Origin of the sequence: Pseudoalteromonas sp. XMcav1-K, assembly GCF_044005875.1 — a bacterium.
Classification (GTDB): Bacteria; Pseudomonadota; Gammaproteobacteria; order Enterobacterales; family Alteromonadaceae; genus Pseudoalteromonas; species Pseudoalteromonas spongiae.
In genome coordinates this window covers 115,344-173,014 of record NZ_JBIPJE010000046.1, presented here as the reverse complement: position 1 = coordinate 173,014, position 57,671 = coordinate 115,344, and the positions used below count along the sequence as shown (strand labels likewise).

At 41.4% G+C, this 57,671-nt stretch carries 52 protein-coding genes (1 of these 52 only partly in view); 16 read left to right on the top strand and 36 right to left on the bottom strand.

Going from position 1 to position 57,671, the window contains the following annotated elements; translation table 11 throughout:
- On the bottom strand, positions 1-439 hold the 5' portion of the coding sequence (locus ACHSBP_RS15735) for an MbnP family protein (protein WP_395389573.1). It extends 203 nt beyond the left edge of the window; the window shows 439 of its 642 coding nt (coding positions 1-439); the start codon lies at positions 437-439; the stop codon falls past the left edge of the window.
- Positions 440-536: 97 nt separating this feature from the next.
- Between ACHSBP_RS15735 and ACHSBP_RS15730 the strand changes: the two genes are divergently transcribed.
- Positions 537-3,260 carry a choice-of-anchor B family protein gene (locus ACHSBP_RS15730; protein ID WP_395389572.1) on the top strand — a complete coding sequence of 908 codons (2,724 nt, stop codon included), beginning with the start codon at positions 537-539 and terminating at the stop codon, positions 3,258-3,260.
- 53 nt (positions 3,261-3,313) lie between these two features.
- Here the strand turns inward: ACHSBP_RS15730 and ACHSBP_RS15725 are convergent, their stop codons facing one another.
- From ACHSBP_RS15725 to ACHSBP_RS15715, 3 genes are all read right to left on the bottom strand, one after another.
- Positions 3,314-6,424 (bottom strand): efflux RND transporter permease subunit, encoded by a 3,111-nt coding sequence (locus ACHSBP_RS15725; protein ID WP_395389571.1) that lies wholly within the window; start codon positions 6,422-6,424, stop codon positions 3,314-3,316.
- 9 nt (positions 6,425-6,433) lie between these two features.
- Complete coding sequence (locus tag ACHSBP_RS15720; protein ID WP_395389570.1) at positions 6,434-7,663, bottom strand: efflux RND transporter periplasmic adaptor subunit; 1,230 nt, start codon at positions 7,661-7,663, stop codon at positions 6,434-6,436.
- Positions 7,664-7,731: 68 nt separating this feature from the next.
- Positions 7,732-7,998 carry a hypothetical protein gene (locus ACHSBP_RS15715; RefSeq protein WP_395389569.1) on the bottom strand — a complete coding sequence of 89 codons (267 nt, stop codon included), beginning with the start codon at positions 7,996-7,998 and terminating at the stop codon, positions 7,732-7,734.
- Between the two features lie 340 nt (positions 7,999-8,338).
- On the opposite strand from ACHSBP_RS15715, the gene ACHSBP_RS15710 reads away from it, so the two are divergent.
- Entirely contained in the window at positions 8,339-9,226 is an 888-nt protein-coding gene (locus tag ACHSBP_RS15710; RefSeq protein ID WP_395389568.1) for a DMT family transporter, read from the top strand.
- Between the two features lie 319 nt (positions 9,227-9,545).
- A complete protein-coding gene (locus tag ACHSBP_RS15705) occupies positions 9,546-11,705 on the top strand; it encodes a putative bifunctional diguanylate cyclase/phosphodiesterase (protein ID WP_395389567.1) in 2,160 nt (719 codons plus the stop codon).
- Here the strand turns inward: ACHSBP_RS15705 and ACHSBP_RS15700 are convergent.
- Positions 11,702-12,190 (bottom strand): DUF4442 domain-containing protein, encoded by a 489-nt coding sequence (locus ACHSBP_RS15700; RefSeq protein WP_395389565.1) that lies wholly within the window; start codon positions 12,188-12,190, stop codon positions 11,702-11,704. The genes ACHSBP_RS15705 and ACHSBP_RS15700 overlap by 4 nt on opposite strands.
- A gap of 142 nt (positions 12,191-12,332) precedes the next feature.
- Here ACHSBP_RS15700 and ACHSBP_RS15695 point away from each other — a divergent pair, with 142 nt between their 5' ends.
- Positions 12,333-12,677: a HopJ type III effector protein gene (locus ACHSBP_RS15695; RefSeq protein ID WP_395389564.1), complete on the top strand. Its 345-nt coding sequence runs from the start codon at positions 12,333-12,335 to the stop codon at positions 12,675-12,677.
- A gap of 53 nt (positions 12,678-12,730) precedes the next feature.
- Here the strand turns inward: ACHSBP_RS15695 and ssb are convergent, their stop codons facing one another.
- Together ssb and ACHSBP_RS15685 are read right to left on the bottom strand one after the other, a co-directional pair.
- Entirely contained in the window at positions 12,731-13,405 is a 675-nt protein-coding gene (gene ssb, locus ACHSBP_RS15690) for a single-stranded DNA-binding protein (protein ID WP_395389562.1), read from the bottom strand.
- Between the two features lie 16 nt (positions 13,406-13,421).
- Positions 13,422-14,810 carry an MFS transporter gene (locus ACHSBP_RS15685; RefSeq protein WP_054978203.1) on the bottom strand — a complete coding sequence of 463 codons (1,389 nt, stop codon included), beginning with the start codon at positions 14,808-14,810 and terminating at the stop codon, positions 13,422-13,424.
- 330 nt (positions 14,811-15,140) lie between these two features.
- Between ACHSBP_RS15685 and uvrA the strand changes: the two genes are divergently transcribed.
- Both uvrA and ACHSBP_RS15675 read left to right on the top strand, forming a co-directional pair.
- Complete coding sequence (gene uvrA, locus ACHSBP_RS15680) at positions 15,141-17,960, top strand: excinuclease ABC subunit UvrA (RefSeq protein WP_395389560.1); 2,820 nt, start codon at positions 15,141-15,143, stop codon at positions 17,958-17,960.
- A gap of 36 nt (positions 17,961-17,996) precedes the next feature.
- Positions 17,997-18,992 (top strand): hypothetical protein, encoded by a 996-nt coding sequence (locus tag ACHSBP_RS15675; RefSeq protein WP_395389558.1) that lies wholly within the window; start codon positions 17,997-17,999, stop codon positions 18,990-18,992.
- On the opposite strand, the gene ACHSBP_RS15670 is transcribed toward ACHSBP_RS15675, so the two are convergent.
- Positions 18,989-19,384, bottom strand: coding sequence for a thioesterase family protein (locus ACHSBP_RS15670; RefSeq protein ID WP_336435750.1), 396 nt, complete (start codon positions 19,382-19,384; stop codon positions 18,989-18,991). The two genes, ACHSBP_RS15675 and ACHSBP_RS15670, sit on opposite strands and share 4 nt — an antisense overlap.
- Before the next feature lie 76 nt (positions 19,385-19,460).
- Here ACHSBP_RS15670 and ACHSBP_RS15665 point away from each other — a divergent pair, with 76 nt between their 5' ends.
- A complete protein-coding gene (locus tag ACHSBP_RS15665; RefSeq protein ID WP_100914311.1) occupies positions 19,461-20,156 on the top strand; it encodes a 2OG-Fe(II) oxygenase in 696 nt (231 codons plus the stop codon).
- Positions 20,157-20,176: 20 nt separating this feature from the next.
- Here ACHSBP_RS15665 and envZ read toward each other — a convergent pair whose 3' ends face one another.
- The 3 genes from envZ to greB all read right to left on the bottom strand — a co-directional run bounded on the left by envZ (position 20,177) and on the right by greB (position 22,834).
- On the bottom strand, positions 20,177-21,484 hold the full coding sequence (gene envZ / locus ACHSBP_RS15660) for a two-component system sensor histidine kinase EnvZ (RefSeq protein WP_395389557.1): 1,308 nt from the start codon (positions 21,482-21,484) through the stop codon (positions 20,177-20,179).
- 19 nt (positions 21,485-21,503) lie between these two features.
- Positions 21,504-22,223 (bottom strand): two-component system response regulator OmpR, encoded by a 720-nt coding sequence (ompR, locus tag ACHSBP_RS15655; protein ID WP_010561523.1) that lies wholly within the window; start codon positions 22,221-22,223, stop codon positions 21,504-21,506.
- 104 nt (positions 22,224-22,327) lie between these two features.
- Entirely contained in the window at positions 22,328-22,834 is a 507-nt protein-coding gene (gene greB, locus ACHSBP_RS15650; RefSeq protein ID WP_395389556.1) for a transcription elongation factor GreB, read from the bottom strand.
- Between the two features lie 156 nt (positions 22,835-22,990).
- Between greB and ACHSBP_RS15645 the strand changes: the two genes are divergently transcribed.
- A complete protein-coding gene (locus tag ACHSBP_RS15645) occupies positions 22,991-25,288 on the top strand; it encodes a Tex family protein (RefSeq protein WP_395389554.1) in 2,298 nt (765 codons plus the stop codon).
- A 198-nt stretch (positions 25,289-25,486) separates the two neighbouring features.
- Here ACHSBP_RS15645 and ACHSBP_RS15640 read toward each other — a convergent pair whose 3' ends face one another.
- The 3 genes from ACHSBP_RS15640 to bioH form a co-directional block, all read right to left on the bottom strand.
- The gene (locus ACHSBP_RS15640; RefSeq protein ID WP_395389553.1) at positions 25,487-26,320 is read right to left on the bottom strand and encodes a putative metalloprotease CJM1_0395 family protein; all 834 of its coding nucleotides are present in this window, start codon (positions 26,318-26,320) and stop codon (positions 25,487-25,489) included.
- Between the two features lie 13 nt (positions 26,321-26,333).
- A complete protein-coding gene (locus tag ACHSBP_RS15635; protein WP_010561519.1) occupies positions 26,334-26,624 on the bottom strand; it encodes a flagellar basal body rod C-terminal domain-containing protein in 291 nt (96 codons plus the stop codon).
- Between the two features lie 102 nt (positions 26,625-26,726).
- Positions 26,727-27,467 (bottom strand): pimeloyl-ACP methyl ester esterase BioH, encoded by a 741-nt coding sequence (gene bioH, locus ACHSBP_RS15630; protein ID WP_395389551.1) that lies wholly within the window; start codon positions 27,465-27,467, stop codon positions 26,727-26,729.
- A gap of 61 nt (positions 27,468-27,528) precedes the next feature.
- On the opposite strand from bioH, the gene ACHSBP_RS15625 reads away from it, so the two are divergent.
- The gene (locus ACHSBP_RS15625) at positions 27,529-28,221 is read left to right on the top strand and encodes a ComF family protein (RefSeq protein ID WP_395389549.1); all 693 of its coding nucleotides are present in this window, start codon (positions 27,529-27,531) and stop codon (positions 28,219-28,221) included.
- A 66-nt stretch (positions 28,222-28,287) separates the two neighbouring features.
- On the opposite strand, the gene ACHSBP_RS15620 is transcribed toward ACHSBP_RS15625, so the two are convergent.
- The gene (locus ACHSBP_RS15620) at positions 28,288-30,843 is read right to left on the bottom strand and encodes a M14 metallopeptidase family protein (protein ID WP_395389548.1); all 2,556 of its coding nucleotides are present in this window, start codon (positions 30,841-30,843) and stop codon (positions 28,288-28,290) included.
- Between the two features lie 209 nt (positions 30,844-31,052).
- On the opposite strand from ACHSBP_RS15620, the gene nfuA reads away from it, so the two are divergent.
- Together nfuA and ACHSBP_RS15610 are read left to right on the top strand one after the other, a co-directional pair.
- Complete coding sequence (gene nfuA / locus ACHSBP_RS15615; protein ID WP_010561515.1) at positions 31,053-31,628, top strand: Fe-S biogenesis protein NfuA; 576 nt, start codon at positions 31,053-31,055, stop codon at positions 31,626-31,628.
- On the top strand, positions 31,567-31,893 hold the full coding sequence (locus tag ACHSBP_RS15610) for a hypothetical protein (protein WP_395389547.1): 327 nt from the start codon (positions 31,567-31,569) through the stop codon (positions 31,891-31,893). The genes nfuA and ACHSBP_RS15610 overlap by 62 nt, the downstream gene beginning before the upstream one ends.
- Here ACHSBP_RS15610 and ACHSBP_RS15605 read toward each other — a convergent pair.
- The gene (locus tag ACHSBP_RS15605) at positions 31,847-33,181 is read right to left on the bottom strand and encodes an MATE family efflux transporter (RefSeq protein ID WP_395389545.1); all 1,335 of its coding nucleotides are present in this window, start codon (positions 33,179-33,181) and stop codon (positions 31,847-31,849) included. The two genes, ACHSBP_RS15610 and ACHSBP_RS15605, sit on opposite strands and share 47 nt — an antisense overlap.
- Between ACHSBP_RS15605 and ACHSBP_RS15600 the strand changes: the two genes are divergently transcribed.
- Positions 33,158-34,183 (top strand): polysaccharide deacetylase family protein, encoded by a 1,026-nt coding sequence (locus tag ACHSBP_RS15600; protein ID WP_395389544.1) that lies wholly within the window; start codon positions 33,158-33,160, stop codon positions 34,181-34,183. The two genes, ACHSBP_RS15605 and ACHSBP_RS15600, sit on opposite strands and share 24 nt — an antisense overlap.
- Positions 34,184-34,188: 5 nt before the next feature.
- Here the strand turns inward: ACHSBP_RS15600 and ACHSBP_RS15595 are convergent, their stop codons facing one another.
- The 13 genes from ACHSBP_RS15595 to ACHSBP_RS15535 form a co-directional block, all read right to left on the bottom strand.
- Positions 34,189-35,217, bottom strand: coding sequence for a chemotaxis response regulator protein-glutamate methylesterase (locus tag ACHSBP_RS15595; protein ID WP_395389542.1), 1,029 nt, complete (start codon positions 35,215-35,217; stop codon positions 34,189-34,191).
- Positions 35,218-35,225: 8 nt separating this feature from the next.
- Positions 35,226-35,834, bottom strand: coding sequence for a chemoreceptor glutamine deamidase CheD (gene cheD, locus ACHSBP_RS15590; RefSeq protein WP_054978219.1), 609 nt, complete (start codon positions 35,832-35,834; stop codon positions 35,226-35,228).
- Positions 35,831-36,649: a protein-glutamate O-methyltransferase CheR gene (locus ACHSBP_RS15585; protein WP_105173162.1), complete on the bottom strand. Its 819-nt coding sequence runs from the start codon at positions 36,647-36,649 to the stop codon at positions 35,831-35,833. The genes cheD and ACHSBP_RS15585 overlap by 4 nt, the downstream gene beginning before the upstream one ends.
- Before the next feature lie 53 nt (positions 36,650-36,702).
- On the bottom strand, positions 36,703-39,429 hold the full coding sequence (locus ACHSBP_RS15580; protein ID WP_395389541.1) for a methyl-accepting chemotaxis protein: 2,727 nt from the start codon (positions 39,427-39,429) through the stop codon (positions 36,703-36,705).
- A gap of 91 nt (positions 39,430-39,520) precedes the next feature.
- Positions 39,521-40,021, bottom strand: coding sequence for a chemotaxis protein CheW (locus ACHSBP_RS15575; protein ID WP_100914322.1), 501 nt, complete (start codon positions 40,019-40,021; stop codon positions 39,521-39,523).
- Positions 40,021-42,117 (bottom strand): chemotaxis protein CheA, encoded by a 2,097-nt coding sequence (locus tag ACHSBP_RS15570; RefSeq protein WP_395389539.1) that lies wholly within the window; start codon positions 42,115-42,117, stop codon positions 40,021-40,023. Before ACHSBP_RS15570 ends, ACHSBP_RS15575 begins: the two co-directional genes overlap by 1 nt.
- Before the next feature lie 13 nt (positions 42,118-42,130).
- On the bottom strand, positions 42,131-42,493 hold the full coding sequence (locus ACHSBP_RS15565) for a response regulator (RefSeq protein WP_010561505.1): 363 nt from the start codon (positions 42,491-42,493) through the stop codon (positions 42,131-42,133).
- Positions 42,494-42,505: 12 nt separating this feature from the next.
- Entirely contained in the window at positions 42,506-42,775 is a 270-nt protein-coding gene (locus ACHSBP_RS15560) for a lipid asymmetry maintenance protein MlaB (RefSeq protein ID WP_010561504.1), read from the bottom strand.
- A gap of 113 nt (positions 42,776-42,888) precedes the next feature.
- Positions 42,889-43,506 (bottom strand): SCO family protein, encoded by a 618-nt coding sequence (locus ACHSBP_RS15555; RefSeq protein WP_010561503.1) that lies wholly within the window; start codon positions 43,504-43,506, stop codon positions 42,889-42,891.
- Entirely contained in the window at positions 43,507-44,403 is an 897-nt protein-coding gene (cyoE, locus tag ACHSBP_RS15550; RefSeq protein ID WP_395389536.1) for a heme o synthase, read from the bottom strand.
- A gap of 10 nt (positions 44,404-44,413) precedes the next feature.
- The gene (locus ACHSBP_RS15545; RefSeq protein WP_395389535.1) at positions 44,414-45,406 is read right to left on the bottom strand and encodes a heme A synthase; all 993 of its coding nucleotides are present in this window, start codon (positions 45,404-45,406) and stop codon (positions 44,414-44,416) included.
- 9 nt (positions 45,407-45,415) lie between these two features.
- Positions 45,416-45,940, bottom strand: coding sequence for a hypothetical protein (locus ACHSBP_RS15540; protein WP_395389533.1), 525 nt, complete (start codon positions 45,938-45,940; stop codon positions 45,416-45,418).
- Positions 45,933-46,652: an SURF1 family protein gene (locus ACHSBP_RS15535; RefSeq protein WP_395389531.1), complete on the bottom strand. Its 720-nt coding sequence runs from the start codon at positions 46,650-46,652 to the stop codon at positions 45,933-45,935. The genes ACHSBP_RS15540 and ACHSBP_RS15535 overlap by 8 nt, the downstream gene beginning before the upstream one ends.
- A 20-nt stretch (positions 46,653-46,672) precedes the next feature.
- Between ACHSBP_RS15535 and ACHSBP_RS15530 the strand changes: the two genes are divergently transcribed.
- Complete coding sequence (locus tag ACHSBP_RS15530; RefSeq protein WP_010561498.1) at positions 46,673-46,891, top strand: DUF2909 domain-containing protein; 219 nt, start codon at positions 46,673-46,675, stop codon at positions 46,889-46,891.
- 13 nt (positions 46,892-46,904) lie between these two features.
- Here the strand turns inward: ACHSBP_RS15530 and ACHSBP_RS15525 are convergent, their stop codons facing one another.
- The 5 genes from ACHSBP_RS15525 to lexA all read right to left on the bottom strand — a co-directional run bounded on the left by ACHSBP_RS15525 (position 46,905) and on the right by lexA (position 52,002).
- Positions 46,905-47,783: a cytochrome c oxidase subunit 3 gene (locus tag ACHSBP_RS15525; protein ID WP_054978228.1), complete on the bottom strand. Its 879-nt coding sequence runs from the start codon at positions 47,781-47,783 to the stop codon at positions 46,905-46,907.
- Complete coding sequence (locus ACHSBP_RS15520) at positions 47,767-48,342, bottom strand: cytochrome c oxidase assembly protein (protein WP_010561496.1); 576 nt, start codon at positions 48,340-48,342, stop codon at positions 47,767-47,769. Before ACHSBP_RS15520 ends, ACHSBP_RS15525 begins: the two co-directional genes overlap by 17 nt.
- The gene (gene ctaD / locus ACHSBP_RS15515) at positions 48,342-49,916 is read right to left on the bottom strand and encodes a cytochrome c oxidase subunit I (RefSeq protein ID WP_395389529.1); all 1,575 of its coding nucleotides are present in this window, start codon (positions 49,914-49,916) and stop codon (positions 48,342-48,344) included. Before ctaD ends, ACHSBP_RS15520 begins: the two co-directional genes overlap by 1 nt.
- Positions 49,916-51,046 (bottom strand): cytochrome c oxidase subunit II, encoded by a 1,131-nt coding sequence (gene coxB / locus ACHSBP_RS15510; protein ID WP_010561494.1) that lies wholly within the window; start codon positions 51,044-51,046, stop codon positions 49,916-49,918. The genes ctaD and coxB overlap by 1 nt, the downstream gene beginning before the upstream one ends.
- 338 nt (positions 51,047-51,384) lie before the next feature.
- Positions 51,385-52,002, bottom strand: a complete 618-nt coding sequence (lexA, locus tag ACHSBP_RS15505; protein WP_010561493.1) for a transcriptional repressor LexA — start codon at positions 52,000-52,002, stop codon at positions 51,385-51,387.
- Between the two features lie 228 nt (positions 52,003-52,230).
- Here lexA and plsB point away from each other — a divergent pair, with 228 nt between their 5' ends.
- Complete coding sequence (plsB, locus tag ACHSBP_RS15500; protein WP_010561492.1) at positions 52,231-54,642, top strand: glycerol-3-phosphate 1-O-acyltransferase PlsB; 2,412 nt, start codon at positions 52,231-52,233, stop codon at positions 54,640-54,642.
- Positions 54,643-54,685: 43 nt separating this feature from the next.
- On the opposite strand, the gene tesB is transcribed toward plsB, so the two are convergent.
- Positions 54,686-55,546, bottom strand: a complete 861-nt coding sequence (gene tesB, locus ACHSBP_RS15495) for an acyl-CoA thioesterase II (RefSeq protein ID WP_010561491.1) — start codon at positions 55,544-55,546, stop codon at positions 54,686-54,688.
- Between the two features lie 74 nt (positions 55,547-55,620).
- On the opposite strand from tesB, the gene ACHSBP_RS15490 reads away from it, so the two are divergent.
- Together ACHSBP_RS15490 and ACHSBP_RS15485 are read left to right on the top strand one after the other, a co-directional pair.
- Positions 55,621-56,088 carry an EVE domain-containing protein gene (locus ACHSBP_RS15490; protein ID WP_010561490.1) on the top strand — a complete coding sequence of 156 codons (468 nt, stop codon included), beginning with the start codon at positions 55,621-55,623 and terminating at the stop codon, positions 56,086-56,088.
- Positions 56,089-56,282: 194 nt separating this feature from the next.
- Entirely contained in the window at positions 56,283-56,531 is a 249-nt protein-coding gene (locus ACHSBP_RS15485; RefSeq protein ID WP_010561489.1) for a hypothetical protein, read from the top strand.
- A 44-nt stretch (positions 56,532-56,575) separates the two neighbouring features.
- On the opposite strand, the gene ACHSBP_RS15480 is transcribed toward ACHSBP_RS15485, so the two are convergent.
- Positions 56,576-57,637, bottom strand: a complete 1,062-nt coding sequence (locus ACHSBP_RS15480) for a potassium channel family protein (RefSeq protein WP_040641430.1) — start codon at positions 57,635-57,637, stop codon at positions 56,576-56,578.
- Between the last annotated feature and the right edge of the window lie 34 nt (positions 57,638-57,671).

Sequence of the window (57,671 nt, the reverse complement as noted above, 5' to 3'; positions counted from 1 at the left end):
GTAAACGCGATGCACTTTTACAACCGGTGCTGCCTAAGTGAAAAGCGAAGTCATTTTCAACATCATAGCGGAAAAACTTATGGCCTAACTGCCAACTCCAAAACATTTCACTAATGTTAAGTGGTGATACGGCAGTAAGTGGATTTAGGTGATTTTCATTGAACGGAACCGCCATCTCAAATGATAGCTTTTTTCCGTCTAAATCATCTGCCATAAGCTCAACTTGCCAACTGCTTTTCTCACAATTTGCACCAATTAAGGCAACGCTGTTTGATGAAAAATGACTAGGCTTAATTGAGATTGCATTTTCCGATTTAAATTCGGAGACAAACCACATAAGTGTTTGCCGCTCATCACAAGTTTGTTGAACGTCATATTGTTTTACAACAAATTCAATTTTAGTGGTCGATGGCTCTTTGCATGCAAATAAAAAGCTCATTAACAAAAGTATACAAAATGACCGCAGCAAGGTGGTTTACTCTCTTGATTGATTAGTTACACTGTTATTAATACAGGAACAGGATCCTAACAAAGTTATGATGACTCAGAAACTTACACTGCTAACACTTGCTTTGGCAAGTAGCATTACTAGCCTGAACGCGATCGCTCATACAGAACATGATAAGGCGCGTTATGTAACCGAAAACGGAATTGATAAAGGCGACTGCAACAACCCCGTCAGGCCATGTAAATCCATCGCCTACGCAGTATCGCAAGCAAGTAAAGGTGACAAAGTATTGGTTGGCAGCGGTCAATACGAGTTAAAAAATGAATCTGAGCTATTTTATTTACAAAGCGAGTTAGTACCTGTTTTAGGCGGCTTTAACCGTTTTGATCACTTTCAAGTACAAAACCCTAATCGCAACAAAACACAAATCGTTGGTGCACCAATAGCTTTGCATGACATGCTGCAAAAAGCTGGTTTTAACGTGATTGCAGATACTAAAAGCTTAACGATTTCAAAACAGCTAAAACAAAAACTAGCACGTCACCAAGCACTTTTTGAGCAGCAAAGTAGCACAGCATGTGAAAATGGCCGCGCCGGTTCGTATTCCTGTAACAATGTAGATTTAGTTGCCCATGTACCATTGCCAGCAAACACCTCTGGCAATGATATTTGGGGGCATGTTGATTTAAATAACGGCATTGAATATGCCATTATGGGGTTCTCTGATGGTATTCGCGTATACAGTTTAGCCGATCCTACAAACCCAACATTAGTTGGTCATGTCGCTGGCGCAAATACGACGTGGCGCGATATAAAAGTACTGCAATATTACGACGAGACATTAAACGCCTATCAAGCGTACGCCTATGTAACAGCTGAAGCAAACACTGGCGTGCAGATTATTAACCTAAATAATTTACCTACATCGGTATCGCTTTCTGGTACTAACTTCACAGTGAATAGCGCGCACAATGTCTATATTAACGGGGTCGATTACAGTTTAAATCTGCCACTCAATGATCAAACGGCAAAAATGCAAGTGGTGGGCTCAAATAAGTACGGCGGTTCTTTTACCACTTACGACTTATCAACACCAAGTAACCCGAGTAAACAGTTTGATATAGGCTCATCATCACGTGCTAATTACACCCATGATGCCACCAGCATGACAATTAATGACACTCGAGCAACGCGCGACTGTGTAAATGCGAATAACGGTGTATGTGATGTATTTATTGATTTTAATGAAGATGAGATTCGCATTTGGGATGCAACTCAAACAGCCAATACTGAACGTCTAGGACAAGTAGGCTATGACGATGTTGATAGTAGCAGCCAATATATTCATTCGGGATGGTGGCACGAAAACAAACGCTATGTGTATGTGCATGATGAATGGGATGAAAATAAAGGTGGGCTCAATACTACAGTACGCATTCTCGATTTAGCTGATTTAACCCAGCCAACGATTGTTGGTAAGTGGATCAGTAACAACCGCACCATAGATCATAATGGTTTTGTTAAAGGCAACCGTTATTACATGTCAAACTATGAGCGTGGTTTAACTATTCTTGATATTAGCAACCCAAAAAACCCAGTTGAAGTAGGCTATTTTGATACATTCCCATCGTCAGATAACCCATCTTTCAACGGTGCTTGGGGCACATACCCTTATTTACCGTCTGGCAATATTTTAATCAGCGATATTAATAGCGGCTTATATATTGTTAAAGATAATTCTCGTAGTAGCACTGCTAACGCGGCTTTTGAACAAACCGATTTAATTGCAGAGCGCGGTGATGAACTTCGTATCACCATCAACAAGCCAATAGCACTAAGTGAAGAGGCAACCATTGAATTTGAAGTTATCAATGGCAGTGCAAAGCTAAATAGCGATATGTTACTGCGTAATAACAGTCACATATTAAAATGGAACGCTAACGATACTGCGCCAAAAGTTATTGGCATGGCACTAAGCGATAACGGTGAAACATCACTAAAAGACTTTTATATCCGCCTTCATAACGCATCGAGCAACCTTGAAATTGGCGACAATCGTATTATGAAAGTCACTATAAATGGTCTTGCCAGCCAAGGTAAAGTCGGTTTTATCGAAACTAACCGCACCATCTCAGAAACAGCAGGTAATGCTAGCCTTGAATTGAGCCGCATAGGTGGAAGTCGTGGTCAAATAACCTTTGATTACCAAATTGAGTATTTAACAGCAACTAGCGATGATGTAACTTTTGAAAATGGCACAATTACTTGGGATGATGGTGACTCGAGCAATAAAACCATTGTATTTAGTATTACTGATGACCAAGCAATCGAAGATGACGAGCGCTTTGTTGTAAAACTTATAAACAACGATGACAGCTTGTTAAATAACCAGCAGATTGAAGTGACCATTTCAGATGACGATAGCAATAGCGCGCCTGAGGTATACGCCGGTAACGATATAGAGTTGGCAACAAATGCATCAACAGTATTAAATGCCGCAACTGCGAGCGATGATCGCACTGAGCAACTGACTTATCAGTGGCAATTTGTCTCGGGTGTTGCAATTAATATCACTAATGCAGATAGCTTAACGCCTAGCGTTTCAGCTAGCAGCGAAGCGGGTACTGCTGTCATTTCATTTACAGCAACCGATGAACATGGCGCGAGCAGCAGTGATGAGTTAATCATTACCGTAGTTGCACCAGTCACCCCAGTAGGCCCACCGGTACCTGAAGAATCAAGCTCATCCAGTGGTAGTTTACCTATTTGCTTATTACTACTAATGTCACTGTTAGCAATTCGTAGAAGGTAAAAAGTTAGGCCTGATGCTCTTCGAAAAAAAGCGCCTTTTGGCGCTTTTTTGCTTTATGCTTGGGTGCGTTTATTACGATACAACAAGTAATACGCGCAAGGTAATACCAGCATACTGACCAGCGGACTTATCACCATACCGCCGAGCATCGGCGCTGCAATTTTTTGCATCACTTCACTGCCTGTGCCGCTCCCTAACATAATTGGTGTTAAGCCAATCACGATAGTCAGTACCGTCATCGCTTTTGGGCGAACCCGTTGAACCGAGCCTTGTTTTACCGCAGTTAAAATATCCTTATGCTGTTTTAACGCCTGATTAAGGTAAATCAGCATCACCACCCCAAACTCAGCAGCAACACCCGCAAGCGCAATCATACCCACCGCAACGGCCACGGATAACTGATAATCCAGCAAATAAACGAACCACAGTGACCCCGCCAATGCCATCGGTAACGTTAACATCACTAAGGTTGCTTGTAATGATGAGTTAAAGGCAAGGTAGAGAATGATAAAAATAATCGCCAGTGTAATTGGGGTTAGTAATTCCAATTTACTGGTAACCCGCTCCATATATTCGTATTGGCCTGAAAATCGAATGCTGTGCTTGGCAGGCAGCAACAAATCATTATCCAGAGCTGCTTTTGCAGCTGCTATGTAATCACCAATCACGGTATCTGGCGCTAAATCGACAAATGTCCACGCAATAAAACGACCATTTTCGCTTTTAATCACCGCTGGGCCATCTTTAATTTCAATATCGGCAACCTGCTCTAGCGTGACCCATGCACCCGTTGGTGATAAAAACGGTAATGTTTTTAGCTCTTCAATTTGATCACGATAACGGCGTGGGTAGCGCAAATTAATTGGAAAGCGCTCTTTGCCCTGCACCGACTGCCCAATACTCGCACCACCTAATGCATATTTTACTAACGTTTGGATGTCCGCAATATTCAAACCATATTTTGCTGCGTCTTTGCGTCTTGGCGAAATATCAATATAACGTCCTGACTGCGCCCGTTCAGCATAAGCAGATAAGGTACCCGGAACATCCGCTAAAATGCGCTCCACATCACGACCTATTTGCTCAATTTGCGCTAAATCATCGCCTGAGATTTGAATGCCAACTGGCGTTTTAACACCAGTTGATAACATATCAATTCGGGTTTTAACCGGTTGCACCCAGGCATTGGCAAGCCCCGGAAAATTAACGCTTGCTTGCAACTCAGCAATAATGGTTTCAAGGGTAACTCCTTCGCGCCACTCACTCTTTGGTTTTAACTGAATGGTGGTTTCGAGCATGGTTAGCGGTGCAGGATCGGTTGCAGTTTCCGCACGGCCTACTTTACCAAATACGCTAAGCACTTCTGGTTGAGTTTTAATTAAGCGGTCGGTTTGTTGTAGTATTTCACCCGCTTCCGCAATGGAAACTCCCGGCAGTGTGGTTGGCATATAGAGTAAGTCTCCCTCTTCTAGCTCAGGCATAAACTCACTGCCTAATTTAGAAAGCGGGTAATAACTCGATGCCGCAATCACAATAGCAACCAACAGCGTAAATTTAGGTACTTTTAAGCAGAGGTCTAAAATCGGGCGGTAGATTGCTACCAACACGCGTGTGAGGTAGTTATTTTGCTCACTTGGAATATTACCACGTACTAAATACCCCATTAACACAGGCACTAAGGTCACGCTTAACAGAGCTGCAGCCGCCATCACAAAGGTTTTTGTATAGGCAAGCGGGCTAAATAATTTGCCTTCTTGTGCTTCAAGGGCAAACACCGGCATAAAGCTCACCGTAATTAAAATTAGCGAGAAGAAAAGTGCAGGCCCTACTTCCACAGCCGCTTGACTTACTAACTGCCAATGCGCTTTTCCCTTAGCGTTTTCGCCCGTTTCAGCGCGATAATGCTCAAGGTGTTTATGGCAGTTTTCTACCATCACAATGGCAGCATCAACTAACGCGCCAATCGCAATCGCAATACCACCCAAGCTCATAATATTGGCATTAATGCCCATTAAGCGCATTAATATAAAGCCCGCTAATACCGCTAACGGTAAACAAATCACAGCCACTAGCGTTGAGCGTGCATGCATTAAAAACACTAAGCACACCAAGGCAACAACAATCATTTCTTCAATCAGTTTGGACTGTAAATTTTCAACCGAACGTTCAATTAAGTTTGAACGATCGTAAACCGTTACAATCTCAACCCCTTCAGGCAAGCTCGGTGTAATTTGGGCAATTTTAGCTTTTACATTAGCAATGGTTGTAAGAGCATTTTCGCCATCGCGCATCACCACAATGCCACCAACTACTTCACCTTCACCATTTAATTCAGCAATGCCTCGGCGCATCTGCGGGCCTAAACGAATAGTTGCAACATGTTCTAGTAATAATGGGCTTCCATCTTCGTTAATGATGCCTAAGGGAATGGCTTTAAACGCAGCTAAATCGGTTAAAAAGCCGCGACTGCGCACCATGTATTCAGCTTCTGCCATTTCAAGTACCGAGCCACCGACCTCACTGTTAGCGTTTTCTATCGCTGCCTTAACTTGTGTAAGCGTTATGCCATACTGCATTAACCTCAGCGGTTCTACCACTACTTGATAGCTTTGTACCATGCCGCCAACAGTCGCAATTTCACTTACCCCTGCCACTGACTGTAATTCATATTTTAAAAACCAATCTTGCAAAGTACGTAGCTGAGCTAAGTTTTGTGTGCCGCTTTTATCTATTAAAGCGTATTGATAAACCCAACCAACCCCTGACGCATCGGGCCCTAAAGTTGGTTTGGCATCACTTGGTAAATTAGCGGTAACTTGGTTTAAGTATTCCAACACGCGCGAGCGTGCCCAATACAAATCAGTATCGTCTTCAAAAATAATGTAAACGTAAGAGTCACCAAAAAAGCTAAACCCCCGCACCGTTTTTGCTTTTGGTACCGCCATTAAACTGGTTGATAACGGATACGTTACTTGCTCTTCAACGACTTCAGGTGCTTGTCCCGGAAAGCTGGTTTTAACAATGACCTGCACATCCGATAAATCTGGAATGGCATCAAGCGGTGTTTGCTTTACCGAGTAAACGCCCAATATTGCTAGCATGGCAGCCAATAACAGCACCAATACTTTGTACTTTAAACTGGTTTGAATAATCCACTGCAACATAATCGCCTCCTAGTGTTGATGCGACTGCATTGCTTTGGCAGGTTTGCCATCTTGACTCATTTTCAAAATAGCTGAGCGAATGTTCGATTCGCTATCTATTAAGAATTGGCCAGAAGTTATCACTTGTTCACCTTGTGCTAGCCCTTGCATAATTTCAGCGCGGCCTTGCGTGATCATGCCCACCATCACTTCACGGGAGACAAACGTGCCATCATGCTGCTCTACCACCACTCGATTCTGCTTGCCAGTGCGAATAAGCGCTTCAACCGGAATATTAAGCACATCTTCTTTCGGACCACCATAAATACGCACATTTGCTAGCATATCTGGCTTAAATGAACCGTTTTCATTATTTAAAGACAACCTAACCTTTAATGTACGGGTTTTAGGATCAAGCGCTGGATAGATATATTCAATCTTACCTTCAATGGCATAAACACCAATCGCAGGTAGGTCAAACTCAACCCACTTACCATTTTCCACCCAATCAATTTGATGCTCAAACACATCGGCTAACACCCACACCTGTGAAAGATCCGCCAAGGTCATTAGCTTTACTGCTGGCTGCACATACATACCTTCACGAATGCCAAGCTCAGACACTATCGCATCATGTGGTGCATAGTAAGGTACGCGAAACAGTGACTCTTTAGTTTTCTCAACTTGGTCGATTAGTTTTTCAGACATACCTAATAAACGTAAACGTGTACGGCCACGTTCTTTAAGGCCTTTATTCGTTGGATTTGTTTTAAGCAGGGATAAATAATCGTCTTGAGCAACAATTAACTCAGGTGCATAAATTTCATAAAGTAACTCACCTTTTTTTACGCGTGCACCTAAAGTTTTTACTTGTAGGTTCTCAACCCAACCCGTTGCTCTTGGGTGAATATGGGTTAGGCCATTTTCGTCATATTCAACCTTGCCAAAGGTTTCAATAAAACGCCACAACGTAGAGCGCTCAACCGGTGCTTTGGTTAACGCCATGCTCTGCTGAGTATACCCTGACACTGAAATCGCCACTTCTTCACTACTTTCAGGTGCTGAAAGCTCCACTAAGTCCATACCACAAATTGGACATTTGCCTGGGTGGTCTTTAACAATATGGCTGTGCATTGGACAGACAAACTTTGTGCTTTTAGCGGGTGATTGTGTCAATTCATTTACCAGATTAGGCGATGACACATTTGCAAAACTCAGGCTTGTAAAAAGCGCTAAGCAAATAATTAATAAATTTTTCATAGATTTAGTTCTCAATTCAAATAAATAAGGTGTATTTGACGTTGGCAAATACGGCTTAAAATATTGAATTAAGCTATTGGCGGTATAATGCTGACTTGCAGTGGTGTTGGGTAGTTTGAAAGCCCAATGGTGAGATACGCGAGCTCTTTTACTATTGGCTCAGAAAAGGCGAATGCCGAAAAGACACAACATGAGGTATGGCATTTTGCGCTGCAATCATTACAGGTTTCGCAATCATGCTTAGCCATTTCTTGCTGCATTTGACTGTCATCACAACAACTGTGATTTGAACTTTCCATGCTTTTTTCTACTTGATGCGTTTCAGCGCACGACATTTCCTCCCCTTGCATACTGTTCGCCGCAAGTGGATTTAGAAAAATACTGAAAATAAGCATTAAATATAAAATTCGCATAACGCAAAAAGTATACGTGATTGTATAAAACTTAGCTAGCCCCAAGGCGAGCACCTGTTGTTACTGCAACTTCGTTTTATAAAGCAAATCAGCAAGTCCTAGATACTAAAGATCAATACCAAAACTGTACTCTCAAAATTAAAATACTGCTTTTAACATATTAATAACCATATAGATCAGCATATTTAACTAACATAGCCATCTAGATGTTATAAAATATACACACACTCATTTTCATCTTTGCAATTAAATTAAACGACTAATGGTAAAAAACCAAAAACATGCAATTCTGTACGCGTTATCAGCGGTCTTTTTATGGTCGACGGTAGCTACTGCGTTTAAACTCGCATTGATGCAACTTACACCGCTTCAGTTGGTGTTTTATGCCTCTGCATTTAGCTGGTTGTTTTTAGCTATATTTTTGCTTGTGAACGGTGACTACAAACATGTCAAAACGGCGTTTTTAACTAAACCTTTACTGTATTTAAAATTAGGTATACTTAATCCATTTTTGTATTACCTTATTCTGTTTAAAGCGTATGATTTACTGCCCGCACAACAAGCGCAGGCACTCAATTACACGTGGGCGATTGCACTAAGTTTGCTTGCAGTACCAATGCTCGGTCAACGCCTACGAAAAGTTGATATTGCCGCATTGCTTTTTGCCTATTTAGGTGTGCTGATTATTAGTACAAAAGGGCAATTTACTGAGCTTAATTTTGACAGCCCGCTGGGTGTTGGGCTTGCTTTATTATCAACACTTCTTTGGGCACTGTATTGGATTTTTAGTACCAAAAACACTGATAAACCAGTAATTAGTTTATTTATTTGTTTTTCTATCGGCTTACCATTTATTGCCTTAGTACTGACTTGGCAAAACGCTTGGCAAATTCCTACAGGCAAAGCTTGGCTAGCAGCAGGTTATGTTGGGTTATTTGAAATGGGTATTACATTTGTGCTGTGGTTAATGGCAATGAAAAAAGCTGAAAACACAGCGAGTGTTAGTAACTTAATTTTTATTTCGCCGTTTTTATCACTTATCTTTATCTACACCTTACTGGGAGAAGCAATTCATTCCACCACGATTATAGGTTTGGGTTTTATAGTGTGTGGTTTGGCAATACAAAAGTTAGTAAAAGCCAAACGCTAGCAGGTTAAACCACCAAAATTGCGCTACAGTTAGCGTTATCTATATTACTTGATTGATTTAAAACAGGGCTTTCATGCCTATTGTTGATATACTATAAAACCCTAAAAGTTTTAATTTGCTAACAAGGCAATGGAACGTTTTTCATTAATGTATGTACGATTTGTCTGAAATAAAACATTTTTACAGCTCTTTTCTTGGCCGCCTCTTTATCATTATTGTTGCGCTAATTTTTGTTTTAGCAACAACGCTTGTCGCTATGCATTATCAAAATCATTTGGCCAAAGTCGATGAGAAAATAAGAGCACACTCAGAATTCATTATGGATTCTTCAGTTACTCAGCTAGAACAACATTTAGTCGTGTTTACTATGGCTGAAAGATTGCTATCAGAGCTAAAGCAACCATACTCTCAGCAAGCGTTGGCACAAATAAACCAAGAAACGTTCGCCAACTTTCCCCGCTATTTGAATGTAAGTTACTTCCAACTTACTAATAATCAGCAGCTAACGGCGTTACACACAACCCGAAAAACCTCTGCTAAGCCTGCAACAAATTTATCTGAGCTTGGCATTAAGCAGGTTATTCAAAGTAATAAATTGCTGTTTAGTATTCCGTATTACGAAGCAAACGATGGCTCACTGCGCATGGCGATTAGCTATTTATCGCAGTTAAGCAATGCTCAACCTCCGCTTTTAATGGTGGCTGAGATAAATTTAAACTCACAATATAACCCGTGGCGTTACAATATTTTAGATAAAGGCATGGAGATATTGGTTACGCAAAAACCACGCATTAAAGATCAGTATTGGAGCCTTTACCACACAGCACCAAAGTCATTACATGGTGATCTTGGTAACGCCTACAACCAACCTATGCCACCTGCATTTGTTGCCTACGTAAATAAAAGCATTAAAAAAGCCACTGGCCGACCAGTCGATAAGTACTTACAAAGTGATGGTGTTTCTATTTACACCAACCGCACCCAAGGTATTGCCAATGTAAGAGTTGGCATTTCTTACAATACGCATTTTAATACTTTTATTGCGGTTAGAGTGCCATTAAAAACTATCTACAACGAGGTAAGCAATTTTGCCAGTTGGATTGGCGCGTTTGGTTTGCTTACTATTGTTGCCACTTTTTTTATTACGCGTCACTTATACCGACTTGATCTTGGCTACAAAAATAAACTGTATCAACAAGCCAACTTCGACAAACTCACCAAACTGGCGAACCGCTATTTCTTTGATAACACATTAGTTAATGAACAAATTCATAATCAAGGTCGCTACACCCTTTTGTGTATCGACCTAGACAACTTTAAACATATTAATGACCGATTTGGTCGCCACACTGGCGACAAAACCTTGCAACTAATTGCCGAACGCATATCGCAATCTTGCCCATCAAACGCTTTGCCGGTACGCACCGGTGGCGATGAGTTTTTTGTTATTTTACAAACAGTTGATCGCAGTATAAGTAGCTCGTTAGCACGTAATATTTTAAACGCTATTGAGCAAACAATGATGCTCGATAATTTACAGCTTTCAATAACCGCAAGTATCGGCATTTACCATGCTGATGAACATATTGACCCACAAACTGCTGAAATTTATGCTGAAATAGCCATGTTCGAAGCTAAAAAACTAAAAAATCGTTACTGTTTTTTTGACAAAGGCTTAGCAGAGCAATTACATCAACGCGTAGACATTGAAACTGAACTAAAACATGCGATTGAAAATAAAGAGCTTTATTTAACCTATCAGCCGCAAATTTGCTCTGCTCACGGTTCAGTTAAGGGTGTTGAAGTTCTGTTGCGCTGGCACAATAGAAAGCTCGGCTTAATTGCACCAGATAAATTTATTCCAATCGCAGAAGAAACAGGGCTAATTGCCGATATCGGGGAGTTTGTTATTCAACAAGCGCTTTACGATTATGCGCAAAATTTGAAATACACTGAAATCAGTTTATCAATAAATGTATCGGCGTATCAGCTAATGTACACACCGCTATTTGATATTCTTAAGCATCATGTCGAGCATTACCAAATCTCGCCAAATCGCGTGATTTTAGAAGTAACTGAATCTATTTTTATTGAAGATAAAGGCGCGGTGCAGGGCTTGTTTGAAAAACTAATGAGCTATGGCTTTTTAATTTCACTCGATGATTTTGGTACAGGTTATTCATCACTTTCTCAAATGCGAGACTACCCAATTCACGAGTTAAAAATCGATCGCAGCTTTATCACTCATATCCATGAAAAAGATCAAGATGCGGCACTATTGCATCAGATTGTTTCCATTGCCAAATGCCACGATATTGTCACCGTAGCAGAAGGCATTGAAGTTACAGCCCAACATGAAATAGTGCGCACCTTAGGCATAGACATAGAGCAAGGCTATTTGTATGCCAAACCGTTAGAAATCGATGCGCTAAAAGCGTATTTAGCTGCTAACACGCTAACCCAAAAGGCCTGCTGTTAACGACGCTTTTTCGGCACCCAAGCCCAACGAATTTCGCAATGTATTGGGCTATCACCACTTTCATCAGACAGTACTACAGGCACAATTAAGTCCCCTTTCTCATCACTGCTGATTGCTGTGATCACTTGAGATGATAGCTGCGCTGTTGCCGTTATATCACCTTGCATGCGCTTATTGTATTCTAGCGTCATTGATTTCAGTAACGGTAAGTGGCTATCAGGCATATTCATACCAAACACTATGCCCGACGCTGATTCAGCAGCTAATGCTGCACCAACCGCATGAATACCACCAATATGGTTTTGTACTCGCTTTTTATTTGCAAGTTTAACCACTACTTTGTCATTACTAATCGATAAAACCCGTAGTTTTGCAGTGCCCGCAAATTTAACCTGACTGGTAAATAACTTAGTCAGTAAAAATTCATGGGTCGACTTTGGCAGTTTATAGATTTTATTAACAAGCTTGCTTAATTTATTTGCCATACTATTTTTTCAACTCAACTGGTTTGACCACCTAGATTACCGCAACCAAACTCAAACAGCAAAATATCAAATAGCTAAATACTATTTCACTGACAATCCATTAAGTTGCATAGTGTGCTTTTAACTTTTTGACGTAAACATTATGACCCTAGAAACGCTACTTGAACAACTCAAGACTTCACCTGAAAGTGTTACTTTTCAACAGGTAATGGCTGTGATTGAGGAAACATACAACTATACAGCGCAGCACTTTACCAATGGCGAGCTCACCAATAACGCTGGTGAAAATGCGGGTAGCTGCAAAGTTTTCAGCTTTGCAAAGCTCAACAACTTAAATGAAGAGCAAACGCTAAACTGCTTTGGCGATTACTACCGAGTAGATGTGTTACAACACCCAAATGGCGACGATCACCAAAATATTCGCAACTTTATAAAAACAGGTTGGGCGGGTGTGAACTTCGCTAAAAATGCGCTTGAAGTAAAATAACCGCATAAAAAAACCAGCAAAATGCTGGTTTTTTTATTAACTAATCTTAGTGATTAGAACGGAATATCATCATCAAAATCAATTGGTGGTTCCATTGGGTTTGATGCGCCGCCTTGTGGTGCATTTTGCTTAGGTGCAAAGCCGCCTGATTGCTGCTGTGGCGCAAAACCACCAGATTGTTGCTGACCACCTTGCTGTTGTGCAAAACCGCCAGACTGTTGTGCTGGCGCTGATTGCTGCTGTGCAGGTTGCTGGTTAAAGCCACCTTGTTGCTGTTGACCACCTTGGTTAAAACCTTGTGATTGTTGTGGTGCAAAACCTGATTGCTGTTGATTCTGCTGTTGGAAACCACCACCAGAATTGCTACCCGCGTTATCACCGCGGCCACCTAGCATTTGCATTTGACCAGTAAAGCCATCAACCACAATTTCAGTTGTATACTTTTCTTGGCCTTGCTGATCTTGCCACTTACGCGTTTGTAATTTACCTTCAACGTAAATTTGTGAGCCTTTACGGCAATATTCACCAACAACTTCAGCTAACTTGCCAAAAAACACCACACGGTGCCATTCGGTTTTATCGACTAACTGACCCGTGTTTTTATCTTTATAACTGTCAGACGTTGCAAGTGTGATATTGGCAACTGCGTTACCGTTTGGCATATATCTCACTTCTGGATCCTGGCCTAAATTACCAACTAGGATCACTTTGTTAATACCACGAGCCATGGTCTGTCTCCTTTAATTAAACTATACCTGCAACCGCTTTTGCTTGTTGCAAATCGAATTCTGATTCTTTTACTTTTAAGTATGTACGATTTTCTTCAAGTACTACTGTTGTTTCTAATACACCCGGTAAATCAGCAAGGTCATTTGCTAACTTTTCGGCTGCTTTTTCAGGGTCAAAATTTTCTTTCTCCCCTTGTAATTCAGTGAGTAAGCTTATCAGCTTACTTTTTGGTGGTACTTCCATTCCCCACGCTATAGCAAACCATATTACCCCAACCAAGGTTGCTGCGGCAAATACTGTCTGAGCATCGCTCACTTGCGCAAAATACCCACCAATAATACCGCCTAAAAACGCGCCTAAAAACTGGGTAGAACTAAAAGCGCCCATTGCTGACCCCTTTTGGCCTGCAGGAGAAATGCGCGCAACCAATGCCGGCATTGTGGCTTCTAAAAAGTTAAACGCTATAAAATAAATAAGCATGCACACGCCAATAATAAGTGCGCTTGAACCAAACAAACTTAAGCTCATTAAACTTGCAACAATTAGTGCGATTGACACTAAAAAGGCCATTTTTTCTTTTTGTTTTTTAATCGCAATAATCATCATTGGCACCATAAATACAAACGCCAATAATAAAACCGGAATATAAAGCTTCCAATGCATTTCTGCGGCTAATCCATCTTTAATAAGTTCAGCCGGCAACGCAACAAACACCGCCGTTAAAGTTAAGTGAAGTAACATCACACCTAAATTTAAACGCACTAATTGCGGGTGTTTCACTAGGTTTTTAATATCGTTCAAAGAGGCAGATGTATCACCTTTTGGTGCACGATTTACCGCGGTTGGCACCACAGTTAATACTATAAAAATACCCAACACAGCCAAACATGCCGTCAGCCAAAATATACCACTCACGCCAAACGACGCCGCAATCATTGGGCCTAGCAACATGGCTGCAGCAAAGCTAAGGCCAATACACATACCAATAACAGCCATTACTTTAGGACGCTGCTCATCACGGCTTAAATCGGCCGCTAGCGCCAATACAGCGGCGGCAATTGCGCCCATTCCCTGTAATGCACGCCCTAGGGTTACGGTGTAAATTGATTCGGCCATAGCCGCTATCACCGAGCCAATCGCAAACATAATTAAGCCCGCTACAATCACCCGTTTACGGCCAAATTTATCTGATAACCAGCCCATAGGAATTTGTAAAAGCGCTTGTGTTAAGCCATATGCGCCTATCGCAATACCAATCCATAAAGGCGAAAACCCTTCTAATTCAGTACCGTAGATTGCAAGCACAGGCATAAGCATAAATAAGCCAAGCATGCGAAATGCAAATACGCATGCAAGCGACACCGCTGTGCGTTTTTCAAGAGCATTTAATGAAGAAGCTGACATTAACGAATTAGCAAATAATGATTAGAAAATTAAGGCGGCAAGTTTACCATAAACCTTATTGGTTATTCTAACCCGTATTTGGTTAAAAGTGTTTATCGCTTCAGGTACTCGACTAATTCCGCTACTTAAGGTGATCCAAGCAGGTAATTTCTGCTTAAATAAACTATTACCCATTAAAATTTGCGCCTACCAAGCTCTATTAAATACGCAATTTAGCCTTACAACATGATAAGCCATTTGGGGCATAGGTATAAGTTAGGGCTGTATATTTATACAATATAATGCAATACTAGGCGCAATATTGCTGTTCGCTAATGCTATAGGATAACAATGGAACATATCGAGGTTCGCGGCGCCCGCACGCACAACTTAAAAAATATCAACTTAACCATTCCACGCGATAAACTGATTGTTATCACAGGTTTATCTGGCTCAGGAAAATCATCGCTGGCATTTGATACATTATATGCCGAAGGTCAGCGTCGTTATGTTGAGTCACTTTCTGCGTATGCGCGTCAATTTTTATCCTTAATGGAAAAACCAGATGTCGACCATATTGAAGGTTTATCGCCAGCTATTTCGATAGAACAGAAATCAACATCTCATAACCCACGTTCTACCGTAGGCACTATCACCGAAATTTATGATTACTTAAGGCTGCTTTTCGCCCGTGTTGGTGAACCGCGATGCCCAACTCATAATTTACCGCTCACCGCACAAACCATTAGTCAAATGGTCGATCAGGTACTTGAGCTGCCCGAAGGCACAAAAGTAATGTTGCTTGCCCCTGTCGTGAAAGAGCGTAAGGGTGAACATATCAAGTTACTTGAGAACTTAGCAGCACAAGGTTTTATTCGCGCGCGAATTGATGGCGAAGTATGCGATCTCTCAGATCCGCCAACGCTAGAACTCCATAAAAAACATACAATTGAAGTAGTTGTCGACCGTATCAAGGTAAAAGATGGCCTACAACTTCGTTTAGCTGAATCGTTCGAACAAGCATTAGAATTATCAAATGGCGTGGCACAAATCGCCTACATGGATGAGCCAGAAAAAGACGAAATTGTTTTCTCAGCGAACTTTGCCTGTCCGAGTTGTGGTTATGCCATGACTGAACTTGAACCGCGTTTATTCTCATTTAATAACCCTGCGGGTGCCTGTCAAAGCTGTGATGGTTTAGGGGTACGCCAGTATTTTGATCCAAGCCGTGTGGTACAAAACCCAGAGCTTAGCCTTGCTGGCGGTGCTATTCGCGGTTGGGATAAGCGCAGCTTTTATTATTTCCAAATGCTGCAAGCCGTTGCAAATCATTACGACTTCGATGTTGAAACACCGTTTGAACAACTGCCAGCCGATGCGCAAAAAGTGGTACTGAACGGTTCGGGCCGTACTAAAATTGAATTTCAATATCGTAACGACCGCGGCGATGTCGTGGTGCGAAATCACGTATTTGAAGGTGTGTTAAACAATATGGCGCGCCGCTACAAAGAAACTGAATCTAATTCCGTACGTGAAGAGCTAGCCAAATACCAAACCAATCAAGACTGCCCTAGCTGTCATGGCTCACGTTTGCGTGAAGAAGCGCGTAATGTGTTTATTGGTACTACTAATCTACCTCAGGTAACGCGCATGAGTATCGGTGAAGCACAGCATTTCTTCAGCGAGCTAAGCTTTAGCGGTCAAAAAGCAAAAATCGCCGAGAAAATCTTAAAAGAGATTAGTGATCGCTTATCGTTTTTGGTAAATGTTGGCCTTAATTACTTATCACTTGAGCGCAGTGCCGATACGTTATCGGGTGGTGAAGCACAGCGTATTCGCCTTGCCAGCCAAATTGGTGCTGGCCTTGTTGGCGTTATGTACGTTTTAGATGAACCCTCAATTGGTTTGCACCAAAGAGATAATGACCGATTACTTGCCACATTAACGCACTTACGTGATTTAGGTAACACTGTAATTGTGGTTGAACATGATGAAGATGCAATACGTGCTGCGGATCATATTATTGATATTGGCCCAGGCGCAGGGGTGCACGGTGGGCAAGTTATTGCCGAAGGTACCCGAGACGACATTGTAAACTGTAAGGACTCAATTACCGGACAGTATTTAGCGGGCACCAAAGCAATTGAAATACCTGCGACTCGCCACCAGCCACAAGATAAATGGCTGGAGTTAAAAGGCGCAACAGGTAATAACTTAAAAAGTGTCGACCTATCAATTCCATTTGGTTTAATGACCTGTATTACGGGCGTTTCTGGCTCTGGTAAATCTACCTTAATCAACGACACCCTATTCAAAGTGGCGCATACTGAACTCAATGGCGCAACAACTGCCGAAGCTGCACCCTATAAATCCATTACTGGTATGGATTTATTCGACAAAGTCATTGATATTGACCAAAGCCCTATCGGACGTACTCCACGTTCAAACCCTGCTACCTACACAGGTATTTTCACTGCCATTCGTGAGTTATTTTCAGGCACGCAAGAAGCCCGTTCACGTGGTTACAAGCCAGGACGCTTTAGCTTTAACGTAAAAGGCGGTCGCTGTGAAGCATGTCAGGGTGACGGTGTAATTAAAGTAGAAATGCACTTTTTACCTGATGTATATGTACCTTGTGATGTGTGTACTGGTAAACGCTACAACCGTGAAACATTAGAAGTACTCTACAAAGGCAAAAATATTCACCAAGTGCTTGATATGACTGTGGAAGATGCGCGCGAATTTTTTGACAAAATTCCCGCTATTGCACGCAAGTTACAAACTTTAATGGATGTTGGCTTAAGTTATATTCGTCTAGGTCAAGCGGCAACAACGTTATCTGGCGGTGAGGCGCAACGTGTTAAATTGGCCCGCGAACTATCTAAGCGCGATACCGGTAAAACGTTATACATTCTGGATGAACCGACGACAGGTTTACATTTTGCTGATATTCAGCAATTACTTGTTGTATTGCATCGCTTACGTGATCACGGCAATACCATTGTGGTTATCGAGCACAATCTCGATGTGATTAAAACTGCCGACTGGATTGTTGATTTAGGCCCTGAAGGTGGTTCTGGCGGTGGTGAGATTTTAATTTCAGGTACGCCTGAAGAAGTTGCACAACATCCTGTGTCTCATACTGGTCGCTACTTAAAACAAATGCTATAAGTTACTCTTACTTAATAATAAAAATAAAGCGCCTAAATGGAATTAATTAGTCAAAAACTGCCAAAGTTAACATTAGTAAAATTAAAGCTAGTTAACTTTTGGCAGTCGCTATCGCTGCCAGAAAAACTCTATAGTTTATCATTTGCCTTGCTTGTGGTTTTTCAAGGCGATTATCAGCTTGCAGCGTTATTGACTTTAGTTGGCCTAATTATGGAGTTTTGGCCGAGGTTTACCAAGGCTTGGGACACGTTAGCTGGCAAAGCGGTGATTTTACTGTTTTATGCAGTTATAACTAACTTTGCTTTAGCCTCAAGTGCGTCGTTAGTAAATGAAGTAACCGGTGTGTCTGCTACGCACTTTAATTATACCCATAACTTTGCCATTTTAATGGTGCTGCCAAGCTGGCTGTTAGGCATTAGTGTATTTGCCTTATTTATTTACCAACTGTTTGTTCCTTTTTACTTATTTACTATTTTATTGGCAAAACCGTTTGGCATTAAAATTGTGCGCTTCTTTTCAAAAAGCAATCACCCTTTCTTTTCCAATGCGATGCGCTTTACTGTTTGTTTTACCGTACTGTTCCAGCTAATGTCGCTGTGGTTAGGCGATCAACAGGAAATTGATAGAATCTTCCAAAGTATTGACCCAAACGTCAGCACCACTGAAAAGGAGCAAGCTAAGTTTAACGAACAGCAGAATAGGTTAACGCCATCTGATACACCTGAACCAGAAAAGCCAGAGAAAGAAACATTTAGCATTAGCTTTAATGATGATTCGGGCGCCACTGACGAATTAACAATACCGATAAACCAAGGCTACGAGTCAGTTATTCATCACCTAGTAGCCATGTTTGCATATCGTCAAGAAGCCGACAAATATTCACGCTGTAGTAAACCAAACAACACTAAAGCGGTTGAACTAAACGATCATGAAGTGTTACTCATTAGCAAAGATAACAACGCACAGTATGGCTACCAATTTACCGTTACGGTGTGTGATTCACCTGCGAGCCACTTATTCAAAAATAATTAACTCGCCTTAAAATGTTCCATTAACTGCGCTTTCTCAGTATCGTTAAGTGCTACCGACGCTTTTTTATCAAAGTCATAGCGCACCATTGTGGCGTGACCTACCGCACAGAGCTCATTGTGCTGATACACTTCTTGGCAAATTACAAACGACGCATTGCCAATACGACTAATGCTGGAGTTTATGGTAATTTCCTGACCATAAAATAGCTCACCTTTAAATTCCACTTCGATTTTAGCGACAATTAGCTTCCACTTATTGCAATCTAAGTCTGGTGTAAAGAAACGAAAAAAAGGGGTACGCGCCGCTTCAAACCAAACCGGTAGCGCTGTATTATTGATATGTCCTAACGCATCTGTTTCGCTAAAACGCGGCATAAGTGTTTCACTAAACATAGTAAATGAGCTTTATAAACTAAATATGTGCTCACTATAGTTATGTTTATTAATAATTAAAATAATAAGGTCAATAATGCAGGATTTTATTCGAGTATACGACAATGTACTTAGTAAGGAGTTTTGTGACAACTTCCTCACTAAGTTTGATAACAGCCCGTTTTTAACACAAGGCAAAACCAGTGGCGGCGTTGACCTTAGTAAAAAAAATAGCCAAGACTTATATTTGAACCAACACATCGAATATCAAAGTGAGCTACAGCATATTCTGCAAAACACTACCGAAAAAGTATTTGAGTATTTTGAAGAACACTTCTTTGCACTTATTGGCGCATTTGGTTTAAAAGTTTATCACCCAAAAACCAAACAGCCGGTTGACTTAACGGTAGAAAATTTCGATGAAGTGGGTCGCCCTCAGTTACCCGTTTTAGTGCAGCAAATTTTTCGCTTAGGTCAAATTCAAGCGCAAAAATACACTGCAGGCCAAGGTGGTTACCCCTACTGGCACAGTGAGGTTTATCCGCAAAAAGGCCATAACGATAGCTTGCACCGTATTTTACTGTTTATGTTTTATTTAAATGATGTAGAAGAAGGTGGTGAAACTGAATTCTATTATCAAAATAAAAAGATCAAACCAAAGCAAGGCTCTATGGTAATTGCACCGGCGTATTTCACTCACACCCACAGAGGCTGTATTCCAGTTTCCAATGATAAGTACATTGTCACATCATGGGTACTGTTCAATACCGCAGAACAAATTTATGGTGCCTAAATAAGCTAGGCACCATAGGGTTAGTTTGTTAAATGAACTCGCAAGCTAACCTTTGCTTCTAAACCGCCCTCAGCACGATTGCGCAGTGTTACTTTTCCTTGATGCATATCGACAATACGCTTAATAATTGCAAGCCCTAAGCCACTGCCCTCACTACCGCGTGCCTGATCGCCTTGAGTAAACGGCTGAAACACTCGCTCTAACTCGTGCTCAGGAATACCAGGGCCTTTGTCTTGCACAAGGATCTCAACATACTCTTTATTCGCAGAGTATTGAGTCACAACGGTGATATCCTCTTCGCTATAGCGCAGCGCATTTTCAATCATATTGGTGATTACGCGCTTCATGGCAACATGGCTGATTGGAATATTTGGTAACGCTTCGTTAGCACTAAAGCTAATTTCTCGGCCTTGCTTTTGTTCCGATGCAACCACTTCCGAAACAAGGGCATTTATATCGTCTGGTGCTAAATCACTTAGCTTATGATTGCGTAGATACTCAATAAACTGATCAATAATCGCATTCATATCTTCGATATCGGTAATGATGCCTTCTCGTAAGTAATCCTCATGTTCCGACATCATTTCTGTTGCAAGACGAATACGTGTTAATGGCGTGCGTAAATCATGGGAAACACCGGCCATTAACAGTCTACGATCTTCTTCAACCGCAGCAAGACCACGTGACATTTGGTTAAAAGCACGCGTTACTTCAATCATTTCAATTGAACCTAGCTCGGGAAGTTGGCTCGAATAATCACCCACTTCTACCTTATTGGCCGCTTTTTGCATTGCCTTTAGAGGACGGTTTAAGTGACTTGCAAATAGCCAACCGCCTAACACGCTTAACACACCGATAAAGGCGAGATAGAAAGTCAGTACTTTTACATTCGCCTCTTGAAAACCGACTAACGGAATTTTAACCCAGTAGCCTGGCGCTTGTGGTGGCTCAACCCAATACACAAGAATATCGGTCTGACTAATGCGTACACGCGCCTCACCCTGCAAATATTCAGACATCACCCGAGACAAATAAGGATATTCGCTGGCTTGTTCTAAACCGTGTCGCATCGCTTCACGTTCACTCATCATCTCAACGCCAGTCGCCAAATAAAATTGCTCCGCAACTTCATCCGACATTTCCACACCATCTTGATGACCAATAAATACCGTGCGAACTTGTTTCGCCAGCATTAAGTTAACTTGCTCGATAGAAGGCTTTACAACGTAAAGCGTAACCGAAATATAAGATACGATTTGATTGATAAGCAGCAGTGCACCAACCAAAAAAACGGTTTGACCAAATGCACTGCGCGGAAAAATACGCATAATGTTAGCTTAGCTGTGGTTATTCTTTGCCATCTGGCACAAATACGTAGCCTAAGCCCCATACGGTTTGAATGTAACGCGGATTAGCAGCGTCTTCTTCAATCATGCGGCGTAATCGAGATACTTGCACATCGATACTACGCTCTAATGCACTGTAATCACGACCACGTGCTAAGTTCATTAATTTATCACGGCTTAGCGGTTCGCGAGGATGTGAAACTAAGGCTTTCAATACTGCAAACTCACCACTGGTAAGCGACACTGTTTCATCGCCTTTACTCATTTCGCGTGTTGCTAAGTTTAAAGAAAACTGGCCAAAGCGTATTTCGTTTTCTTCTGCCGAAGGCGCGCCTGGTACATCACTGGCACGACGACGTAAAATAGCTTTAATACGTGCAAGTAGTTCACGCGGGTTAAACGGCTTAGGAATATAATCATCTGCGCCAAGTTCTAAACCGATAATACGATCAACTTCATCGCCTTTTGCCGTAAGCATAACAATTGGAATGTCATTTTCTTTTTGACGTAAACGACGGCAAATCGATAAACCATCTTCGCCCGGTAGCATCAGGTCCAATACCATTAAATGAAAGTTTTCTCGTTCAATTAAGCGGTCCATTTGCTCCGAGTTTGCCGCAGAGCGCACAATAAAGCCCTGTTCTACTAAATAGCGCTCAAGTAAGCTGCGTAAACGCATGTCATCATCGACTACTAGTATTTTTGTTGTTTCTTGTCCCATGATTTCATTCTTCTGTTATTTTTTCTTTGGCAATATAGCCTACTATAAATACTTTTTTGACAATTGGGTAAAGGAAGAGTGTTACTAGGTATTACAAACTCTTACTATGATGCATCATAAGTAATGGCATTAATAAAAAATAATGTTTCACCCTCAGCATTTTTAAATTCAAACTCATCATCAACTTGTTTACCTAACATAGCACGAGCAAAGGGTGAATCGATGCTAATTTTGCCATTTTTCACATCAAACTCGTCTGGCCCAACAACCTGATAGTTGAAGGTATTACCTTCTTCATCTTCTACTTCAACACGGGCACCAAAAAACACTTTTCCTGCTTGTTCAGGCTTAGGATAAACAATATTCACTTGTTCTAGGCGTTTGGTCAAAAACCGCACGCGGCGATCAATTTCACGCAATCGCTTTTTACCATAAATGTATTCAGCGTTTTCCGAACGGTCACCGAGTGCCGCAGCTTCCGATACGGCTTGCGTTACTCTTGGGCGCTCTTCTTTCCATAAGTAACGTAATTCCCTTTCTAGTTCATCATAGCCGCTACGTGTAATATAATTGGAACGCTTAGGAAATACCTGCTTAGGTGGTTTTCTCATAGTTAAATAACTAGGTGTGGTAATTTATTTATTGCTTATGATTGAAAAATTTAAGTTTAGATACAAGATCTATAGGCAATATATATAAAACAAATTTTCTGGTGTGGTCTCTCAAAATTACAAACCACCCACTTTTTACCGATTTAAAGGTTTTTAATGAACGCTATTGCTAATCAATTAGCTCACGAGCTAAACGCCTCAGTACAGCAAGTGACTGCTGCAACACAATTATTAGACGATGGAGCAACCGTTCCATTTATTGCTCGATATAGAAAGGAAGTTACCGGAGGTTTAGATGATGGCCAACTGCGTTTACTTGAACAGCGCCTTGGTTATCTTCGTGAGTTAGAAGAACGTCGCTCATTTATTCTTAAGACCATTGAAGGGCAAGATAAGCTAAGTGCTGAACTAAAGGCCGACATCGATAAGGCAACCAGTAAAACCGAGCTGGAAGATCTTTACTTACCTTATAAACCAAAGCGCCGTACTAAAGGGCAAATTGCCATTGAGGCAGGTCTTGAGCCGCTGGCAAATCAATTATTAGATAACCCAGTACTTGACCCAGAAATAACAGCAACTGACTTTATTAACCCTGAAAAAGGCATTGAAGACAGCAAAGCCGCTCTTGATGGTGCCAAATTTATCTTAATGGAGCGTTTTGCGGAAGATGCAAAATTGCTTGCTAAGTTAAGAAGCATGCTACAAAAACATGCGTTTATTGAAAGCAAAGTGATTGCTGGCAAAGAAAAAGACGGCGCCAAATATCAAGATTACTTTGAACACAGTGAAGCCTTAAGCCGCGTACCGTCACACCGAGCATTAGCAATGCTGCGTGCGCGTAATGAAGGCATTATCAGCCTAACAATTAATCCTGATCCGAGTCTAGGAGATGGCAACGCTGAGTGTGTTCGTATTATCGCCGATCATTATAAATTAGACGTACTAGCGAGCCCATGGCTTAAGCAAGTGGCGCAATGGACCTGGAAAATTAAATTAGCACTTCACTTAGAAAACGAGTTTTTAGGTAAGATCAGGGAAGTTGCAGAGCAAGGTGCAATTGATGTCTTTGCTAAGAACCTAAATGATTTATTAATGGCTGCCCCAGCGGGCGCAAAAACCACATTAGGTCTTGATCCTGGTTTACGTACAGGCTGTAAAGTGGCGGTGGTAGATAAAACCGGCAAGCTGCTCGATAACGTAACGATCTACCCACATGCACCACAAAATCATTGGGATAAGTCGCTGCGTACACTAAGCCAATTGTGCCGCCAACATAAAGTTGAGCTTATTGCTATTGGTAACGGTACTGCATCACGTGAAAGTGACAAATTAATTGCCGAACTGTTAAAACAAGAAGCCGACCTAAAAATGAGCAAAGTTATGGTCAGCGAAGCTGGCGCATCGGTTTACTCAGCATCTGAAGTCGCAGCGGAAGAATTTCCAAATCTAGACGTATCTATTCGTGGTGCAGTTTCTATTGCGCGTCGTTTACAAGACCCACTTGCTGAGCTTGTGAAAATTGAGCCAAAAGCAATTGGTGTTGGTCAGTACCAGCACGATGTATCACAAAGCCAATTAGGCCAAAGCCTAACAGCTGTTGTTGAGGACTGTGTAAACGCTGTTGGTGTAGATGTAAATATGGCATCAGCACAACTATTAACACGTGTTGCAGGCTTAAACAAAACTCTTGCGCAAAATATTGTTAGCTACCGCGACCAAAACGGTACGTTTAATTCACGTAAAGAGCTTAAAAAAGTTGAACGCCTTGGTCCTAAAGCATTTGAGCAATCTGCTGGTTTCTTACGCATTAACCAAGGTAAAGATCCATTAGATAGCTCTGCTGTTCACCCTGAAGCGTATGAGATTGTGAAGAGTATTGCTGCAAAGGCGGACGTTTCAGTGGCAGAACTCATTGGTAATTCAGGTTTACTAAAATCTCTTTCACCACAAGACTTTGTTACGGATAAGTTTGGCCTACCAACCATCAGCGATATTTTAGCTGAGCTTGATAAACCAGGTCGCGATCCTCGTCCAGAATTCAAAACAGCAAGCTTTAAAGAAGGTGTTGAAACAATCGCAGATCTCAAGCCTGGTATGGTTTTAGAAGGTGTTGTATCAAACGTTGCAAACTTTGGCGCCTTCGTCGATGTGGGCGTACACCAAGACGGCTTAGTGCATATTTCATCATTAACAAACAAGTTTGTTTCAGACCCACGTGAAGTGGTAAAAGCAGGCGATATTGTAAAAGTAAAAGTGCTTGAAGTAGATGTCGAACGCAAACGTATCAGCTTTACGATGCGCCTAGACGAAGAAGTGCGTGAGAAAGCACCAGCTGCTAAACCAAAAGCGAATAAACCAGCGCAAGCTACTGCAAAAAAAGCAAAGCCTAAGCAAAACAATAATGCCGCTATGGGTAACGCATTTGCTGAAGCATTCGCAAAACTAAAGAAATAACGTGATTTAAGCTACGGGCTGTTGATCTTTCAAGTTCGTTTTTGCAGCAGTTTGATTGGGGTTTATACAAGGCAGAGGCTGCGTGACATAGTTATTCTATGTGAGTCAGCCGATAACACAGTAGAAAACCCAATCAAGCGCTGCCGAATTGTTATAAACACAATCATAAAAAAACCGCACAGTGTGCGGTTTTTTTATTTATGCATAGCTTGCTAAATTAGGCCGTTCAAACGGCGACGTTGCAGCCTGATAGAATTTAGCAATACGCTCTGCTCGCTGATTAACTTCAGAATCACGACGCTCACTAAAATCGTAGTTAGTTTGCTTAGCCTCGCCATCATCAGCCTCTGTATCTGAGCTTTCTTCGTTTTTATCAAAAAACGTACTCAACTCAGCATTCAAATCAGCTCGCGCTTCGCTCATTTTCTGATTTGCTTCAGCAGCAATCGAGCGATCCGCTCCTGACGGTTCTTGTGGGGCTAATGCTGCAGCGCGTACTTGCTGCATTTTGTCTATGGTTGCCTGCGGGTCGTTAGGTACTTCGCTTACATCAATCGGCACTTCACCCGCAACTGCATAATTGTTGCCATCGCTACCACGCTCATATTCGTAACTTGGGCTACCAGCATACTGACCACCCACTGCCGCATGTGCTTGCTCGTGTGCTTTAACTTCGCGATCTCTTTGCTTAAGCTGAGAAAGTGCTTGTGCCTCTACTTGTTCAAGCTGTTTTTGCTTATCTTGCTCTTGTTGCTTACTTTGCTGCTCTTGCTGATCCTGATCTTGCTTTTTTTCACTTACTTTAGTGATGTCTTCGGATTTATTTTCGAGCGCGTCTTGGTTTTCAATTTGGCTGCTGCCAGGTTGACGTATTTTATCTTGATCAGCTGCGAGACGGGAATTTGCAGCGGCAGCTTCTGCTTGCTTTACAGGCGTAACTAATTCGCGCAACTGATTATCACGTCGCGCTGTTTCAGTATGTACATTAGCCGTGTTTAAGCTAATGTTTGGATAAGTAGTTACGATGTTCATTTATTTTGCTGAGCTAAACTCTTACATCAATTAACGTGCCCAACACCTCGTCAGCCGTTTGAATTGAACGGGTATTTGCCTGCGCATTAAATTGTTCAACCCTAAGGTTAACTAGCTCGTTAGTTACATTAACTGGCGGGCTTTGCGCTTCACGCGTTTCTGGTGCTGGTTCGGCGCGTTCAACTTCTCGTTCCGTTTGCGCACGTGCAATATTTGCTGAAGACTCAGTAATACCATCAGAAGCACTTTGCAGGCCTTGCAAGCCAGCATTAAATGCAGACCCCAAGTTGTTTGAAACGTCCATAAACACTCCTTTATTCATAAAGAATAGTGACAGCTTTATTATCGCTCAAAATTCCATCAAAATAAAGTTAAAGCGGCAATAAATTGCCGCCCTGAAAATGTTTTAACTTTCTATATGAGATAACAATAAGTTAGTAAATTCTTGCGGGTGAGAAATAAAAGGTGCATGAGATGCTTTAGCTAGAATATCTGCCTTAAATTGAGGATTAAGTTGCTGCATTTTTGCGACAGCTTTGACTGGCACAAGGGAGTCAAGACGGCCAAAAATACCAGAGATAGGCAAAGGAAGTTGCGCAAAAAGATCTCTCAAATCTTCATTTTTTAAAATAGCTAAACCTCCTGATAACGCGATCTCTTGCGCCGCTGGGTATTCAGCAAGCAGGGCTTTTATTTGCTTAATGTCTTGCTTTGCATGCTCACTTCCCATTGCTTGAATTGCCAAAAATCGCTCTACAGTTTTTTGGTGATTGGTGCTCAATTGCGCCATAAACGTGTCTAACACCTTATCGTCAATACCACGCCACTGTTCACTACTTGCAAAAAATGGGGTTGAAGCAACCAGCACTATTTTCTTTACTTTATGTGGGAAAAGCGCAGCGATTTTTAACGCAATAAGACCCGATAAAGACCAAGCAACTAACACCGACTGATCTGCAATATCTGTTGCAAGTTGCCTTGCAACACACTCTAAATCATAAACAGCATCGCTAAATTGATTACCGCCAAAACCAGGTAAATTCAAAGTATGTATCGTATGGTCACTTTGCGCCTCAAGTGCATCTTTTTGTAACTGCCAAATACCTTTATTCATGCCCCAACCATGCAACAGAACTACATCAGCCATGCTTTGCCCTCACTTTAAATTTTTGCCGCTATACTAACAGTTAGCGATATGGAAATCCTATATGAATTACTGTTACCGACTTTTCAATTGGGCATTACCAAATTTATGTGTGTGTTGCCATCAAACGGTTCGTGCTCCGGCAAAAATTTGCCGCACATGTCTGTCTGATATTGCACGGTTAAATTTTAAAAGCTCAGCAAACCTACTTCACCGCCCAGATATCAACAAACTAATACCCAACCCTACATTTGACTCACTCTTTGCAGTCTGTTGGTATCAACATCCGGTTTCAGCCTGGCTAAAAGGCCTTAAATTTAATAAACAACTGACGTACAAAGCAGCATTACATCAGTTAATTAAAGCGCAAGTAAAAGATGCGCAAACAGAACAAAATTGGCAAATGCCTGATGTATTAATGCCAGTTCCATTGCATTGGCAGCGACGCGTTGTTCGCGGTTTCAATCAAAGTGAGGAAATTTGGCAACGTACCAGTATTGCGGTTGATACCAAATCCATTACCCGCGTCAAACGCACTAAGCCACAAAGCGAACTCAATAAACGCGATCGCAAAACCAATATAAAAGGGGCGTTTAGTTGTAACCTCACACACCAATATCGACATGTGGCAATTGTTGATGACATCATAACGACCGGTTACACGGTTAATGAAATTGCAAGGTTGTTAAAAAGCGCTGGGGTGAAACAAGTGTCTGTTTGGGTGTTTGCGATTAGCGATCCAACTAAACCTAGGTAAGTTCATCCAGTTAACAAAAAAGGCGCCCAAGACGCCTTTTAAACAATAAACTTTTAGTAACGTACGTTATTTAGCATCAATCGCATGACCAAAGAAAATAGCATTACTTAGTAAACGGCTTGTGCCATACCAATAACTACGAAACACTGGATTATCTGACATTGCAATCACTTTGCCCTTACCATAGTTATGCGCCATTAAAACACCGGCACCGGCTATTTGCTGATTGTTTAGCTCATGACTAAAGCCCGCTAATAGCGGTGTTTTAGTGTAGGTTGCAACATTTACAAATGGCTTTTCACTTGGCTTTAAAACAAAGGTGCTATTTTTAAATACTGGCAATGTGCCTCGCTCAAATGAGAAGCTTAATGGGTGGCTCAAATCGATATTCGCATTAAAAATAGCACCTGCAATTCGTTTATCACCATGGTAACTATCTTTATCAGCGTAACTCAAATTATCGGTTGGAAAAGCTTTTGCCATGTCATTGCTTGAAAGATATTCGGCTTTCAAAATACCTTTGTCCGCTAAAAATTTTGCGCCCGATTTATGACCCCAAATTACACCACCGTGTTGCACCCAATACTTTAGCTTTTCAACCATTTTTGCATTTACAGTCGAAAAACTGCCATTGGTTAAAATAACATGGGTGTAAGATGCTAAATCAATGCGTTCCAAACGATCTAAATCAACCAAAGTAGCTGCAATATCTAAATAACGGTCAAGGTAATACCAAACTTCACCTACTTCATATTGGCTGGTACCTTTACCGCCTAATAGTAATACTTTTGGTGTTTTTAACGGCACGATATTGCGCGAGCCAATATCAACACCTTGCGCTGTTAATCCCGATGATATTTGATGTACTTTTACCGGTGAATTGCTAGCTAATTGCTTAACTTTGTTAAACCAATCAGCATCTTGTTGCAGACCCTTAGCGATAATAATTGCGCCAGCAGCAAAGCGTTGTTCACCATTTGCAGTAGATGCGGTAAATGGTTTCATTGCCGCTCGAGCAATAACACCATTTTGCTGTAACTGTGATAGCAGTTTTGGTGCTAGGTAATCGTTCCATTCAAAGGCAAATGCATAGCTTGAGGCTAAGTTCTGGTTTTCAGTTTGATTAGCTGGCTGCCATGAGTCTTGGTATTTAATACCGCGGGTTGAGGTTACAGCAGAAAATTCAAGGTTAAATGAATGCGCTAAGTTCCAACCTGAAACATCATAAAAGGTATTATCGTTAAAGCTTGTTTGCTCTAAAAACGCACCTTTAATTAAGCGATATTGAGGCTGATTTAGCGGAATATAAACACTGCGATTAGCGGAGAAATCTTGCTTGTTAACGCTAATGTCTTTACTAAGCGGATATGCCTTAATCTGATGCTGCTGCAATAGCGACAAAAATAACTCATAACGTGACGTGTCGTTACCAGCCGCAACTACATAGCCTTTTACTTTATCTTTTTTCGCAAGCTTTGCGGTATCTTGATAAAACTTCTGCTGGTAAGACAATAAAGCCTGCTTGCCCGATACAACCGCATCAAAAGTAGATAAAGAAGTCGTTAATTGGTTTTTTACTGCATCATAAAACTCGCGTACACCATTGATAGTTTCATGCTTGTGGCCTCGTGCACTGCCTTGCTCAAACAAAATACCAATGGTGCCATGAATATCTGGATAGGTAGAACCCTTACCAATATAAAAATCATCAAAGCTTTCCTCGGTAAAGTACAGCTCACCTTGTTGATCTAATGCGGCTGCGTGAAAGGTCGCTATTTCTTTTGTTAGTTCTACATTTTGCTCAGGAGTAAGCGGAAACTTACGCGATGGAATACCCGGTTGGAAAAAATAAGTGCTGTGTGGACCCATTTCATGAAAGTCAGTTAATACATGAGGCATCCATTGATGATACTTAGCAATACGCGCCTGCGACTCTGGGTGCTGAAGCAACAACCAATCTCGGTTTAAGTCTGTAAAATAGTGATTTGTTCTGCCGCTCGGCCACGATTCATTGTGCTCTCTGTGGTTTTCATCTGCGACTAAGTTTTTGCCTTTGTGACTATTCACCCACTGTGCAAATCGCGCTAAACCATCTGGGTTTAATGCAGGATCTAACAAAATAACTGTTTCGTCTAATAAGCGATTAATTTTTTCACCTTGCGCTGCAGCAAGATAATAGGCAACTAATAACGCAGCATTACTGCCACTGGCTTCGTTGCCATGCACACTATAGCCCATCCACGTGATTACAGGTGCATCAGCATTGATTTCAGTACCTTCGATTGATTGTGCTAAGTGCTGTTTACGCACAGTTTCAATGTTATTTAAGCGAGCTGGGTTAGCAATCGTTAACAATAATAACGGACGTTGTTCATGGCTGTAACCAATCACCTCAATGTTGATGCGCTCACTTTTTTCAGCTAACAATTTCATGTAGCTAACAAGCTGATCATGGCGAACATGCCAATCGCCTACCTGATAACCCAGAACAGACTCTGGCGTAGGAATAGAAGGATCGAAACGAATATTATCGTCAAAATAAAAGTTTAAGTTCTTTGCTGAACTGATACAGCTAAACAGTGCCAAACAGGCTGTTATTAAAAAAAAGGACAGCTTTTTCATAGTGATGCCATAATGATAGGTTAGTTATATTTATTGCATTTTTATGCACATTCACAGTAACAATGTTTACTAAGCAAACCTACAGCTTTAAGTTGAAGCAGCAAAAAAATAAGATAAGTTAAAACCTTTTCAACTTGCCCTACTATTTTAGCAAAGCAAAAAAGTGATATACTAAAAACCGAGTAAATTAGTCAGGTATAGGTCGAATTATGATTACCATTTCTGAGGCAGCACAAAGCCACTTTGCCAAACTGCTAGCAGATCAAGCTGAAGGCACTAACATTCGCGTTTTTGTGGTTAACCCAGGTACAACACAAGCCGAGTGTGGCGTGTCATATTGTCCGGCAGATGCCGTTGAAGAAACGGACATTAAGCTACCATTTAATGGATTCGATGCCGTTGTTGACGAAGAAAGCGCACCGTTTTTAGAAGAAGCCGATATTGATTTTGTTACTGACAAAATGGGCTCGCAACTAACGCTAAAAGCACCAAACGCAAAAGCGAAAAAGCTAAGTGATGACGCGTCACTGCAAGAGCGTGTGCAACATATGATTGAAACAGAAATTAACCCACAACTAGCGAATCACGGTGGTCAGGTTAACTTAGTTGAAATCACCAAAGACGGTATTGCCGTAGTCCAGTTTGGTGGTGGTTGTAATGGCTGTTCAATGATCGATGTAACACTTAAAGATGGCATTGAAACGCAAATGGTTGCTAAGTTTGATGAAATCACAGGTGTACGTGATATTACTGAACACCAGTCTGGCGAGCATTCATATTACTAAATTCAAACATTTAGTCTACCGACTAGGTCAAGAACCTAAAACAAGCCTAAAACGCTTTTTCAGCGGTTTAGGCTCGTTTGTTATTGCTGCCAGCTTAATTGTTTATGGCTACTTCAACAGTCATTATTTTCAAATAGCAGGGCTTGTTCTACTACCTATCGCGCTGTACTTTGCCATTTACGGCTATTTAGGTATTTTTGCTAATCGCTTTTCACAAGTTATTGCAAAAGCTGACGAGAGCGCCAAAAATCGTGATATTTTTTAGCCAGCGTTAATCCTCTTAACGCCATAAAACACGTCATAGCCAACCATAACCCGTGATTACCCAAAGGATAGCTAACAGCAAATACTCCTGCAAAGCCAACAAGTGCTGAAAAAATCATGGTATTACGCATTTCTTTTGCTCTGGTTAAGCCAACAAATACGCCATCGTACAAAAAGCAAAAACTAGCGATTGGCGGTAAAATAATAGACCAAATTAAAAACTTCTCGGCGGTCGCCAATACATTCGGCAGGTCAGTTAACATACTGATAATCCAGCTACCTAGCAGAAAAAACATGACGCTGTAGAAGCAAGCAAATATAAAGGCCCAAAAACGCCCGATAACAACCCAAAGATGAATTGCTTGCGCCTTCTTGCGTCCTTTCGCTTGACCCACTTTAGCTTCTACAGCATAGGCAATACCATCTAAGGCGAAACTTACTAACAATAAGAAGTTAAGTAATACGGCATTTGCAGCAAGCGTTGCATCCCCTAAAAAACCGCCATAGTAAGTCATAAAGGCAAAGCAAAGCTGCAAAAAAAGTGAGCGAATAAAGATATCTCGATTTAACTTAAGCGCACTAGTTAGGCCGTTGAGTGATGTTTTCAAAAGCGCAGAGAACGATAATCCATGCTTAGCAAAACGTGCTTTAAGCAACAACACAGCTGCTATTAAACCAATGTAATCGGCGCATACCGAAGCAAGTGCAGCGCCTTCAACCTGCCAGTCAAAACCCACTACAAATACAATATCGAGAACAATATTGGCGATATTAGTCACCAGCACGATCATTAACGTGCCTTTACTGTATTGCGTGCCTAACATCCACGCCAATAACACCATATTGAGTAATGCGGCAGGTGCGCTAAAAATACGAATATTAAAATACGTTTGTGCGTGCTTTATCGCGGCATCACTTCCCGATAAAAACAACCCCATAAAATGGCTGATCACAGGGCTTATTGCTAGTAACAATAGCGCAACAGCGACTGCAAATAGTGCTGCGCGCTTTAGCTCTTGCAGCAAGCCATTTTTACTGTCTTTTCCGTAAGCCTGTGCAACCAAGCCGGTTGTACTCATACGTAAAAAACCTGCGAGCCAGAAAAGTAAGTTGATAACCATGCTACCAAGTGCCACGCCAGCTAAAAAGCTGGCGTCACTGAGGTGGCCGATTACACCTGTATCTACCAAACCGAGAAGTGGTACACTAATGTTTGATACAATCATCGGCCAAGCGAGTACTAGCAGCCCAACATGGAACGATTTATGACGAGTAAAAAAGTTTTTCATTTATTTATTGGATTATGGTTAATCTGTTATTTTACGTTTGCTAATGCCGCTGTGATTTTACAATATCACCATGTATCAGAAACTTTACCACGTGTGACAAGCCTATCTGAAAATGAATTCAGCGCCCACTTAAGTTATTTAAAAGATAATAATTATAGTGTTGTTCCACTTCAGCACATTATTGAAGCAGTTAAAGAGCAAAGGAGTATACCTGACAAAACAGTTACACTCACATTTGACGATGGATTTATTAATAACTTCACGCAAGCTGCCCCCATTTTAAAGCGCTTTAACTATCCCTATACCATTTTTGTAAACCCACAACTGATAGATGAAGGTAAAAGCTATGTGATGACGTGGCAGCAGCTAAAAGCACTGACAAAAGAAGGTGCATACATTGCAAACCACAGCGCAAAGCACGATTACTTGCATATTCGCGAAAATAACGAGTCACTAGCGCAATGGCGAGAGAGAATACGCAACGATATCACGCATTCCGAACAACGTATTAAGCAGGAGATTGGTCACAACTTTAAGTATGTCGCGTACCCCTATGGTGAGTTTAATCGTGAATTACAAACGTTAGTAAAAGAGTTAGGCTATGTTGGGATTGGTCAGCATTCAGGCGCTGTTGGGTTAAGTACCGACTTAACGCGCGTGCCGCGCTTTCCGGCATCTGGTGTCTATGCCAATTTAGACACATTAAAAACAAAAATTGCGAGTCTGCCGTTTTCATTTAACCTAAAAGCACAATCGGTTACAGCCAACACGACACCAATACTCAGATTAACCTTTAACGAGAAAGACTTTAACAACTCGCAATTCAATTGTTTTATCAGTGGCAACACAGCCAAAATTACTTGGCAAAGTGAAAATGAAGTTACCGTGCAAAGTGAAGGTGAGCTAAACAAAGGACGTTCGCGTTACAACTGTACTGCGCCAAGTAAATCTAAAGCGGGCCGTTTTTACTGGCTATCTCACCCTTTCGTGATTGCTAAATAGCACGGTTATTTTTTTGCCCAATTTGCAATTTCATTTGCAACCGAATCTAAACTAAGAACTTTTTGCGCTGCGTCCAACTCGACTGCAGCGCGCGGCATACCCCAAACCACGCTCGATGCCTCATCTTGCGCCAAAGTATACGCATCACACTCTTTTAGCTTTAACAAACCAGCGGCACCATCAGCCCCCATGCCGGTAAGTAACGACGCGCACACTTTTTTACCCAAGTTTAATTTAGCAATTGATTTAAACAATACATCGACAGCTGGGCGATGACGATTAACAGGGGCTGACTGAACTACTTTACACATCAGTTTCGTACCTTTGCTAACCACCGCTAAGTGGTAATCGCCAGGTGCGATATAAACATGATTAGGCTTAATTTCCTCATCATCTTCCGCTTCTTTAACCGTTAACGCGACTGAACGATCCATACGCTCTGCAAACGAGGCTGAAAAAACAGGTGGAATATGCTGAGTAATAACAATCGGTGGGAAATTGTCAGGCAAGCCGGTTAACACTTCTTTAATTGCCTCAGTGCCACCGGTTGATGCACCAATTGCCACCAGCTTAGTATTATCAAACGTGCCCGTAGCCACACTCGCCACAGGGGTAGTTACGGGTTTTATCGCTCGTACACGAGCTTTTGCTGCCGCTCTTATTTTTTCGTGTAAGGTTTGCGCGTAACCATGCAGTTTGTCGCCAACTTGTTGTGTTGGTTTAGCAACAAAGTCAACGGCTCCTAACTCTAAGCATTCAAGCGTAATCGGTGCACCTTGCTGAGTTAAGGTCGAAATCATCACAACTGGCATTGGCCTTAGTCGCATCAAGTTTTTTAAAAAACTCACGCCGTCCATTTTTGGCATTTCTACATCGAGCGTTAGCACATCTGGATTAAGTTTTTTAATTAGATCCCTTGCTTGATACGGATCATTTGCCGTACCTATTACTTCAATATCCTGTGCTTGCTGTAAGACCTCAGTCAGTACCGCTCGAATCAATGGTGAGTCATCAACTACTAAAACCCTGATCATCTTAATTCCTAAAATAGCTCGATATCAGTATGCGTATCTTGCTCTTCAATTTCGTGAAGATATTTAAATTCACGTTGTTGAATTGTATCGTTATGCATACTTCGAAGTTTTTTTACCTGTGCTTTGCCTGTAGTGGGATTAAACAGCACTTTTCGCGGCCAAGGCCCACCAACATCATGGGACTCAACTTGCAACCCTTCGTTTTTTAAAAATTGCGACACAAATATAATATTACCTTCGCCAATGTCGCCCATTCCGCGAATTATCTTACCACCACCAAAAATTTTAATTTTAAAGTTATCGCGATTACCACCGTTTTTAATAATTTCATTAATCAAAAACTCCATCGCCCAGTTACCATAGCGACAGCTTAGACTATCAATGCTCGCATTATTATTTGCCGGAAGCATAAAGTGATTCATGCCGCCTATCCCCATTTTGTAGTCATAAACACATGCTGATATACACGAACCCAGCACCGTAGAAATTAATTCATTTTGTTTAGTAACATACACTTCGCCGGGTAAAATTTTCGCGACAACAGCGTCACGGCCTCTATCCCAATAACGTTTTATGTTTTCAAAGCCGTTTAGGCACTGCTTAAAATTCTCGTTCAAAGTGCCTTCCTGTACATGGTTTTACCAAGCGCTACAAATTCCGTTTGTGTCTTATTCATACTTTCTGAATGGCCTAAAAATAAATGCCCTTGCGAACATAGCTGAGCAGCATAGCGTTGAAATAACAGTTCTTTTGTTGGCTGATCAAAGTAGATCACAACATTACGACAAAAGATCACGTCAAATTCACCTTTCATAGGCCATTCTTGTAATAAGTTAAGTCGCTTAAAGTAAATTTTGTCTCTCAATTCAGGTCTTACTTTAAACAAGCCGCTTTGCTTATTGCGCAGAAAAAAACGTTTTTTTAAGCCATTATCTAAACCTGTAATTGAGTTTTCTGCGTATTCACCTGCGCTTGCTTTCGCCAGTACATTTGAATCTAAGTCCGTTGCTAAAATCTTTACATCCCAATTAGACGGAAACTTATCAGCCAAAGTCATCGCTATCGTATAAGGTTCTTCACCTGTAGAGCAGCCCGCTGACCATATTCTCACTCGCCTTGAGCTTTTATTGCGTTCAAGAATTTGAGGAATAAGCGTTTCACGCAAAAAATCGAAATGATACGGTTCACGAAAAAATGACGTTAAATTGGTGGTGATTGCATTAATAAAATGACTAAACTCGTCACGTTTATGCTGATCAAGGTAAGTAATATACTGTGCAAAACTTGCCAAATTTAATGCACGAATACGGCGCGCCAAACGAGAATAAACCATTTCGCGTTTATGGCTACCAAGCACAATACCACAGGCTTCATAAACCATTTTCGCGATCAACTCAAACTCTTGATCTGTTAGCAGAAATTCCTTCGCCACAATGACTCCTAGAGTAAGCTAGGCAGAAACCTCTGCCTAGCTTTAACGAACAGTTAAAACTCTTCCCACTCTTCGCTGCTATCGGCGAAATCATCGCCCGATGGAACCGAGGTTATTTGCAGGCGCTCACTACGCGGAGCAACTTTTGCAGCGCTTTTTGCTGCTGATCGCTGTGTAATCATCGGAGACTCAATGCTATGATTGCCGCTAGTATTAAAGAAACTTAATAACTGACGCATACCATTTGCTTGCTCCGCCATGGATTCACTCGCCGCAGAGGCTTGCTCTACAAGCGCGGCATTTTGCTGAGTCATTTCATCCATTTGCGTAATGGCTTTATTAACCTGCTCAATACCCGAGCTTTGTTCTTCAGATGCTACAGTTATGTCAGCAATCATTTCTGTTACTCGTTGCACTGAAGCGACAATCTCTTGTAGCGTACTACCTGATTCATTCACCAGTAGCGTTCCGTCTTCAACTTTGCTCACACTGTCTCGGATTAATTCTTTTATTTCTTTCGCTGCAGCAGCAGAACGTTGTGCTAAATTTCGCACTTCACCGGCAACAACCGCAAAGCCTCGTCCTTGCTCACCAGCTCTTGCAGCTTCTACCGCTGCATTCAGTGCAAGTAAATTAGTTTGGAATGCAATCTCGTCAATAACACCTATGATGTCTGCAATTTTCTTGCTGGCTTGATTGATTTCGGCCATGCTTTCTACCGCACGCTCAACCACTTCTCCGCCTTGTTTAGCCTTCACTTGGGTGTCGTTGGCAAGTTCATTCGCAACTTTTGCATTATCTGCATTTTGGCGAACGGTGCTGGTCATCTCTTCCATGCTTGAAGCCGTTTCTTCTAATGACGACGCTTGCTCTTCGGTACGCTGACTTAAATCAGTATTACCTTGCGAAATTTCTTCCGCGCCACTGGCAACAAGATTAGAAGACACACTAACTTTCTCTATCACTTCGGTTAGCTTTTCTGCCGTAGTGTTTGCATCGCGTTTTAACTTATCAAATGAGCCTAAGTAATCGCTCTGAATGCGCTTGGTTAAGTCACCATGAGCCATGGCATCAAGCATTTCTGCCGCTTCAGTGATTACCTCATCGGATATCTCAACTAACCTATTGAGTCCTTGCGCGAGATTTAAGAAGAAGCCTTGTTTACCAGATTGATCGATGCGTGTATCTAGTTCACCTTGCGATGCAGCTGTTACAAGCTCGTCAATTTCTTTCTCAATTGCCACCTCAGCAGTTCTATCTAGCCACTCTACAACCGTGCCCAAACGCTCCTGATTATCAGAGAAGATAGGATTTGCAGTAAGCGCAAACGTGCGACCGCCGACCAAAATTTCAGTACTATACGTTGATGTCAATCGCTCTATCATTTGTTGCTGATGCGCCGGGTTTTTATGAAATACATCCATATTTGACCCCATTAATGACGACGCATTGAAGTTAGGTAAATCGCGCTTAATATCAGATTCGGCATTACGCATCATATTTAACACGGCACTATTCATATACACAATTTCATTGCTTGCATCTGCAATCATGGTGTTGGTATTAACCGTATCGAGAGCTTGGCGAACTCGTGAATTTTCAGCAGCAATTGCCTCCGCTTCTCTTTGCGCAGCTAATTCATCGGTCAAATCTTGCCACTCGACAATGGTACCAATGCGCTCACCTTCGGTATTCAGCCAAGGTGTAGCAATTAGCGAAAAGGTTAATTCAGCAACCGTGATTCTGGTGCGATACACATCTTTAAGCGCAGCTAGCATTTTTTGTTGATGGCTTGGGTCTTTATGGAAAACATCTACACACTGCCCAATTAAGTTGTTAGCATCAAAATTTGGCAACACTTGGCGAATAGCAGCTTCGCGCCTTTTAAGCATTTTTAAATTTTCATCGTTAATGAAAACTATCTTTAAGTCATTGTCTGCAATCATTACATTGGCTTGACACACTTTAAGTGCATTTGCACGGTTGGCGGCCAAACGCGCTTCAAATTCGGCTTCTTTTTGCTCAGTGATGTCACTCGCATATTTCACAACTTTAAAAGGCTTACCATTTGGATCAAAAATAGGATTGTAAGACGCCCTAATCCATACATTTTTTCCACCGTTGCCTATTCGTTTATATTCGCCAGTACAAAATTCTCCACGATTCAATTTTTGCCAAAAATCTTTATAGTCCTGACTCGAAGCGTATTCTGGCTCTGCAAACATACTATGATGTTTGCCAACAATCTCATCTAATCGATAACCCATAACACTACAAAAGTTATCGTTTGCTGTGATGATTGTGCCATCAAGGTTAAATTCAATAACCGCTTGCGATTTACTAATCGCAGCTAGCTGCCCAGCGGCATCAGCTGATGCTATTTTCTGCTCGGTGATATCAGTGGCATATTTAACAACCTTACTCACAACACCATGTTCGTTGACAACAGGGTTGTATGACGCTTGAATCCAAATTTCTTTGCCTTCGGCGTTAATACGATTAAATTCACCAGAGATAAACTCGCCACGTGCTAGTCGAGCCCAAAACTGGCTATACTCAGCATTATTGGCATGTGCAGGGGGTACAAACATGCGATGATGTTGTCCTTGGATTTGCTCTAAGCGATATCCCAACGCATTTAAAAAGTTGGTGTTAGCCGTAATTACAGTACCATCAGGTTTAAACTCAATGACAGCTTGAGATCGACTTAAGGCTTCTAAAATTAAATCACTCTCGGATTTCCCAGATGCTGCGTCCGGTGCTTTGCTAAACCACCACATATCAATCTCCACCCTTTTTTATTTGATTGCATTTCATCATCGGCTTTTACACTCACTTACCACTCACCCTGTAGATGAGTTTTTGTTTTTATTAATCCGGCTCTTTGGCAAGACTCAACACCCGTTTTAAATCTAACAACACAACCATTTTTTCACCGACATTGACCAGACCATGAACAAACTCTGTATTTTCAGTATTAGTTACATCAGGTACATCGCGCGCATCAGACTCTGAAATGCTGTAAACATCTGATACTGCATCAACCACTAATCCCATAATTTTATCGCCACTTTCTAGGTCAACTTTGACCACAATTACTACAGTGACTGAGCTATACGGCACCTGCGGCAAGCCAAATCGCGCACGCAAATCAATAATTGGTACTATTGTGCCGCGCAGATTAATGGCACCTTTTACATAACTTGGCGAATTGGGAATTTGAGTTATTTCCTCCCAACCACGGATTTCTTGCACTGTGAGAATATCCACACCATATTCTTCATCTGCCATCATAAAAGTCAGAAACTGGCAGATATTCTCTTCTTGATTCTCTTCGCTAGACTCGAGAAGATCATTTGCTATCGCTTCCATCAAGCTTCCTCACTTTCTATCGGCTCAATTGCAAGCTCAGAAGTGCCTGCTTTTTTCAGGCCCGCTAATTTGATTAGCCCCGTAATATCAATAATTAGCGATACTCTTCCGTCACCTAAAATAGTCGCCCCAGAAACGCCTTCTACTTTCTGATAATTGGCCTCTAGGCTTTTAATGACGACTTGTTGCTGTGCCAATAAATCGTCAACTAATAACCCGACTTTTTGGTTGTCACTTTCAACAATAACCAGTAAGCCTTTATCAAGATCTTCAATTGCACCACTGTGATTGAAGATTTTATGTAATCGTAAAATAGGAATGTATTCATCGCGTAAGCGTAAAACGTTTAAACCGCCGCCCACGCAATTCACCATTTTCAAATCAATTTGTAATGATTCCACAATAGAAATAAGCGGAATGATGTAAGTATGCTCTGCCACTGTCACTAACTGACCATCTAAAATAGCCAAAGTAAGCGGCAGGCGAATCGTAAAGGTAGAACCAATACCTTGTTCTGAAGTAACCTCAATTGAGCCATTAAGCGATTGGATATTGCGTCTTACTACGTCCATACCTACGCCACGGCCAGAGATATCACTCACTTCATCTGCAGTTGAAAAACCGGGCATAAAAATTAGCTCATTAATTTCATCATCCGATAAGTCGTCTGAGTCGCTAATTAGGCCGTTTTGAATCGCTTTTTGTTTGATCTTTTGTGTATTTAAGCCAGCACCATCATCCATAATTTCAATAACTATGTTGCCGCCTTGATGAAATGCATTAAGTGTTACGGTACCAACTCTTGGCTTACCTGCCTCTTCCCGCTGTTCTGGCGTTTCTAGGCCATGATCCAGTGAATTTCGCACCAAGTGCACCATAGGATCCGAAATTTTTTCCATAACTGTTTTATCAAGCTCAGTTTGCTCACCAAGGAGTTTTAGTTCAACTTCTTTTCCTAGCTTTTGCGATGTGTCTCGCACTAAACGCGGAAAGCGACTAAATACAAAACTGATTGGCAGCATGCGAATTCGCATCACGCTTTCTTGCAAATCACGTGTGTTATGAGCAAGTTGTGCAAGTCCTTCTTGCAATGCCATTAATTTGTTTTCGGTAATTTCTCCTTCACCAAGCTGTGTAAGCATTGCTTGAGTAATTACCAGCTCGCCAACCATGTTAATTAGTGAATCTACTTTATCAATGCTGACCCGAATTGACGTACTTTCGGTGGAACCACTTTTCGCAGCAGCTTTTGCTGCTGGCGCAGGTTTGTCACTTTTACTTTCAGCTGTTGGCGTTGATGCCTCTTCAGTAGCTTGCTCACTAACATCTTCTGGTTCAGATTCTACGGGGTCGTCACCAAACAATCCGCCACACAAAGTGATAGTGATTTCGGCATCATCTTCAACCCACTCAAATACTTCTTTTATTGCCTCTTCGCCTTTATCGGTTTCAAGATAAAAGCACCAAGTTAAAAAACATTCGTCAGCCGCAAGGTTATGAATATCAGGTACATCATCTAAATTTGCAGTCACGTCGAGCTGACCTAGTTCTGCCAACTCTTCAATCAAATAGATGGGCTCATTACCCGTTTTAAATAAATGATGTTGCGGCTTAAAAATCACCTCGTAGGTATCAAGTGCACCGTGATCCACAGGTGGATTATCGCTGCTACTATTTGTAGCTACCGGTGTACTAGCTGGCTGTGATTCACCCGCTAAAATTGCCTCAAACTTTTCTTTTAACTGAGTTGCAGTCGTTAGGTCTGTTTCTTGATTATTTTGTAAATCACCTAACATTTCGCGCAAACAATCAACCGACTGCAAAAGCAAATTCACATGTTCGGCGGCTAACTCTCTGCTGCCTTCTCGGATTTGGTCTAAAAGGGTCTCTAAAACGTGGGTAAAATCGGAAACATGTGTGAAACCAAAGGTCCCACTTCCACCTTTAATAGAATGCGCGGCACGGAAAATAGTATTAATCGTCTCGTTGTCTACATCACCAGGTGTGAGGTTGAGTAACTCCGATTCCATGACATCCAAACCTTCAAGGCTCTCTTCAAAGAAAACCTCAAAGAATTGGCTTAAGTCTATGCTCATGCCGCCTCCTGATTTATCGGATGACTTTCTTAATTACTGCTAATAACTGATCTGGATTAAATGGTTTTACGATCCATCCAGTGGCGCCAGCGGCTTTACCTTCGGTTTTTTTATCCAGTCCCGATTCGGTAGTAAGCATTAGCATAGGCGTAAACTTGTAGGCAGGTAGCGCTCTTAATTCTCGAATAAGTGTAATGCCGTCCATAATCGGCATATTCACATCAGAAATGACCGCATCAAAGCTGTTGCCTTTAGCGATTTCTAACGCTTCGCTTCCGTCTTTCGCTTCTGTTACATCGAAACCAGCTTTTTTAAGCGTAAAACCAACCATTTGTCTCATTGATGCAGAATCATCAACCGCCAAAATCTTTTTCATACAGACCCCAAATTATTGTTCTGATAAGGCAAGAAAATCTTGCACTCCCAATGTTTTTGCTGCAGCAAATAACGCATCACTTTTGCCATGCCACGTAATTTGATGCTGAGTTTCCGCTAGATTTTTTTGCAACGAACAGAGTAATTGAATTGAAGCGGTATCAGCACGAGTAACCGAGGAAATATCCAGATCAATGCTCGATTGTTTCGATAATAAATCTAAGAGAGATTCTTTAAGCTCAGAGACTGAGTTTATGACAAGCTCAGCAGGTAACTGATACATAATTTTCTTTCCTTGTTCGCTTAAAATTAAGCGTAGACCCAGAATGAAAATTTGCCAAAATAATATCGATTTAATTAAAGCTAATTAATGCGTTAGCAGATCATAAATCGATACTAATTGCTGTAGTAACCAATAATTGAGGTCAGTTCTTGTGTCATTTCACTCTGATTAATTAACGGTACTTTGCCTTTGGCAAATTCAGGTTTAAAAATGGCTCTAACCGCGCCATTTGGGTCGACTAACGTGACTGATGCACTGTGGTCAACTGTGTAATTTTCCGACTCACCATCATCATGAATCGCGTACACTAAACCTAGGTTTCGAACAAATGGAAATAAATGCTTATGCTCTGCAGAAACAGCAGTAAAATCGGGATTAAAGTAATCAATGTACAGCTTGCGTTTTTCTGCGTTATCACGCTTAGGATCAACCGATACAAACCATACATTTATGGCAAAGTTAGGCGATAACTCTTTTGTTATCTGAGTTAATTTTGCCAACGTCATTGGGCAAATATCTGGGCAACTTGTATAACCTAAAAATAATAGCGTCCAGTTACCCTTTAAGTTTTGATTAGTAACCTGTTGGCCATTTTGGTCTTGCAACACAAATGGCTTAACAATCTTAGCCTCTTGATAGAGTAATGCGTTTGTTTGCGGAGGTGATTTTGGGCCGCAACCCAAAACCATAAAGATTAAAGATGTAACAATTAATAGCTTAAATTGGCTCATTTAAATCAACCACTTATCAATAAATAGTGCGATAAATAGTATCATAAGTTGCCAAATGGAATAGATAAATAGCTTTATCGCAGACTTTTCTTTGGCAGCAAATTTTAGCTCCCAAGCACGATACGTAAACACACCATTAAGTAACACACTTACCGCTAAATAAAAGTTTCCTGACATACCAATTAAAAACGGTAAAACACAAACCAATGTTAATAAAACGCTATATAGCAACACCATTGTTTTGGTGAATTCAATACCATGCGTTACTGGCAACATGGGGACTTTTGCGTTTTCATAATCTTTTTTACGATCAATGGCTAACGCCCAAAAGTGCGGTGGTGTCCAAGTGAAAATTATCATCACTAATAACCAAGGTTCTGCTGACATTGAGCCAGTTTCAGACACCCAGCCCAACAATGGCGGCATCGCGCCAGCAAAACCCCCGATCACAATATTTTGTGGCGTGCGTCTTTTTAATACCAGCGTATAAATAAATGCATAACCGACTAAAGCAACTAAGGTAAGCCAAGCGGTCAGCCAGTTTGCGTAAGCAACTAACATGCAAAACCCAATAACCAACAGCGTCATTGAAAAGACAAACGCCTGACGATTTGTCACACTGCCTGTTGCGACTGGACGCGAGTCGGTGCGCTTCATTTTTTTATCTATATCGCTATCAACAATATGGTTAATCACCGCAGCACTACTGGCTAATAATGCGATACCTACTATGGTTAACATCTGCTCTAGCAAGCTTCGCCCAACGTGGGGTGCCAAACCTTGTCCAACCACAGCGGTAAGCGCTAGCAACATCACAACTTTGTGTTTACAAAGCACTAAGTATTCATGAACTTTAGCGCTTAGTGAGCGCTGAAATTGTAAAACATAACTGGTCATAGTTTACTCCCTAGCACTTGCTTTTAATGAGATATGCAAGCCGAACGCAACTTAAAAGTAGCAATAATGCTGTCATATTATGAGTAAGCGCAATATTGAGCGGAATATGCATCAAGATTAAGCTAACTCCCAGCGCAATCTGACAAAACAACACCACCCAAATATGGTAAACAGCTCGCTTTATTATTGTTGAATAACAGTCTTTTAGAATTTTAAAACCAGCCCAAAGCACGACAAACGTGGTAACCATCGCCCAAATGCGATGAAGAAAGTGAATCGACATACGCGCTTCAGCCGACAACACCCCAAACTCATAACTGGCGTGATCATTCGGTAATTGGAAAATACTCGTAAATGAAAAACGCTCAAATGTATCGGCGCCACACAAAGGGAAATCTGCACAATGTGAAGCCGCGTAATTTGCCGCTAACCATCCACCTAATGCAATCTGCGAAACAACAAAGCTCAAAGCGATTATTGCCAAGCTATAATGAGGTTTTGCGCCCGAATCTCCACCAGGGATGCGCTCTGTGGTAAGCCTGATATAGAGCAAAAACAACAAGCTCATAATCATAAAGCCTCCAAGCAAATGCCCCATAACGATAAGCGGCTGTAAGTTCATAGTGACTGTTAACATGCCTAACGCAGCTTGAAATACAACTAGCCCCAAAATTAACAACGGTAACTTCACAGGTGCTAATCGGTGTTGCCGTTGCTTAAATGCCATTATCGCAATAAGCAAAATAATTATGCCTAATGTGCCAGCAAAATAGCGATGGATCATTTCTTTCCACGCTTTTCCTTGATCGACTTCATGTGTTGGAAAGTGTTCTTCGACTTTTTCCAGCTCATGCGCCTCATTAGGCACAGTTAAAAAACCATAGCATCCAGGCCAATCAGGGCAGCCTAAACCAGAGTCGCTAAGTCGCGTATACGCACCTAACCCCACCACAATAAATGCGAAAACACAGCCAAACAGTACAATTTTATGATAGTGATTCATTCGCACCTCCTAAGCCCTACTGCGGCTATAATTGAGCAACTTTTTGAGGTCTTTAATAAGTCCGCGTTTCATATTATTGTCTGACTGAAGCTGATAATTAACGGGATACTCAAGCACTATTAAACCGTGATGATCGACTAAATAAATTGCATCTGATTCAATAGCAAGTGTTTGATTTTCAAGTTGTGTAACAGCATTTTCATGTGCAGTTAAATTGGTCAGCTGCAATGCCTGCTGGCTGCTAGAAAGGGAAAATGCCCCCACATATAAATTATGTTTGCCAAGCACATCAAACACATTTGTAATTAGTTGCTTTCGAGTTTCGCAATGTTGCGTACAAACCTCTTCCGACAATGTAACTAGCGACCATTTAAGTTGAGAGTCCGCCGGCCACTTTTCAATTTTCTGTTCATTTTCAACGAAATGCCCGAAATTAGTTTGTGCGGGTTCAAGCCAATCAAACTTTAACGCCAAAAAAGCAGTTAACGCTGGTGCTAAAAAACAAATAATAAAAAGTCCAAGAGTCTTATTCATGTGCACTTCCTTTTCGATACATAACCGCACCAATCACAACCGCAGCGAGAGCGAGTAAAATCCACTGCAAGGCATACGCTTTGTGTTTATCTGGTGACATATTAATAACTTGGTAATGAAATTCGCCCAGCGCACTTTCCGGCTGTGCATAAAGAATATATGGCGCGAATGGCTGCTGGAGCGCACTTGCTGCAAACTCTGGCGTAATGTATTGCAACCGTTGTCCTTGGCGTAATTCAAGATCATTTGATACCAAGTTGAAGCTGGTAAAGTTACCAGCCTTTAATAATGCAGTGAGTGTTAGTTGCTGCGGCAAGCTTACTTCTGGTAATTGCTCTCGATTTAATGAGCCCGCAAACCAGCCAAGATTAACCAGCCACCAGCGTGAAGAATTTTTTGGTTTCACGGCAACGATCAAGTCGTAACCAAAACGGCCATTAACCACTTGGTTATCAAGCCACCAAAACTGTGAAGAGACTTCGCCAGATAGGGATACTTTGAGTCCTGTTGCAAGCCAATCGCTTGGTAAACTAGCGAGCTGATACCAAGGAATAACCCCTTGTTGGCTAAGCTGATCTAGTTTTTTAATAATCGTTATTTTTTGCTGTGATCTTTGATACTGCCACACAGCTAAACTCGCGCATATTAATGCGACAGTTGTTGTACACACTAGCAGAGTGATGCTTTTTGCACTATTCTGGATTAACCGCATATAGCAAACTCCCTAAACTTATGTTGATAAAATTAATTATCGTATTCTTATTGTTTTACATCGTTTTTAGTTTGTTTAAAGCACTGTTTTGTATGCTTAAAAGCGACGCTGCTGCAAACTCTATGTCCCATTATTTAGGGCGCCGAGTGTTATTTTCTGCAATTGTTCTGATGATTATTTTGCTGGCAATGCTGTTTGGCATCATCACACCAAACAGCAATCCTTATACTGTTGGTTAGTGGTTATTGACCTTTAAAGTACGTAAACAAAAACAAACAAACACAACCATACAACGTCAACAAAATGCCAATACCAAGCTGCGGCTTGGAAAGCAAAGTGCTTTTCTTCACTAAAGTGCCCTTTTAAAATTCGTATAAATACGACAAGTAAAATGAGCGTGCCTAACGTGACATGCATGCCGTGAAAGCCAGTTAGCAAAAAGAACGTATTGCCATATATACCTGAGTCCAGTGTTAAACCTAGATCTTGATATGCATGAACGTACTCCTCACCCTGTAGCGCTAAAAATATCGCCCCTAAAGCAATAGTAAAACCAAGCATTGCCTTTAACTGCGTGCGTTTTCCATGCTCAATTGCGGTGTGTGCAAAATGCAAAGTCACCGATGAGGTTAAAAGAATAATCGTGTTGATAAGTGGTAAACCTTGCCAACCCATTACTTGCGTTTCTGTACCACCTGGCGTACTAACTAAAGGCCACACGGCTTCAAATGAAGGCCATAGCACTTCGTTTGTCATCGCGTTATTGCTATCACCACCGAGCCACGGTACAGCAAATGTACGGGCATAAAATAGCGCTCCAAAAAATGCCATAAAAAACATCACTTCAGAGAAAATAAACCACGCCATACCCTGTTTAAACGAGCGGTCCATTTGCGATGAATAAAGCCCACCTTGAGATTCATCAATCACATTTTTAAACCAACCAAACAGCATATAAAGTAAAACCGCAATGCCTAAGATTAAAATGTGAAAACCAAAACCACCTTGCTGCTTAGCAGTTTGCATTACCGCTAAGCCAGCTCCAATGGCGATTAAGAACAGAGCAACAGCACCCACAATCGGCCATTGGCTTTGCTCAGGTACATAATATTTTTCATATTGAGTTTTCATTGACTAACTCTCCATCGCGCTTGCTATTGCTTGCAACTTTACCCTCAACATCTGCTGTAATATCGTAAATGGTGTACGACAAGGTCACTTCATGAATATCATTTGGCAAGGTTTCATCGAGGTAAAAGAGCAATGGTAAATCCGCTGAGCCTTTACTTGTCAGCGGCTGTTGATTAAAACAAAAGCAAGACACTTTATGTAAATATTTAGCCGCCCGACCTGGTGCTACTGACGGTACGGCTTGCATTATCTTGTTGCTACTCGAAAGGTTTTGCGCAATAAACTCTATGCGCTCCATTTCACCCGGGCTAACGTCAACACTGTAGCGTTTAGCTTTGACTTTAAACGGTGCGCCAGCTTGCGCGTGTGTGATAAATGTAACGCGTACACTGCGCGATTCATCACTTTGCGCACTCACTTGGGCCTGCTCCATATTAGGTTTTCCATTCAACCCTGTGATATCACAGAAAACGTCATAAAGTGGCACCAGCGCAAAGGCAAACGCAAACATTAATAAACTGGTTAAGATTAGCTTTTTGAGTAGCTTAACGTTATTCATTACTTCACTTCCGGCGGCTCAGAGAACGTATGATAAGGTGCAGGCGATGCAACTTCCCACTCCAACCCTTCAGCCCCATCCCACACTTTGGCAGGTACTTTTTCGCCACCCTTTGCACACTTAAAAACAACGGCAACAAAAAGTAATTGAGATAAACCAAAGGCAAAGCCACCAATACTGATCAATGCATTAAAATCAGCAAACTGCAGTGCATAGTCAGGAATACGCCTCGGCATACCGGCTAAGCCCACAAAATGCATTGGGAAGAACAGAATGTTTACGCTAATTAGTGATAACCAGAAATGGGTTTTAGCAAGACCAATGTGATACATGTTGCCTGTCCACTTTGGTAACCAATAATAAGCCCCTGCCATTATCGAGAATACAGCCCCCGTTACCAACACATAGTGGAAATGAGCAACCACAAAGTAAGTATCGTGATACTGAAAATCGACTGGTGTTATTGCCAACATCAAACCAGAGAAGCCACCTAAGGTGAATAACACAATAAAGGCAATGGAAAACAGCATCGGCACTTCAAAGCTAATCGAGCCACGCCACATTGTCGCTACCCAATTAAAAACTTTTACCCCCGTAGGCACAGATATCAGCATGGTGCTATACATAAAGAACAACTCACCCGCCAATGGCATGCCAGTGGTAAACATGTGGTGCGCCCATACAATAAACGACAGAAACGCGATTGATGCTGTGGCATACACCATTGAGGCATAGCCAAACAGTTTCTTGCGTGAAAACGCTGGAATAATCGTCGAGATAACACCAAACGCCGGTAAAATCATGATGTAAACTTCAGGGTGTCCGAAGAACCAGAAAATATGCTGAAACATTACTGGGTCGCCGCCGCCTGCCGCGTTAAAGAAATCTGTGCCAAAGTATTTATCAGTTAGCACCATAGTCACCGCCCCTGCAAGTACCGGCATCACCGCAATTAATAAAAATGCGGTAATTAACCACGTCCATACAAACAGTGGTAATTTCATATAGGTCATGCCAGGTGCACGCATATTCACTATGGTTACAATTACATTGATTGCTCCCATAATTGAGCTAATGCCCATAATATGCACAGCGAAGACAAATAGTGCCGTATTATCATTGCTATATGTTGTTGATAGTGGGGCATAGAACGTCCAACCAAAAGCTGGGCCGCCGCCTTCCATAAATAACGACATAAGCAGAATGAAAAACGCAAATGGTAGAATCCAAAAACTCCAGTTATTCATGCGCGGTAGTGCCATATCTGGTGCGCCAATCATCATAGGAATCATCCAGTTTGCCAAGCCAGTAAACGCAGGCATAACTGCACCGAAAACCATGATTAGGCCATGAACTGTAGTCATTTGGTTAAAAAAGTGTGGCTCTACAAATTGTAAGCCCGGCTGAAATAATTCGGCACGAATAACCAGTGCCATTGCGCCACCCGTTAAAAACATTAACAGAGCGAATAGCAGATATAGCGTACCGATATCTTTATGGTTAGTCGTAAATAGCCAACGTTTTAAACCCGTTGGCGCATGATGGTGGTGATGAGATTCAGCTAGTGTTGTCATTATTGTGCTTCTCCCACAGATTCTTGAATATCACTTGGTTGCACTGAATCGCCAGTGTTGTTACCCCAAGCATTTCGCTCATAGGTCACTACTGCCGCTAATTCTTTTAGTGACAACATTTTGCTATAGCCTTGCATTGCTGTTGCTGGCTTGCCATGAACCACAATATCGATATGTGCTTTAACATCGCCAAGTGCTATTGGGCTATCTTTTAGCGCTGGGAACACACCTGGCAATCCCATCCCAGTAGGTTGGTGACACGCAGCACAATTAGCCATATACACTTGTTCTCCTAGCGTCATTAGCTCATCTTGAGATAGTGTAAGATCAAGTGACGCTTTTTCTGCAGCCGCTGCTTGCGCTTTTTCAAGCTGCGCATTTGCCAACCACTGTTCAAATTCAGCAGGCTCTTTAACTTCAACAACCACTGGCATAAAGCCATGGTCTTTTCCGCATAACTCAGCACACTGACCGCGATAAATACCGGTCTCATTGACCTTAGTCCACGCTTCGTTAATAAAGCCAGGGTTCGCATCTTTTTTAACCGCGAACTCAGGTACCCACCAAGAGTGAATTACATCGTCCGAAGTCATTAAAAAGCGTACTTTTTTTCCTTTTGGAATAATAAGGGGTTTATCAACATCTAATAGGTAGGTTTCTGTTTTTTGATCTTGATTGGTGATTTGTTCACGTGGAGTCGAAAGAACAGAATAGAACGACACATCGTGGTCAAGATATTCATAATGCCACTTCCATTGTGACCCTGTGACTTTAATCGTTAGGTCAGCTTTAGTGGTGTCTTCCATGGCAATCAAGGTTTTGGTTGCAGGCACTGCCATACCAATCAAAATTACAAATGGAATTGCGGTCCACAGTATTTCAATTTTGGTACTTTCATGAAATTGAGCAGGCACTGCTCCTTTTGATTTACGGTGATGAATTATTGCCCAAAACATAATGGCAAATACTACTAATCCAATAACGCAACAGATATAAAAAATTGTCATATGGAGCTCGTAGACATCACGGCTGATGTCTGTCACCCCAACAGGTAAGTTATATTGACTCGTCCCAACTGCTAAAAAAGGAAAGCTCAATAGTAACCATAAGGATAGTTTCACTAGCCTCATGCTCGCTCCTTAGCTAATTATTATTATGTTGTTAGGAAATGGTCAGTGAAAGTTTTAGCGATTAAATCGCACGACGCACTACAGCATCACTCCATTTTCTTTATTATACTTGTTTTCTAAAAGCCGCACTTTGCTTAAAAAGAAAACAAGGTTACTACTAAGGTCTAGTAAACGATTAAATTTTACGCAAGTCAAATTTAAGATAAATTTTTTATAAATCTATAAGTTAGCGATTTTTGAAGATGTAAAAATAGAAGGGGTTATAGTAAGAAATAGGGTGTTTTAAAGCAGGGTGAGGCTAGCAAAATTACTCACTAGCCAAGGTCAACAAAAGTGTATTACATCCAGTCAGCATTTCTAATAACGCCAACCGCAAGGCCTTCGATATTAAAATGATCATGCTCTAAATCGACTTTAATTGTGTCAAAATCGTCATTTTCTGCATGTAATAGTACTTGTTTGCCTGCTTTTTCAAAACGCTTTACCGTTACATCTTCATCAACACGGGCTACAACCACTTGACCATTATTCGCCACTGGCGTGCGATGAACAGCAAGTAAGTCACCATCCATAATGCCGATATCCTTCATACTCTCACCACGTACACGCAGTAGGAAATCTGCACATGGGTTAAATAGGTTTGGATCCACTTGATAATGGCTTTCAATGTGCTCATTAGCCAAAATAGGTGAACCTGCGGCAACTTGACCAATTAATGGTAAACCAAGTTGCTCGGGTTCATCTTCTTCCACTAAACGAATACCACGGCTAGCGCCTGGCACCATTTCAATTACGCCTTTCTTGGCTAATGCTTTTAAATGCTCTTCTGCAGCGTTTGCACTTTTAAAACCGAGTGTCGATGCGATTTCTGCGCGCGTTGGCGGCATGCCAGTATCTTTAATAAATACTTTAACAAGTTCTAAGATTTGTGCCTGACGTTTTGTTAATGGTCTCATTCACTGGTTTTCCATACAGTACAGATAACTGTGAGTATATACAGTTATTCTTATTTCGCAACTTTTAATTATTTGATAATTAGCACTATGCTTAGTTACAGACGATAATTGCTGCAAATCAAAAATCATCGCAGTAAATTGCTTTATTTTTCCTCTGGCACGACCAGTTATTTAATCTTTTAGAGTTAACTGGTATGCTAGCGCCCCTTTTGTTTTTAGGTTGGTGTTATGAAGTTGGTTGGCTCTATGATTCAGTGGTTTGCAAACGGTATGAACAAGCTTTTAGTACGTTCGAAAATAGTGCCTGAACACCCTTTAGACAACCTCGCAATAGATAAGAACAAGCCGACCGTTTACATCACATTGTTAAATTCTTTTTCTGATTCAGCCGCGTTGCGCAGCACCTGTAAAAAACTCGGCTTACCAGACCCTCAGGTCACTCAGCAAATTGGTGATAAACAAGTTCCAAGGTACATTCCAATTCATCATCGCTCGCCACTGTTTGGTAAAGCCAAAAAAGACAGCCCAGCGCTCGAAATTAGCGAAGAAATATTTGCAGCATTAAAACAATCTGACGTTACCGATTTACAAGTTATTCCGGTCACCATTTTATGGGGACGCAATCCAGGTAAAGAAAAGCCAGGCCTTGGCACTATTTTATCCAGTTCTCTTACACCAAGTTGGTTACGTAAAGTATTTGTCGTGTTACTATCTGGCCGCGACAACTTAATTCGTTTTAGTCGTCCATTAGAACTATCGCAGCTTACCAGTAAGCAACAAAGTGATGATTTACCGCATAAACTCATTCGTGTTGCCCGCGTCCACTTTAAACGTCAGAAGCTCGCTGCGCTTGGCCCTAAACTGCCATCTCGCGATCAGCTGTATCAAGGTCTTTTAGCATCAAGCACTGTCAAAGCCGCAATTGAAGATGAAGCAAAAAGTAAAAACATCTCAATTGTAGAAGCACGACAAAATGCCATAAAACTCGTTGATGAAATTGCTGCCAACTATAACGAATCAATGATCGGTGTTTCTGAGCGCATTCTTACTTGGCTGTGGACCAAGCTATACAACGGTATTGAAGTAAATAACCCGGAACGGATTCAAGAGCTGACCGACAAAGGCCACGAAATCATCTATATGCCGTGCCATCGTAGCCATATGGATTACTTATTACTTACTTACGTTATTTACCATCAAGGTTTTGTACCACCGCATATTGCAGCAGGTATAAATTTAAGTTTTTGGCCTGCAGGCCCAATATTTAGACGCTGTGGCGCCTTTTTCTTACGCCGCTCGTTCAAAGGCAACAAGCTTTATTCCGCAGTGTTCCGTGAATACTTAAGCCAGTTATTTATAAAAGGCTACGCTGTTAAGTTTTATACCGAAGGCGGCCGCAGCCGAACTGGCCGTTTGCTTCCACCTAAAACCGGTATGTTAGCGATGACATTACAATCAATTTTGCGCGGTATCGATCGTCCAATTTCAATCGTGCCTGTATATATTGGTTACGAACATGTAATGGAAGTAAACACTTACCTTGGTGAACTTGCTGGACAAAAAAAGAAAAATGAGTCAGTACTGGGCGTATTCAAAACTCTACGTAAGCTCAAGAATTACGGCAAAGGTAATGTAAACTTTGGCGAACCAATCAACATTAATCAATACCTTACCCAGCACCAGTCAGATTGGCGCGACAGCATTGCTGCAAATGAAAAGCCTAATTGGCTAACGCCAATGGTTGGCAAACTTGCTGATTCAGTTATGGTCAACATCAACAATGCGGCTGCGATCAATGCCGTTACTTTAATGTCATCTATTTTGTTAAACACCGAAAAACAGGCGATGACGCGTAACGAGCTCATTGCTTGTATGACAAACTACCTGAGATTGCTTGAATTAGCGCCGTACAGCAAAGATGTCAGTGTGCCAAACAAAAGCGCAGAAGAGCTGCTTGAACACGCACTCACGTTAGATAAATTTGAAGTGATTACGCAAGGGCGAGTTGAAGTAATCCGTATTCAAGACACGCAAAAAGTATTACTGAACTATTACCGCAATAACGTACTGCATTTATTCGCAGTACCAAGTCTAATTAGCTCAATCTTAATTAGCCAAAAACACATTTCTCGCGACCAGCTAATCAAGCAAGTTAACGCGTTATATCCGCTCTTTAAACAGGAGTGGTTTATGCAACCGTATTGCGAAACGTATCTAAATGACTCACTTGAAGCCTTGAGCGGTATTGGGTTATTAACCGTTGAAAACGATGCGATTTCAGTTAATCCTAGCAGCAAATCTCTAGCTCAGCTTAACTTGTTAGCACGCTTTATCCAGTGCACATTAATTCGCTATGCCAGCGTACTTAAATTAATTCTGGCAAGTGACAGCATTTCGCGCGACCAGCTTGAAACGCAAAGCCAAGATTTTGCACAACAGCTTGCACAACTATTTGGTATCGATACACCAGAATTCTTCGATAAAAAAGTGTTGTCTGGTTTTATTAGCACGCTTAAGCATAACCACATGATTGATGATTGCGAACAAGGCCGCATCACAGGCAACGAGACAACAAAGCAGTTGAGTCAAATTATTCTAAAACAACTTAACCCAAGTATTGCCAGTGCACTTGAAAACTAGCTTTTATCGACAACAAAAATAAAGGCGGTATACACCGCCTTTTTTATCCATATTTTCTAATCACACCTTCTTGAATCGTCGAGGCAATTAACTCACCTTTCTGATTAAAGAACTGCCCTCGAACTAACCCTCGGCCTCCACTGGCTGAAGGGCTATCTACAGCATATAAAATCCATTCATCTAAACGGAATGGACGATGAAAGTACATCGCATGGTCAATGGTGGCAACTTGCATATCCGGTTGTAAAAATGACAAACCGTGCGGTTGTAACGCTGTAGGTAAAAATTCAAAATCAGAAGCATATGCAAGCAAATATTTATGCACTCGCGGGTCATTTGGCATATCGCCATTAGCTTTAAACCATACATAGCGCTCAGCAAGAGTTACTTCAGGCTTAAACGGGTTTTGAAAATTAACCGGTCGCATTTCAATTGGCTTGTCACAAATAATTTTATTGCGAATTTTTTCCGGGATCAGTTCTTTGTGTTCGCGATAAACATCCAGTGACGATGGCAGTTTTTCAGGGCCTGGTACATTAGGCATCGCCGCTTGGTGAGTCACCCCCTCTTCATCCACTTGAAAAGAAGCAGTCATATAAAATATCGGCTTACCAAATTGAATCGCTTTAACTCTGCGCGTGCTAAAACTGCGGCCATCGCGAATGTTCTCTACATCATAAACAATCGGGTGATCAACATCGCCAGGTCTTAAAAAGTATGAGTGCAGCGAGTGCACTTGCCTATCTTCTGCAACGGTTTCTTTTGCAGCAGATAGCGCTTGCCCCATAACTTGACCGCCAAAAACAGCTTTAAAACCAAGATCTTGGCTAGGGCCACGATACAGCCCCTGTTCTATTTTTTCTAACTTCAGCAATGCTAAAAGATCGTTTAGTACCTGACTCATAACACTATTTCGTAATTTCCTAGTATCGCTATAATAGCAAACACCTGCCACTTTAACATTAGCGAGAATAGGTAATGCATTATTGGTTATTTAAAACAGAGCCTGACGAATTTTCTATCGACGATTTAAAAGCAAAAAATGATGAAATTTGGGATGGTATTCGCAACTATCAAGCACGTAACTTTCTACGCGACCAAGTGGCGTTAGGCGATCTCGTATTTATCTATCACTCTAGCTGTAAACAACCCGGCATTGTTGGCATTGCTAAGGTAATTAAAACAGCCTTTGCCGATCCATCTCAATTCGATGCGCAATCAAAATACTTTGATGCTAAAGCAACACCCGATAACCCAAGATGGATAAGTGTTACATTAGAATTCGTTGAAAAGTTACGTATTATTCCACTCACCAAGCTTAAAGCCGATCAGCAATTGGCAGATATGCATTTAGTGCAAAAAGGTAGCCGACTATCAATTCAACCGGTGAGAGAATCTGAGTGGCAATATATACTCGATAAATACACTAGCAATTCACTTAAATAGCCACGTAAAAGAGTAGCCAAAGAGTTTATTTAAAGAGTGAATTGATTACCAGAGTGACGTTCGGCATGTTTCTCGCTGTTGCAATCATCAAATTGCACCACGATTTACAAGTATACTAAGTAAGCAGATCGGACTAGACAGTATTCTTTTTAATGGTTTAGTATAAGTTGTCTAATTTTTAATTGCGAAAGATTATGTCTGCTTTAACAAATAAGCCTACAGCGGAGAGAAGGCAAGGAGAAGGTGATTTAAATGCCTTTTGGAGCAACTTAAGTTTTGCCCAAAAAGTCGAATTAAATAAATTAAATCGCTATGGTTATCAACTTGCTTTTGCGCGAAAACTAGAAGAAAACTACCTAGCATTCGCAAGATGTGATACTAGCTATGCAACGATCGACTATCTTGGTGAAGTCGATATGGAGCCACATTTTCGCATTCGCTAAAAAGGCAACCTAGGTTGCCTTTTTATTAATTGCTTAATGCACTATTACATCGATTGCCAATCGACTTCGTCACTGAGCACTCGCTCAACAGACATATAATGCAAAATGTCGCCCTGTTTTATTTCCATTTCTAGCGGCGGATTCAAGTCTAATCCCTCACCGATACGGTTATGCGCTACACCTAAAATGGTCGCATCAAACTGCTTTTTAAAGTGGAAAAATAACACTTCAAATTTAACATTTTGCTTAATTTCACCGACTTCCAAACTAAACTGAGTATCACCATGTAACGTTGAAAGCAGCTCTTCTTGAATACGACTTGAACCTGGATCTTGCATCGAGCGTACCAAAATTTCTACCGACTTCGAGCTCGTAGATTCCACGTTTTTACAGTGTTCTCGCAACATCTCACTTTTACTTTCATCAAGAAAGTACGCGCTGATATGACAAGATGAATGCACTAAGCGACTGATTTTCAGCGCTGTAGTAAACGTATGATCATCATCGTTGCCATCAACGATTACTTTATCAGCACCATCTATTGCCACACGCTTAAGTTCATCAACATCAGTGAAACTTGAAAGGCGAACAAAATCCACGTGTGGGTTATCTGAAAACGGATGCGTCATCTGCTCGTCAACGGCCAATAAAATTCGTCGCTCAAGGCGCTTGTTATCAGCCAAAATATAATTAATCATCTTACGTGTGCGCGAAGGATGATAACCAAAAATTAGAATATGTTCGCTTTGTCCTGAATAATCTTTATCGCCCGTCATAGATGCCTTGATTAACCCCGTAATACTTTGTCCAACTTTACCTAACACCACACCAAACAGTGCTAATCCAATAGGAATTTGCACCAAGGCTACAAATAGTTTTCCCCAATCGGAGCTGGGACTTAAATCACCATACCCAACCGTCGAAGTGGTCACTATGTAGTAATAAATAAATTGATTTATCCCTAATAACTCTGTTTCTTTCGCTGCAAATAAACACACCCAAGTTAAGAGCATATGTGCTGCCAGCAGAGAAACAACCGACGTCCAACTTACATAGTGAATATGGCGTCGAATAGCTACTAGAATTTTCTTTATAACTAAGTTCATGATAACTATTATTTATTTTACTAATGATACGCAC

Excerpts from the sequence above, each read along its gene's own strand:
- ACHSBP_RS15670 (WP_336435750.1), bottom strand. The coding sequence starts at position 19,384 with ATGTTTAGTGAAACACTTATGCCGCGTTTTAGCGAAACAGATGCGTTA.
- ACHSBP_RS15575 (WP_100914322.1), bottom strand. The coding sequence starts at position 40,021 with ATGGAAGCGATAGCAAATGATCTTCTCGAGTCTAGCGAAGAGAATCAA.
- ACHSBP_RS15715 (WP_395389569.1), bottom strand. The coding sequence starts at position 7,998 with ATGTCGTGCGCTGAAACGCATCAAGTAGAAAAAAGCATGGAAAGTTCA.
- ACHSBP_RS15665 (WP_100914311.1), top strand. The coding sequence starts at position 19,461 with ATGCAGGATTTTATTCGAGTATACGACAATGTACTTAGTAAGGAGTTT.
- greB (WP_395389556.1), bottom strand. The coding sequence starts at position 22,834 with ATGAGAAAACCACCTAAGCAGGTATTTCCTAAGCGTTCCAATTATATT.
- ACHSBP_RS15705 (WP_395389567.1), top strand. The coding sequence starts at position 9,546 with ATGGATTCTTCAGTTACTCAGCTAGAACAACATTTAGTCGTGTTTACT.
- ACHSBP_RS15490 (WP_010561490.1), top strand. The coding sequence starts at position 55,621 with ATGCATTATTGGTTATTTAAAACAGAGCCTGACGAATTTTCTATCGAC.
- nfuA (WP_010561515.1), top strand. The coding sequence starts at position 31,053 with ATGATTACCATTTCTGAGGCAGCACAAAGCCACTTTGCCAAACTGCTA.
- ACHSBP_RS15730 (WP_395389572.1), top strand. The coding sequence starts at position 537 with ATGATGACTCAGAAACTTACACTGCTAACACTTGCTTTGGCAAGTAGC.
- uvrA (WP_395389560.1), top strand. The coding sequence starts at position 15,141 with ATGGAACATATCGAGGTTCGCGGCGCCCGCACGCACAACTTAAAAAAT.
- ACHSBP_RS15720 (WP_395389570.1), bottom strand. The coding sequence starts at position 7,663 with ATGAAAAATTTATTAATTATTTGCTTAGCGCTTTTTACAAGCCTGAGT.
- ACHSBP_RS15530 (WP_010561498.1), top strand. The coding sequence starts at position 46,673 with ATGTTGATAAAATTAATTATCGTATTCTTATTGTTTTACATCGTTTTT.
- coxB (WP_010561494.1), bottom strand. The coding sequence starts at position 51,046 with ATGAGGCTAGTGAAACTATCCTTATGGTTACTATTGAGCTTTCCTTTT.
- ACHSBP_RS15625 (WP_395389549.1), top strand. The coding sequence starts at position 27,529 with ATGAATTACTGTTACCGACTTTTCAATTGGGCATTACCAAATTTATGT.
- ACHSBP_RS15605 (WP_395389545.1), bottom strand. The coding sequence starts at position 33,181 with ATGAAAAACTTTTTTACTCGTCATAAATCGTTCCATGTTGGGCTGCTA.
- ACHSBP_RS15700 (WP_395389565.1), bottom strand. The coding sequence starts at position 12,190 with ATGGCAAATAAATTAAGCAAGCTTGTTAATAAAATCTATAAACTGCCA.
- ACHSBP_RS15485 (WP_010561489.1), top strand. The coding sequence starts at position 56,283 with ATGTCTGCTTTAACAAATAAGCCTACAGCGGAGAGAAGGCAAGGAGAA.
- ACHSBP_RS15725 (WP_395389571.1), bottom strand. The coding sequence starts at position 6,424 with ATGTTGCAGTGGATTATTCAAACCAGTTTAAAGTACAAAGTATTGGTG.
- tesB (WP_010561491.1), bottom strand. The coding sequence starts at position 55,546 with ATGAGTCAGGTACTAAACGATCTTTTAGCATTGCTGAAGTTAGAAAAA.
- ACHSBP_RS15560 (WP_010561504.1), bottom strand. The coding sequence starts at position 42,775 with ATGTATCAGTTACCTGCTGAGCTTGTCATAAACTCAGTCTCTGAGCTT.
- ACHSBP_RS15620 (WP_395389548.1), bottom strand. The coding sequence starts at position 30,843 with ATGAAAAAGCTGTCCTTTTTTTTAATAACAGCCTGTTTGGCACTGTTT.
- ACHSBP_RS15675 (WP_395389558.1), top strand. The coding sequence starts at position 17,997 with ATGGAATTAATTAGTCAAAAACTGCCAAAGTTAACATTAGTAAAATTA.
- ACHSBP_RS15565 (WP_010561505.1), bottom strand. The coding sequence starts at position 42,493 with ATGAAAAAGATTTTGGCGGTTGATGATTCTGCATCAATGAGACAAATG.
- ssb (WP_395389562.1), bottom strand. The coding sequence starts at position 13,405 with ATGGCTCGTGGTATTAACAAAGTGATCCTAGTTGGTAATTTAGGCCAG.
- ACHSBP_RS15645 (WP_395389554.1), top strand. The coding sequence starts at position 22,991 with ATGAACGCTATTGCTAATCAATTAGCTCACGAGCTAAACGCCTCAGTA.
- plsB (WP_010561492.1), top strand. The coding sequence starts at position 52,231 with ATGAAGTTGGTTGGCTCTATGATTCAGTGGTTTGCAAACGGTATGAAC.
- ACHSBP_RS15610 (WP_395389547.1), top strand. The coding sequence starts at position 31,567 with ATGAAATCACAGGTGTACGTGATATTACTGAACACCAGTCTGGCGAGC.
- ACHSBP_RS15540 (WP_395389533.1), bottom strand. The coding sequence starts at position 45,940 with ATGAATAAGACTCTTGGACTTTTTATTATTTGTTTTTTAGCACCAGCG.
- ACHSBP_RS15580 (WP_395389541.1), bottom strand. The coding sequence starts at position 39,429 with ATGTGGTGGTTTAGCAAAGCACCGGACGCAGCATCTGGGAAATCCGAG.
- envZ (WP_395389557.1), bottom strand. The coding sequence starts at position 21,484 with ATGCGTATTTTTCCGCGCAGTGCATTTGGTCAAACCGTTTTTTTGGTT.
- ACHSBP_RS15520 (WP_010561496.1), bottom strand. The coding sequence starts at position 48,342 with ATGAATAACGTTAAGCTACTCAAAAAGCTAATCTTAACCAGTTTATTA.
- ACHSBP_RS15480 (WP_040641430.1), bottom strand. The coding sequence starts at position 57,637 with ATGAACTTAGTTATAAAGAAAATTCTAGTAGCTATTCGACGCCATATT.
- ctaD (WP_395389529.1), bottom strand. The coding sequence starts at position 49,916 with ATGACAACACTAGCTGAATCTCATCACCACCATCATGCGCCAACGGGT.
- bioH (WP_395389551.1), bottom strand. The coding sequence starts at position 27,467 with ATGGCTGATGTAGTTCTGTTGCATGGTTGGGGCATGAATAAAGGTATT.
- ACHSBP_RS15535 (WP_395389531.1), bottom strand. The coding sequence starts at position 46,652 with ATGCGGTTAATCCAGAATAGTGCAAAAAGCATCACTCTGCTAGTGTGT.
- ACHSBP_RS15570 (WP_395389539.1), bottom strand. The coding sequence starts at position 42,117 with ATGAGCATAGACTTAAGCCAATTCTTTGAGGTTTTCTTTGAAGAGAGC.
- ACHSBP_RS15545 (WP_395389535.1), bottom strand. The coding sequence starts at position 45,406 with ATGAATCACTATCATAAAATTGTACTGTTTGGCTGTGTTTTCGCATTT.
- ACHSBP_RS15600 (WP_395389544.1), top strand. The coding sequence starts at position 33,158 with ATGACGAGTAAAAAAGTTTTTCATTTATTTATTGGATTATGGTTAATC.
- ACHSBP_RS15635 (WP_010561519.1), bottom strand. The coding sequence starts at position 26,624 with ATGGACGTTTCAAACAACTTGGGGTCTGCATTTAATGCTGGCTTGCAA.
- ACHSBP_RS15695 (WP_395389564.1), top strand. The coding sequence starts at position 12,333 with ATGACCCTAGAAACGCTACTTGAACAACTCAAGACTTCACCTGAAAGT.
- ACHSBP_RS15595 (WP_395389542.1), bottom strand. The coding sequence starts at position 35,217 with ATGATCAGGGTTTTAGTAGTTGATGACTCACCATTGATTCGAGCGGTA.
- ACHSBP_RS15640 (WP_395389553.1), bottom strand. The coding sequence starts at position 26,320 with ATGAACATCGTAACTACTTATCCAAACATTAGCTTAAACACGGCTAAT.
- cyoE (WP_395389536.1), bottom strand. The coding sequence starts at position 44,403 with ATGACCAGTTATGTTTTACAATTTCAGCGCTCACTAAGCGCTAAAGTT.
- ACHSBP_RS15525 (WP_054978228.1), bottom strand. The coding sequence starts at position 47,783 with ATGAAAACTCAATATGAAAAATATTATGTACCTGAGCAAAGCCAATGG.
- ACHSBP_RS15710 (WP_395389568.1), top strand. The coding sequence starts at position 8,339 with ATGGTAAAAAACCAAAAACATGCAATTCTGTACGCGTTATCAGCGGTC.
- ACHSBP_RS15685 (WP_054978203.1), bottom strand. The coding sequence starts at position 14,810 with ATGTCAGCTTCTTCATTAAATGCTCTTGAAAAACGCACAGCGGTGTCG.
- lexA (WP_010561493.1), bottom strand. The coding sequence starts at position 52,002 with ATGAGACCATTAACAAAACGTCAGGCACAAATCTTAGAACTTGTTAAA.
- ompR (WP_010561523.1), bottom strand. The coding sequence starts at position 22,223 with ATGGGACAAGAAACAACAAAAATACTAGTAGTCGATGATGACATGCGT.
- ACHSBP_RS15555 (WP_010561503.1), bottom strand. The coding sequence starts at position 43,506 with ATGAGCCAATTTAAGCTATTAATTGTTACATCTTTAATCTTTATGGTT.